Origin of the sequence: Bifidobacterium pseudolongum subsp. globosum (assembly GCF_004155535.1) — a bacterium.
Taxonomy (GTDB): domain Bacteria; phylum Actinomycetota; class Actinomycetes; order Actinomycetales; family Bifidobacteriaceae; genus Bifidobacterium; species Bifidobacterium pseudolongum_C.
The window spans coordinates 1-57,671 of sequence record NZ_RYUH01000003.1 but is presented as its reverse complement, the minus strand read 5'-3'; the positions used below and the strand labels follow the sequence as shown (position 1 = coordinate 57,671).

The window sequence follows — 57,671 nt, the reverse complement described above, 5'->3', positions numbered from 1 at the left end:
CGCGTGGCTGCGTTGTACGCGATCATGGACGGGCGCACCGCGGTCAACATGGACGATTGGGCGCTCGCGTTGTGCGTCATGGACACGTCCGACCGGGTGCGCGCGTGGCTGCTGGACAAGTGCCATAGCGAGCAGGTGCGCGTGGAGGCCGACAAGGTGGACACCCGAGAGAAGGCGAAGGACAGTGTGGCCGAACGCCGGGACGACCGCATACGCAACCGCGTTCTCAACGCCCTCGACAAGCACGGCGAACAGATCAGGCTTGACGGCCGCATCTATCAGGGCTTGACGCGCGCCGACCTCCAGCGCAGGCTCGCCCGTGATGCCCGACGCGCTACGCCGACTATAGAGAATCTCAAAAAGGAAGAGAGAATAATAGAGTGTTTATTAAAAGGCTCAAGCGCAGTCGTGTACCTCGACAACATCTATGACGACTACCCGCACCAACTTATCGACGCCGAGCGAATGTAAAACCATGTTAAACCGTTAAACCGCCTACTGCCGACTGGGATTGCATGTTATACCGACATGTAAAACCTTGTTAAACCACACAAGGGCGGTTTAACAACCGGGCCAGAGGTTTTACAAACAGGTTTAACACGAGAGCCCAAGCAGCAGTAACAGGTTTAACAGTTTAACAGGTTTAACACCGCGGTGGGGACACCCAGAACAGGAGACAGCCATGCAGACCATCACATTGAACATGCACACAGTAAAAAACGGTATTTGTTTATGCAATAAAAAACATGTGAGCAAGACGCACCACGCCTATAAACCAGAAGAATTAAACACGTTGTCTTGGGTGTCATGCCCGCTGTGCGAACTCGCTAAGACCTGCGCGCAGATCGACACTACCGGGAATACGTCACCAGCACCGGCGCTCGCAGACCACGACGCTACCGAACCCGATAACGAACCGCCACCGGGCCGCACACGCGCTCGCTGGATACAACCCCCACTATTCGACTAACCCAAGAAAGGAATAACACCCATGACCGCACAGAAGCCCATATACAGCCGCCCCAGCGACGATGAACCATCGCCAAAAACGAAGCGGCATCATAAGCGCAACAGGCGCACCCACCAACGGGCCAAACGCCGCGCTCGCGAACTACGCGCCGAGAACGAGCTGCTACACCGTCGCCTAGCCGCGATCTACGACGCGCTCAACCTCGACTAGGCAAGGCCATAAAGAACAACCCCCGCCACAGATCGTGACGAGAGAAAGGAAATCAACAGCAATGACGACCATAGCAAAACAAGAGGCCAAAGGCGCCACAGCGAGAAAATCGAAGAAGCCGCTTGTAGTGCACATCGTCCGTAAAGGCGAGTTTGTCACCCTCTGCGGCGAACAAGTCACTCAAGAAGAAATACGGCATGCACGAAGACCTGCCATAGACGAGCAGATATGCAGATGCAACATATGTTCGGTAGCGCTCTATCTACAGGCCTTCGATATGTACGCGCCCAACGAAGCCACCGCAGTCAAGTTCGTAGAAGCCTGCTGGAGAAGGGAAGAAGCCAGAGCCGGACGATCATTCAAAGGAGGCGAACAATGAACAGCGAGCCGCTTGTCTTCCATTGTGTCGCGCGTATCGCGGACACGTTGAGCTATGAGACGCTGTGCGGCAGGACGGTGCACCGTGACTGCACGGGCGCGGCCAGTGACTTGCTCAACGAACAGATCGGGCTGGAGATACCCGGCCAGTATCTGACCTGCCCACAATGCGCACGCGCATACCAGTTAGCCAAAGGATACCGTGACGCGGCACTGACCATCACAGGAAACGAGGAGCAATGACCAACGAAGAACCCACCACCACTGAACCCACACCGGCCGACGCAACCCCCGAACAGGAGGCGCACAGCGAGGCGAACAACCCGCGTCTTGCGAAGGTGAGCGAGGAGGCGAAACGCTACCGGCTGCGGGTGCGGGAGCTTGAAAAGCAATTGGAGACGATCACGGGCGAACGGGACGCGTCCACGGCTTCCGTGCAGGAACTACGCGAACAGGCCAGTGAGACGGCGAAGCGGCATGACGAACAGGTGCAGGCCATGCGCATGGACATCATGGCAAGCGTGCTGGGTGCCACGGACGCCGCACGGAAAATGGACAAGACCGCGCTTGCGGAACTGTCCGACCGTTTGGGCGGTGTGCTCGCCGCCGACCCGGAGCTTGAACAGGCGTTCATGGCCGCGTTCGATGTCGAGAGCACGTCGGGCCGGTTGGAGCAACTGGGGCGGCTCGCCTCGCAGATCATCGAAACGGAACTCGAGGCGCACCCCTACATGCAGACACGCGAGAGGCTGAACCCGCTACGGCGAACCCCGACCGGCGGCATCGACCCCACACGCCCCACGACAGCGAACCCGATAGCGAAGGCGTTGGCTGACAAGATGCGCCGGTAACACAGCGCCCGTGGTATGCTGGAAGGCATGAAGCAACCCTGCGGGTTGCCTGTCAGAACGCCTGCGGCGAACTGTCTTACCCAAACAAGATAGTGCCGTGGGCGTTCCCTTTTCTTCCGCACCTTGGGGCGTTGCGGCACACGACTGAAAGAGTGAAAGCAATGACCTTCAACACCACAGAAAACAAGGGCCTGTTTCCTGATGTGACCAGCATCGAGCCGGTGCAGGCGATCCCGGACGCGCTGATCTTCACGCTTGCCCAGAACGCGGGCGTCATCAAGGGCGACAGCCAGACGGCGCGCATCGCCTATGTGAGCGACGACGCGGACGCGGACTACTACAAGGAAGGCGCCAAGATCGAGGCGAAGGCCCCGCAGGTGAGCGAACTTATCGTGCCGACCAAGAAGATCGCCATCGTCACCGTAGCGTCGAACGAGGCATACGGCAACGATGGCGTGCCGGGCCTGCTGAGCAAGAGCCTTCAGAACAGCATCATCAAGAAGGCCGATAGGGCGTTCCTGTCCGAAGCGGCACCCGCCGAGGGGACGGTGGGCACCACCGGATTGGCCAACCTCACCGGCTTGGCGGACGGCGGCACGCTGACCGATTCCCTAGACCCGTTCATCGACGCGATCGCCACATGCAGCCAGAACGGCGGCACGCCTTCAACGATCGTCATGGGCTTCGATTCTTGGGCGTATCTGCTCAAGCTCAAGGACAAGAACGGGCGCGCGTTCATCGGTGCCGACGTCGCCAACAGCGCCACGCCTGTACTGTTCGGCCTGCCGGTGGTACTCAATGGGCAGGCGGCGGCAGGCACCGCCCTTGTGCTTGACACCACGCAGATTCTTTGCTCTCATGGAAACATCGAGCTCGCGGTGTCCGAAGATGCGTTCTTCAGCAACGATGCGACCGGCGTGCGCGTCACGTTCCGTTTCGGCTTCGGCGTGACACGACCGAACCGAATCGTGAAGATCAAGGTCGGCGCCACCGCGAATAACTAGCACTGAAGCGAAGCGTCGACAGCGAACAGGAAAGCGAGACGAAGGCAAGCGAACGATTCAAAGGCAAACCGAAGCGAACATTTCATGCGACGGCAGTCGCGCGCGAAGAACGCGAACGTTCGCGCTCGAGATGAAGAAAGGCAAGTGAAACCATGAACGCTGACCGTGGCGGAGACCGTACCGGGCTGGGGGTGGACTCCCGAAAAGGCCTCACTAGAACCGCGGGATAGCAGGAAAGATCATGCGTACGCCCCAGTCTTGTTTTTTCGGCACGGGCCGGTTTTGATACGCCGGCCCGTGTTCGCGTTTTCACGGGCCGTTTTTGCGCCTCTGGGGGTGGTTCCTTGTTTCGCGGCCACGCTGGAAGGTCTGGGCCACACCATCTCTTTAGCTCTGTAACGTTTTAAGAGAAACGTTGATATACCTTTGAGTTAAGCTCTGTCACGTTATATAATGTTGGCATGAACCACTGCGAACACTGCGGCAAGATCATACCCACCAACGAGGGACGCGGGAGGGCTCGCCAGTACTGCGACGCGACATGCAGGCAACGCGCCCGCCGTGAGGGCTTGAAGACGCCACCATGGCAGATGCTCATGGAAACCCGCTGGGTGCGCTGGAAGCCCATAGAGCGAAGCGGCAAGATCACGAAGATGCCCATACAGCCGGACGGCCTGCCCGCCTCGAGCACCGACCCCGCGACGTGGACTGACTACGAGATAGCCGAGAGTTCACACGCCGGCGTTGGTATGGGCTTCGTATTGGGCGACGGCTTCGCGTGCATCGACCTTGACCACTGCTACGACAAGCGCAACCACTTGGCCGAGTGGGCGCGCCAGTTCGTCGCCATCGCCGGTGACACGTTCATCGAGATCAGCCCCAGCGGCGACGGCCTGCACATCTGGGGCTTGTGTGAGCCGCGCAAGGGCCTGAAGGTGCGCGAGGGCGGTATGAACATCGAAGCGTACTCGCAGGGCCGCTACATCACCGTGACCGGACGCCCCTACAAGACCAGCACACGCCGCCTCGCGGACATCACCATGTTGTTCGACCTCACCGAGACGATCGCCAGAAAAGCCGGCATGTGAGGGTGCCCCCATACCGTCGCGAATCGCTACGGTATTCCATTCCCGACGGCGACATGCCGCGAAGAAAAACGCAAAAAACGATGCTCGCGAAGACGTCAAGGGCACTTCATCTTCAGGTGTCTGGTACCGTTTTGGTACCTTTTAACTCATTCCAGCAAAGCAAAACGGCTGAAATCGTTGGAAATCAGCCGTTTTCGAGTGGAGCGGATGACGGGAGTCGAACCCGCCTCTAAAGCTTGGGAAGCTTTCGTTCTACCGATGAACTACATCCGCAAGCGACCGCTCGCGCAGTCACAAGAAGATAGCGTACCACACGCACTGACCCAGCACTACCGCCGGTAGCCGGTCTGCGAATACGGCTGCGCATAGCCCGGGCCGACTTCGCCGGTCGTCATGCCCGCGTTCACACCCGGCGCACCCATCGCCGCCGCCATCTGCTGCAGGCGCGCGATGCGGTCCGAAGTCGGTGGATGCGTGGAGAACATCTTGGAAATCCCCTGCGCGGAGAACGGCGATTCGATCATCATCGCCGCCACGGAGCGGTCGGTCGCGGTCGGTGGCATCGGGCTCGCTGCCACACCGTTCTCGATTTTGTACAGCGCCGAGGCGAGCGCCAACGGATCGCCTGTGAGCACACTGCCGTCTTCGTCCGCGTCATATTCGCGTGTGCGAGAAATCGCCATCTGGATGAGCGACGCCGCAATCGGCGCGAGAATGACGCTCAGCATTGCGCCGACTGCGCCCAACACGCCGGCGCCGTTGTCCGAATCGCGGTTCGAGCGCGTGGAATTGCCGAAGTACATGAGCGAATAGCCCAAATACGAGATGACCGTGGCCATCGCGCCCGCAATCGCCGACGTGCGGATGTCGTGGTTGTACACGTGCATCAGCTCATGCCCGAGCACGCCGCGGATCTCGCGCTCGTCCAGGATTCGCAGAATGCCCTGCGTACAGCAGACCGCCGCATGCCGCTCGTTGCGGCCGGTCGCGAACGCGTTCGGCGTGGCCGTCGGCGCGACATAGATGCGCGGCATCGGCTTGCCCGCCTTCTGCGACAGCTCGCGCACAATGCGGTAGAGTTCCGGCGCCTGCTGTTCGGTCACCGGTTGCGCGTGCATCGACGCGATCGCGAGCTTGTCGGAGAACCAATACGAGACGAACGTCGTGCCCAATCCGATAAGCACGTAGTACCCGAGCGTGTTGACGCTCGCGCCTGTGGCCCACCAGATGATCATGATGATCGCCCACATGATTGCAAAGAGCAGCGCGGTTTTCAGCCCATTGTAATGATTGTGCAGTTGCGTTTTCCCGTTCATAGCCCCAGTCTACGGCAAGGGTCGCGCGTTCACGCGGCGCGCATGGCGTCGTCGACGGTCTGCGCGAGCGCGGTGAGCAAGTCGTCGCGCGCGCACGCGTTCGTGAGCATGGCGAGCACATAGCCCTGCGGCTTTCCGCTCAGCTGCATGGAACCGGCCGGGATCACAATGCCCGCGTCATTGTACGCGTACAGATTGCCTTCACCGTAGATCCAGCCGGCCTTCGACGCGACGACCTCGCTCTCGCCGTGCACTGCGGCGATCGACGAGTTGAGCGAACCGCGCATCTGCTGCGCGAGCCATGCGCGCCCCTGCACATCCGCCGCGTCCGCCGGAGCACCGAACAGGTAGTCGTAGCTGTTGACCCACATGCGCGCCAGGTCGATGGCGGTGACGTCGCCGTAATACCCATTGAGACCCGTGGTCGCGCCGGTGCCCGCGAGCCACTGCATGGTGGGCGCCGCGCCGAACCGCTTGTACAGCGCCTCGTACGTGTCGTTGTCCGAGACCTGCAGCGTCTGCGTGATGAGCCGGTTGAGCCCGGCCGCGCCGGCGGTCGCGGACGTGGCGACGGCATTGATGTCGACTGCGCCGGTCTGCGCGAGCGAGACGATGTACGGCGCCTTGATCGACGACGCCGTGTACATGGGCGTGCCGCCGTACGACGCGATGGCGGCGCCGGTGCGCATGTCGACGACCACGAACGACGCCTGATAACCCTGCGCGCGGAAGTCCTCGATGCGCTCCATGAGCTGCGAGCGTTGCATCTCGTTGAGCTCCACGCCCGCGGATGCGAGTGTCGACGTGCCGTCCAGCTGGTTGAGATTGGCGAACGCCGCCGGCACAACCTGCGCGAGCGTGGGCGTGGGCGTGATCGTGGGGGTCGGCGAAGGCGAGACGGTCGGCTGGGCCTGCGACTGCATGGTCGCGGTGGCCGATGCGGACGGCGCCGCCGCCGATGCAGTGGTCTGATGCACCGCCACACCCATGCTCGCAGCGGAAAACGCCGTCACGAGCAGGGCGCTGAGGAACACGGTCTTCCACCGCGAAGCCGATTGCGTATGCCGCACGATGGCGTTGTCGAGCTGCGCATCGGTCATTGGAGGAATGTTGTTACGCCCCTGCGCCGACCGCTCACTTCGATGCATCTTCCCGCACCCGTTCCCATGACTACCTGGATGACAAAACTCTCGAGACAACTATAGGCAACGGGCGCGAAGAATCAGTCCGCGATGTCGTGCGCGAGCTTGCGGAACTGCTCGGGGTCGATCACCTTCTTGTGCTCGCGGCCCTCCTTCGCGCCTTCCGCGCGTTCATACGCGTCGATGCGCTTCCAGCCGGCGAAATCGATCGGCTTGATGCCGCGCTCGGCGAGCAGGCGGTCGATCGATTCGGGGTCGCGGTCGGCGGCGAGCTGCGCACGCTCCTTCGCCGCGGACAGATCCTCAAGCATGTTCGTCACGATGAGCAGGGCGTCCGACTTCGTGGAGCCGATCAGGCCCACCGGGCCGCGCTTGGCCCAGCCGGTGGCGTAGAGGCGCTCGCGCACGTCGGGCGTCTCGTGGTCCACGGTGATGCGGCCGTCGCCATTCGCGTTGGCCAGATGCGCGCCGCGTTCGTCGTAGGCGATGCCCGGTACGGATTCCGGCTGGTAGCCGATCGCATGGTAAACGGCCTGCACCGGGTAGTCGGTGAATTCGCCAGTGCGGTGCATCACGCCGTCGGCACCTGTTTCGGTGCGCTCGACGCGGATGCCCACGACCTTGCCGTCTTCGCCGAGTATCTCGGTCGGCGCGCTGTTGAAGTGCACATAGTATTTGCGGTCGGCTGGGTTGCCTTCGAAGTCGATGTCACCATCGTCTTCCATATCCTCGGCCATCTCGCGGATCGCGAACAGTTCCTCGACCATCTGGCGGGTCAGCTTGTCTTTGCCTGCCTCCTCGATCGTGTCGTCGTCGAGTTCGAAGTCGTCTTCGTCGATGATGAGCTGCACGCCGGGCAGTTTCTCCATTTCACGCAGCTCCTGCACCGAGAACTTCGCCTGCGCCACGCCACGGCGGATGAACAGGTGCAGGACCTTCGCCTTGTTGCGCGCAATGCCCTCATACACGTTGTCGGGAATGTCGGTGCGGGCCTTGAGGTCGTCGGCGTTGCGCATGAGTTCGCGCGCCACGTCCATCGCCACGTTGCCGCCGCCGATCACGGCGACTTCCTCGGCTTCGAGCGGCCATTCGCGCACGCCCGTCGGGTAGCCGTCGTACCACTCGACGAACTTTGCTGCGCCGTACACGCCCTCGAGGTCGGCGCCCGGGATGCGCAGCGGCTTGTCTTTGATCGCGCCGGTCGCGAAGAGCACGGCGTCATAGCGTTCGAGCAGGTCCTCGAGCGTCACGTCCTTGCCGAACTCCACGTCGCAGTACAGGTGGATGTTCGGATTGTCGAGCGTCTTTTCGAGCGCCGACGCGATGAACTTGATCGACGGGTGGTCAGGGGCCACGCCGTAGCGCACCAGACCAAACGGCACCGGCAGCTTTTCGAACAGGTCGATGCGCGCGTTGGTGCCCAGGCCCAGTTCGTCGCCGAGCTTGGCGAGCTGGCGCAGGAAAATGTCGGAAGAGTAGACGCCGGCGGGGCCCGCGCCGATTACAGCAATACGAAGTTCAGAATCTTGAGTCACGGAACTCTAGAGTAGTCGACGAGGGCGAACGATGGAAGAGGGGTGTGCGGCAGTCTGTTTTCGCTGTTTTCGCTGTTTTCGGCGGTGTTTTCGCCGTCCCTGCCAGCGTTTTCGCTGTTTTGGTCACATTTTGGCTTGATTAGCCACCAAAACAGCGAAAACACTGACACAAACAGCGAAAACAGCGCGCGCTATCCACATTTGCGCAGGCGCACGGGGCGTCCGACCACAGCGGGCGTGTGGGCTGGCCCCGCCGCGGCGGGTGCAGTAGCGTACCCGCATGAGCAGAACGACCAGAGTGCAAATCGACTCCCTGATACGGCAGGCGGCCGCGGAGCAGCGGTGCGTCGTCGGCACAACGCGCCCTGTGCAACGCGGGTTGCAGCGCATGTGCCGGCAGGGACTGATGGTCAGCCCATACATCAACCTGTACTGCCCCGCCGAACCATGGCAGACGATGAGCGGTTGCGAGCGCCACCTCCATATACTGCGCGCGCTCCAGCTCAACCACGATTGGACGGCCGCCGGCGAATCCGCGGTGGAGGCGCATGGGCTGCCGCACCCGTGGTCCATGCATGAAGGACTGATCACCATCGCCAGCGCGCACACCAGCAGCAACCCATACGGCGGAAAACGCTACAGCACATGCCGCAATGCTCCTGCCACGGCCATGCCTGTGCGTGGTTCGCGGCAACCACTGCGCAGGATATTCGTGTGCGGTGATGAGCCGGTCGTCGTCAATGGCGTGCGCGCCACGTCCCTGCCGCGTACGGTGGTGGACGCCGTGATGCTCGGCACATTCGAATCGTCGATGGAGATCATCAACCATGTGCTGGGCCATGGGCTGACGGAAAGTGAGCTGCGCGCGTACTGCGCCGGTCGGCGCATGGACCATGCGCGCATCGAAAGCGTGCTGACCTACGCGAATCCGCTTGCGGAGAATGGCGGCGAATCACTGGTGTACGCGACGATCATCCGCGCGGGATTCGCGATTCCCGAATTGCAGTGCGAGTTCGAGAACTTCGACCACCCGGACTATCCACTCCGCGTCGACTTCCTGTGGCGCACCGACGATGGACGCATGATCGTGCTCGAATATGACGGGCTACGCAAATACCAGGATCCGACGATGACCCGGCATGCGCTGCAAGAGAACATCACCCGGCAGGCGTCGCGCGATCAGACGCTGCTCGCCCAGCATGTGACGAAGATTGTGCATTGCTTTGCCGAAGACGTGTACCAGCCTGAGCGGCTCATCGCCAAGCTGGAGCAGGCAGGTGTGCCGCGCCTCCCGCAACCGCGCGCGCTCCCCTTCTGAGCGCTCTCTCGCTTCTTCCCATCCATTGCCGACATACCTATGCTCCACCCCCTATGAATTCGCTGTTTTGGTCAGTGTTTTCGCTGTTTTGGTCACTTATCAAGCTAAAAAGTGACCAAAACGGCGAAAACACCGCCGAAAACAGCGAAAACGCAATCCGGAGGCAGCGGCTTAGTCCCTGTCGAACAGGGCGGTGAGCGCCCACAGGATCGACACAACGTCGATGCCCTCCTGCAGGAACGCGCCCACAACCACCGGAATCAGGTTGAACGCCGCGCACACCATGCCTACAATCGCGAGCGCAAGACCCACGCACACCGCCTGCAGCATGATGCGCTTGGTGCGGCGCGCAATGGAGATGGCCCGCGGCACGCACGCGATGTCGTCGTTCATGATGACGACCTGTGCGGATTCCGACGCGGCGGTCGAAGTGCCGTCGGTCATGGCCATGCCGATGTCCGCCACGGCGAGCACCGGCGCATCGTTCACACCGTCGCCGACCATCATCGTGACCGGACGGTGCATGGATTCGCCGAGCAGCTTGGTCATGGCGCGGTCCCACCACGGGTCCTTGCCCTTCGCCGCTTCTTCGGAGGCTTCGCGCACCGCGTTCACCTTGTCTTCGGGCAACAGCTCATAGCGCACGTCGGTGATGCCGACTTCGTTCGCGATGATCATCGCCGAGGCCTTCTTGTCGCCGGTGACCATAGTCAGGTCGTCGATACCGAGCTCGTGGAGCTTGTCGATGGACTTGCGCGCATTGGCTCGCGGCACATCGCGCAGCACGATGCGGGCCGCGAGCTTGCCGTCGATGGCGATGTACGTGGCCATCTCGTCGGGCTCGAGTTGCGTGGGCCACAGCTGCGCCGCCTTGTGGTCCTCGCGCTCCATCTCCTTTTCGTTGGCTTCGGCCTCCTGCGCGTTGTGCGCGGTGGCCGAGGCAATCTGTTCGCCCATCACGTAGGCGAAGCGGCCCACGCACACCGGGTGGCCGTCCACGGTGCCGGAGACGCCTTTGCCCGCGTCTTCCACGATATTGCCCACCACAGGGTAGTTTTCGATTGGATCGGGCAGTTCACCAGCGGCAGTGCGCGGATTGCGGTGGCCGATGCGCGCGCTCTTCGGCACGCGGTGCAGACGCTCCATCGCCTCTTTGCCCGCTTCGGTGATGCCTTTGGCGAGTACGTGCACGGAGTAGCTTTCGATCACACCGGCCATGAGCAGGATCTCGTCTTCGGTGAGGCTCGCAGGAGCATCCTTCGCCTTCTGCACGCCCACCACGCGCGGCTGTTTGACGGTCAGTGTGCCGGTCTTGTCAAAGAAGATGTGCGTGACGCGCCCCAGGTTCTCAAGTACGTCCTGCGCTTTGATGAGGATGCTCGCTTTGGCGAGACGACCTGTGCCGGCCACATACGCGACCGGCGCCGCGATGAGCAACGGGCAGGGTGTGGCGAGCACAAGCACCTGGGCGAATCGCAGTGGCGTGCCGGAGACCGCCCATGCGATGCCGGCGATGAGGAACGAGATGATGGTGAACGGCACCGCGAGCATGTCCGCGGTGCGCACGACGGCCGCGCGCGAATCCTGCGCGGACTGGACGAGCTTGAGGATCTGCTGGTACTGCGAATCCTTGGCGAGCGAGGTGGTGCGGATCATCATCGTCGTCGAGCCATTGATGGAGCCCGAGAGCACTTTTGCACCGGAAAACACCGTGCGTGGCACCGGCTCGCCGTTGATGTTGCTCAGGTCGAGCGTGGCGGAGCCGGAGAGGAGCGTACCGTCGACCGGCACAATCTCGCCCGGCAGCACGAGCAGTACGGAGCCGAGCTTCACCTCGTCGACCGGCACGGTCGTGAAGTGCCCGCTGCCAGCGTCGATCTTCTCGCCGCTGCGCTGCGCGTCGGCGATTGCCTGCTGCACCGCGCGGAAGCCTTCGGAGTCGGTGCTCGTGCCAGCGCCGGTCACACCAGGCAGAGTGACCACGTGCGCCTGTTGGGGAGCGGCTTTGATGAGCGCGGTCAGATTGCCGCGCGCCTTGGCCTGCGCGTAGGATTCGATGGCGTCGCCCGAGGCCACCATGAGCGTAACGGCCCATGCCGCCCAGTACTGCTGCACCGCCACGGTGGAGGCAAGCGCCACGACCGCCAGCAGGTCCACGCCTACATGGCCTTCGCGCAGGCTCTTGACCATTTCACGGATGCTGGTGAAGATGGTCCATGCCACAAGCAGGATCACGATCCACTCGCCCACACCGGGGTCGAATGCGGAAGGAATGTGGCCCCAAGGGCGCCACGAGGGGATGAGCGCCAGGGGAATCGCCGCCAGGATCACAATCGGCAGCAATGGCACTTCTTTACAAAGATCGATGATTTTTTTCATCGCATCTCCTTACGGTCCGGTATCTCCATGCATGCGACGCAACGCCACATGCACCAATCACGCCTTGTTAACCCACCGAATGGCGCATGGTGTAACGCATTCGATACACGGCGTAAAAAGATTGCATTGTCTTCAGTTATACGGGTCACCCTAGCAACATCCATGAGACAACTCAACTTGGGTGCGGTCCCGGAATGGGGCGAGTCCCGCCGCTCCCCATGCGGGGGAACGGCGGGACTCGTGTGGATCGGACTACTGAGCCGGCGGCACGCCTTAGCGCAGCAGGCCCTCGAAGGGGTTGATCAGCCCGTCGCCGTCGCCCAAACCATCGTTGCCATTGTCGTTCTGGTTGCGCTGCTGGTTCTGGTTGCCGGACTCCTGGCGGTTTGTGCCGTTCACGGCGTCTTCGGCCTTGTCGAACTTCACATCGAGTTCGAGTGTCTTGCCGTCACGCACCACCGTGAGCTTGGCGGTCGAATCCATGGCGGCGGCACGCACAAATCCCAGGAGCGAGTAGTTGTCGCTGACGGCCAGGCCGTTGAAGCCCACAATGGTGTCACCCACCTTGACGCCGGCCTGCTGTGCCGGGCCGCCGTCCACCACGGCCTTGACCACTGCGCCGCCGCGCGTCACGCCGTCCGCCGTCACAGTGCCGCTCTGGATCGTGACGCCGAGCGCCACATGCTGCACCTTGCCGTTCTTGATGATCTCGTTGGCCACACGCTTGACGAGGTTCGACGGGATGGCGAAGCCGATGCCGATCGAACCTGCCGATTCCGAGCTGGACGCCATCGAGGCGATCGAGGAGTTGATGCCGATCACCTGGCCGGCCGCGTTGAACGTCGGGCCGCCCGAATTGCCGGGGTTGATCGCGGCGTCGATCTGCACCGCGTTCGTCACAATCTGCGTGTTGTCTTCGTCCATCACGGTCACCGGGCGGTTGAGCGCGGAGACGATGCCGGTCGTCACGGTGCCGTCGTAACCCAGCGGGTTGCCGATCGCCATGACCGGCTCACCGGGGGCCAGATCGTCGGAGTTCGCGAACTCGACCGCGGTCAGGTCGCTCGGCGGATTCTCGAGCTTGATCACGGCGAGGTCGGTCGTGGTGTCGGTGCCCACGGTCTTGGCTTCGTACAGGTCGCCGTTGTCAAGCGTCACGACGATGCGCTGCGCGCCGGAAACCACGTGGTTGTTGGTCACGATGTTGCCGTCTTTGTCAAGGATCGCGCCAGTGCCCTGCGAGACGCCGTTCTGCAGCTGGGTCTGGATCGACACCACGGACTTCGAGACCTTGTTGGAGACCGCGGTCCAGTCGGGCGTTTCGCCGCCTTCGACCTTCGCCGTGCCTTCGCCGCCCTTGTTGGTGGACAGGCTGGTCATCGAACCCGAACCCGGGACATTCACCCAACCGTTGGCCAGGGCCGCATACCCCAGACCAAGGCAGATCGCGGCGGTGACCACTGCGGCCACCACGGCCACGAGCACGTTGTTCGGCGTGCGCTCGGCCTGTTTCATCGGCGCGCTGTACGGGTTGTTCGGGCCGCCGAATGAGTTCTGGCCGTGCGGCGCGGTGGGGCCGGTCGGCGTACTGCCGCCGGGCTGCTGCCCCGCGGGTGCGCCATTGCCCGGCTGTTGCCCGACCGGCTGGCCGAACAGCCCGCCAAACGGCTGCGTGGGCTGCTGCTGACGCTGGTTCTGGTCTTGGTATGGCAGACCGAACGGCGGCATCTGCTGGGTCGGTTGCGTCGAGGGATTCGCCGCGGGCTGATGAGACGCCGGGGTCTGCCCCGGGCGGAACGCACCGTACTGCGGGGCCGGGCGGTACGGGCCGCTTGGCGATTCGAGCGGCGAGAGGTCTCCATCATCCTGGATGGACGTCGGCTTCTCGCCGTCAGTGCCGTTGGCCCCGGAAGCAGCCGGTGTCACGGTCACCGGCGACGGATTGCCGGCGTCGGAAGCGCCGTCGAACGCGGAGGTGTCATGTGCGTCCGTCTGCGCGCCCGACGTGGCTGGCGGCAGCGGTGCAGTGCCCTGCACGCCTGCGCTCGGCGATGTGGGCGCGGTGTGCGGCGCGGTCGGATCGGTGCCATGGTCCGCGGGGTCGCCGGGCGCGCCCCACGGGGTGTTGTGTTCGTCAGTCATGACGCTCCATTCCTTGAAGTTCTCATTCACGTATATCGTTCGCTTCCCTCGATCGTAACCGCACAATCGTTGCAATTACGCCGTTGGTTGAAGCACTGTCTTTTAGTTAAAACGTCAGTGCTGGAAGTTTCCTGAACGTTTCTTGAAAACTGCGAACATATCGTTTGAAGAAATCGTGGATTCCATCTACACCGGCCCATCTACAGTGGTCAGCATGACAAGTCTTCTCGCACATCCGCGCGGCGCGGAGCCCGGACAGCCGGGCGACCGCTCCGCATTTTTCTTCGAACAGCACACCCGCCTCGCTGATTCCCCCACCGGCAAAGGGCGCGGCGGCGCGCGCTACGGCCGCACCGGCGTGATCCACACGCCGCACGGCGACATCCGCACGCCCGCGTTCGTGCCGGTGGCCACGCAGGCCGCGATGAAGGCGGTGCTGCCCGAGTCGATGGTGCAGCTGGGCGCGCAATGCCTGCTGTCCAACGCGTTCCACCTGTACGAGCGGCCCGGCGAAGACGTGCTCGACGAGGCCGGCGGACTTGCGAAGTTCATGAACTGGGACGGCCCCACGTTCACCGACTCCGGCGGATTCCAAGTGCTGTCGCTCGGCGCGGGATTCAAGAAGACGCTCGCGATGGACACGACCGACATGAAATCGGACGACGTGATCGCCAAAGGCAAGGAGCGCCTGGCGTTCGTGGATGAGGACGGCGTCACGTTCAAATCGCCGCTCAACGGGTCGCTGCACCGCTTCTCCGCGGAAATCTCCATGAACATCCAGCACAAGATCGGCGCCGACATCATGTTCGCGTTCGACGAGCTGACGACGCTCATGAACACGCGTCGCTATCAGGAGAATTCCGTCGAGCGCACATTCCGCTGGGCGCGCCGGTGCGTGGACGAGCACAAGCGCCTCACCGAGTCGCGCGTGGGCAAGCCGTACCAAGCGCTCTACGGCGTGGTGCAGGGCGCGAATTACGAGGACCTGCGCCGGCACGCCGCCCAGCAGATCGCGTCGCTCGACTTCGACGGCGTGGGCATTGGCGGCGCCATGGAAAAACGCATCATCGGTGACATCTGCGCGTGGATCTGCGACGAGATGCCGCAGGAGCGGCCGCGGCATGTGCTCGGCATCGCCGCGGTGGACGACATCTTTGCATGCGTGGAGAACGGCGGCGATACCTTCGACTGCGTCGCGCCCGCGCGTTGCGCGCGCAATGGTGCGATCTTCACGCGCGATGGCCGGTACAACATCAAACGCGCGCAGTTCAAACACGACTTCGGCCCGCTCGAGGACGGCTGCGCATGTTACACATGCACGCACTATTCGCGCGCGTACGTGGACCACCTGCTGCGCGCGCGGGAGATGAACGGATTCACGCTCGCCACGATCCACAACGAGTATTTCTTCGTGCATCTGCTCGACGACATCCGCGCGTCGATTGACGGCGGGTATTTCGACGAGTTCCGCGACGCGACGCTCGCGCGCTTCTACGCGAACGGCTCGCGTGGGTGAAGGCGAACGGGCAACACCAGCACCAATGTACGCCGCGCTTAGGGTAAGACGCAGCGTACGGGTGTATCTCGCTTACGCGAGTGCCATAATCGGCCACCTTCGAGTATCGATGTCCCATACCCTTGGAATTTCGCCATTGTTCGAAGCCAATACTCGTCGGCACCGCATATAAAGCACTCGCGTAAGCGAGATACAATCCGCATCCCTGCAGGTTTCCGCCCAATCCACTAAAAACGCCAATGCGGGCGAAATACACGTTCTGCCGAGAGTGCCCATACAAGGCGGAAATATGGGCCGGGCTATTTAGCGGTCTCCCACTGCCCACAAAACGCCCCACCTCAATGTGATGAACTATGTAGAATACCTCCGCAGCCCCACATCCTCTTCAGGAGCATCCCGTCTGGGCAAAAGCAGCCACCATGGTCAGCACCTTGCGGACCAACGCAACACGCCGAATTGCACTAATCGACGGTGTAGTGTAGGGTAGCTCTTTGTCTGCGAGCGTGGCGGAATGGTAGACGCGCTGTCTTCAGGTGGCAGTGAGCGTATGCTCGTGCGGGTTCAAGTCCCGCCGCTCGCACTCTTTGAAAACGGCTGATTTCCAACGAAATCAGCCGTTTTGCGTTGCGGGCGCAGACCAAGAGGCGACATCTTGGCGACAACCATGCGAGGAGCGGCGGGACTTGAACCCGCACGACTGCCTACATCCGCCGACGCCCCTGAACCTTCGTCGCTACGGGTAGTGGAAAACGGCCCAAACCATGTTGTTTTTCGACAAACATACACCACCCGTAGCAATAGAGGTTCAACAAGCCGATCGCACTCAGACAACTCCCTTTGTCGACACTACCCATAGCAATAGGGAATCAACGTTTCGAATACGTACGAATTTTACGCGCAGCGGCAAGGGCTGCGTACAATTCATACGTTCGAGAGGCCATTGCCGCAAGAATTTTACGCAAAATATGGCTCTTGCGTAAAAATCATACGCAAACAGACCGTTTTGCACGATAGTTTTACGCAAACAAGGGCACGGTGCGTACAATTCGTACGCTATTGACCTTCTGGCACATGACCCACATGATGGAGGGAACCATCTATGCCAAGGAGGATGCCATGAATACCGACGAATCACAGATGCAAGTACTGCCAGACCTCACGAACATGGTGAGCGTGCAACCGGAGGCCACGGTCTCACGCACCGTGATGCATACCGAAGGGGGCAACGTGGTGCTGTTCTCGTTCGACACCGGCCAGCAGCTGAGCGAGCACACCGCCGCCATGCCGGTGTTTGTGCAAGTGCTGAGCGGCCGCCTGCTCATCAAGGGCGGCGATGACGAACAGGAAGTGGCCCCAGGCGAGCTCGTCTACTTCCCCATCCGCTTACCGCATGCGATCACCGCGCTCGAACCTTCGGTGATGATGCTCACGATGATCACCCCCGCCCGCGCCCACAACGCCATTGACGCGTAGCCACACAACACAAAGCCAGCGGCCATGAATGCCGCTGGCTTTGAACGCTTTTCCCCGCGCCACTGCGCTCGTTACAGGTTGAACGTATGTTCAACCATCTTGTCGTCCTTAAGCGAGAAGAGATCGGTCACGTCGATCGTCACCGGCGAATCGTCCTTCAGCACATAGCCGATGGTGGCTTTGCCCATGGCACCAGGCTGCACATCCGCATAGGCCGACCCATCCTCGTAGCCTTCCGGTTCGGTGTCCATGCTGTAGGTAGCCGTCTGCAGCTCCTGACCGTTCTGGAACGCCTTGGCGTCGGCAAGGACCATGAATGAATTGTTCTTGTCGGTGGTGTTCTTCCACTCGTAGGTCACGAGCACAGTGGGCTCCCCCTGAAAATCATTGGCGGATTTGACCGCGGAAACGATGTTGACGTGCATGTCGTCAAGATCGCCTTCCTTGTCTTGCTTCGCCTGGCCCGACTTCGCGCCGTTCGAGGACGAGGCAGACGAGGACGACGAGCCGGTCGCTTCGTCAATCGCCTTGCTGAATGACGCCTGCATGCTCAACGTGATGACAACGGCGAGCACCGACAGCACCGTGCCCACGATGGCGATGGCCTTGCCTGATTTCTTGCCACGGAACGTGCCGACAATCGCAATGATGCCAAGGATGGCGCCGACACAGCCGAGGACTGCCGCCGCGTTGTTGATGATCGGGATGAAGCTGAGCACGATCGCCAGCACACCGAGCACGAGGCCGATGATGCCACACACCGACATTTTCGTTGGCGGTTGGCCGCCTTGAGGATTCTGGTATTCCGCAGTCATGGTGTGTTCCCTTCTTGGTCGTATTCCGCCCGGCACGGCCTCTGCATGCGGGCTGTCATCGACTGTAGAGGAGAATGCAGGTGGCCGACAGTGGACGAACGGCCATTTCTCATTGCCCTTTCGGGCATTGTTGGCATGGTTGATTATGACCGTTCGCACAATGGCACGAATTGCCCCGCCGCGCCATAATGGTGGCATGGTTGAGCAAGCACTACACACGGGAACAGCGGATGGGCGCGTCGGCACCGACGACGTGCCCATCCGCACCAAGCTGTGGTGCACGCTGCTCATGGTCATATTCGCGAGCTTCAGCAACCTGATGCAGGTCGCATTCACCGCGCTCACCACCACGCCGGATACGCTGTACTACATCTGGTGTGTGTTGTGCACACTGCTTGCACTGCCTTCTGGGTTGCTGCTGATCCTGCGCAAGAACCGGCCAGTGCTGACGTTCTGGGCTGCGTGCGTATGCTGCAGCGTCCTCCCCTTCGATTCGCTGATGGTGATGATGGCGTTGACGGCTATGATCGCACGCCGTGATTCCAAGAACCTGACATTGGGCGGCATCGCGGCGACGGCTGCCGTTTCCGTATGGTGCCAGCTGCGCGATGTGATGCGGCCGCCAGATGTCTCGCTATGGCAGGCCATATTCACCAAGAACGGGACCGGCGCCACGTATGGCACCGAACCGAAGTTGATTATCGGGAAACCCGCGATTGCGGGCGTCGCGATCGCATGCGCCGCGATAGGCGTTGCGCTGAGCGTGCTCATCGGATTGCAAATCCGCCAACGCGCCATCACCTCGGCCGCCACTGCCAAAGCCGATGCCGCGCAGAACACCGTCGTGCTGCTCAAGCATGACCTCGATTCCCAGCAGTTCGCCGACGCATTGGCCGCCGAGGCCCATGACACGCTGGCGCATTCCCTTTCGTTGCTCGCCCTGAACGCGAGCGCGCTGCAAGCTACGACGAACCACCTACAGACGAACCTCGACCCTGCAAACACACCGGATGTTGTGCGGCAGGATGTGAGCTCAATCGCCGCCACGGCGCAGGACATCCGCAAACAGGCTGCTGGAGCGCTCGATGAGGCGCATACCATCATCGACACGCTGCGGCATCCGGAGCAGGCGGCGGCGCTATTTACGCCGACATGCGAGACATCGTTGACGCGGGCGTCGCTCAATGCACTGATTGACGATGCCCGTGCAGCGGGGATGCGCATCGATTCCTGGATAGACATCCGTGATTTGAGCTCGCTCAGTGACGAGACGTCGAAAACCGCCTACCGCGCAGTGCAGGAGGCGTTGACGAACGCGCGACGGCATGCGATGGGCGCGACTGTCGCGTTGCAGGTGGATGCGGCGCCGGACCGCGGCATCCACATCCACGTGAGCAACCAACCGGGCAATCAACAGGGCAGCCGACAAGGCAATCGCCAAGCCGTCTCCAGAAGCACAGCGGCATCCTCCGCACCTGCCCGCGGCCACATACCCACGCCGAACCACAAGGGCAACGCCGACCGCCGCGGGGAGGGCCTGGCCGGACTCGCTGCACGAGTGCATCAACTGCACGGCACATGCGCGTACGGCTTTGACGACCACCGGATTTTCCACGTCGACGTCACGCTGCCATGGGCGCCACAGCCAGCCCTGGCGCAACCTCGATTACGATAGCTGCCTATGGCTCACAACACGATGGACGAGAACGGCGCAGCGCAAACGCCGATCACCGTCATCGTGGTCGACGACGACCCGATGATCGGCCAGACGATGCGCATCATTCTCAACGACTACTCCAACCACCATGTGAGCGTGTGCGCCATCGCGACATCAGGCCGCGAATGCCTTGAACAGATCGCGCAGCACAATCCCAACGTCGTGCTCGTCGACATCGCGATGCCCGGCATGGATGGCATCGAGCTGACCCGCGCCATCCGCGCCAACACGCATGCGCCCCATGTGCTCATCCTGACTTCGCTCGGCCCCACGGACACCGTGCAACGAGCCGTCGAAGCCGGCGCCGAAGGCTTCATCTCGAAAACCGACGCCCCCGAAGACATCATCCGGCGCATCATCGGTGTCTGCGACGGCACACCCCAGTTCAATCCGGCGAGCGAACGGCAGCTCATCAACGACCTGCACGCCCAACAGCCGAATGCACGCCGGCAACAGGCGCGCGCGATGCTCGACGCGCTGCCCGAACGCGAACGCGAAGCGGTCATACTGGCCGCCGAAGGACTGACGAACCAGCAGATCGCACAGCGTATGTTCATCTCGGAGCGCACCGCGAAAGCGCATCTTTCCGCGGCAAGCAACCGTCTGTGCATGGGGCGCACACAGATGGCGCGCCTTGTGGAGCGCGCCGACCTGCCGTAGCCGCCAGCCGTTCGACAAACCACAACCACGCAGTCCGTGCCCGCTGGGACCAGTGACGCCCACAGCAGTTACTATGGCGGCATGAATCCCGCAAGACTCGCGCGCTTCCATGATTGCGAACGGTACTTCATCTGCCCGCTGTGCCATGCCGAACTGAGGCTCGACAGCACAAGCCTGCGCTGCCCGAACCGGCACACCTTCGACATCGCGAAGCAGGGCTACGTGAACCTCGCGCCGGCCGCCAAACAGTCGCAGTTCTACAGCAAGGAGTCGTTTGCGAACCGCGGACGCATCCTCAACGCCGGCTACTACAGCCACATCGCGAGCGCCGTGCTCGACGCCGTGCGCGCCCACTGCCCCGCCAATCGGCGCCCGGCGATCCTGGACGCCGGCTGCGGCGAGGGCTTCTACGCGCGCGCCGTGCAGCAGGCGAATCCACAGGCCGACGTGCTTGCCTTCGACATCTCCAAGGATTCCGTGCAACAGGCGGCGCGCGAAGACGAAAGTCTCGCAATCCGCTGGTTCGTGGGCAATCTGGCCGATCTGCCGCTGCGCGACGCGGCGGTCGACTGCATCCTCGACGTGTTCTCTCCCGTGCATTACGGCGAGTTCCGCCGCGTGCTGCGCCCGGGCGGCATCGTCGTCAAAGTGGTCCCCGGCGCGCGGCACGACGAACAGTTGCGCGAGCTCGCGAGCGCGCAGCTGCGCCACGCCGACTATTCGAACGAGCAGACGGTCGACCAGTTCGCCCGTCATTTCGACGTGCTGGACACGCGCCTCGTCTCACGGACCTTCGCGATGCCGCCGGATGACGTGCGCGCCTTCGCGCATATGACGCCGCTGTTGTTCAATGTGAACATCGACGCGCTCGACCTTGGCCGGATCCGCGAACTGACGATCGAAGCGCAGGTGATCGTCGGCAGGAAGCGGCATGGCCGCCCGCCCACGGCACACGTCAACGCACCAGAAACGCCATGATGAGAATGAGCGCGAAGCCCACAAGGTCGATGGGCGTAAAAATCGCCCCTGTCCACATGACCGCGGTGACCGTGGCGGCCACCGGTTCGATCGTGCCGAACATCGTGGCGCGCATCGACCCGATGCGCACGACGCCCGCCATATACAGCCAGAACGCCACGAATGTGCCGACGACCACGGTGAACACGAGCAGCCACCATCCGCGCGCGTCGAACGCCGGCACATGCGACCAAGGCCGCACGAACGGTGTGAGGATGAGGCCGGAGAGCAGGAACGTGATGCCGTTGACGACGAAATTGCCGTATTTCGCAATGAGTTTGACCGGGATGATCGCGAGGCACGCGCATGCAAACGCGTCGGCGAGGCCCCACAGCAGGCCGGGCAACGGCAGCGTCAGCGCGCCCAAGTCGCCTCCGGTGGCGAGCAGCCACACGCCGGCGAACGCGAGCGCCACGCCCACCACTTCGCGCACGGTCGGTTTGCGCCGTCCGCGCACGCACACGTACACGAGCACCATGAGCAGGTTCACCGTCTGCAGCACGGTGGCCGTGCCCGCGTTGGTCCAGTGGATCGAGAACAGGTACGCCACTTGCACGAGCGTCACACAGGTGAGCGCGGTGACGAGGTACATCGGGTAATCGCGCACGGTCGTGAACGCTTTGCGCAGCGCTTTGGGCGAACCGATCGCCCCACACGCCAGGAAGATCAGCCCGGCGAAGATCTCGCGTACGCATGCCACCCACATGGGGCTGGCGTCATACTGCTCCATGAGGATCTTGGAGACCGACCCGTTGACGCCCCACAGCACGCCACCGACGAGCGTGCAGGCGATGCCGGCCATCATGCGCCGGGGTGTCTGCGCCACGTTCGGCTCCGCTTGGGTCTCGTCCGCGAGTTCCTGTGCGGCGTCACGCTGTTCGGCGCGCGCGGCCCGCTTGAGCATCTCCTCCACATTGCGTTGCTGTTGCGTCACTTCACTCCCTGCCTCGCCACGTAGTCTCAATGTCTTCCGCGACCATAGTAGCGAGCGACCGGCCCGCACGCCGCGCCTTACGGCAACACCGTCACCACTTCGTCGGTTTGCAGAAAACGCAGCACATGCTGCAGATACGGCGCCATGACGCCGTTGGGCATCGAGAAGATCTCGTGCACGGAGCCCGGCACGCGGATGAACCGCAAGTCTCCGGCGTCACGTCCCACGCGCTTGGCGAACACGTTTTGCGCGCTGTTGCGCACCCAGTGGTCGGCACCCGCCTGAAACATGAGGACGGGCGTCTCGATCCGCTCGCACATGTCCTGCCGCAGCACGGCCGGCGAAAGCCGCGCCGCCTGCCGCACCCACTCGTTCGCCGGCGCGGTGGTCTGGTAGTGCGTGTTCGCGTCGCGCAATGCTTTGAACCACGTGACGCGCGCCACGCTCGCCCCGCGCTCCTCTTTCCAATTGATCGCCGTGGTGAACCCGTGCTGGCCGGGCGCCATGCGCTTGCCCCTGCCCACGTCGGCGAGCGCCCCGCACACCGTGGCTGCGAGCCATGTGGGCAGACCCATGTTCGCTTCGATCATCGGCGACGAGAGCACAGCGCGGTCCACGATGTTCGGGTAGCGTTCGAGCATGGCCGCGGCGATGCCGCCGCCCATCGAATGCGCGAACAGTGTGAGCGGGCCGCCCTGCATGTACCCGCGCCCGACTTCGCGCGTGAACTTGGCGAAGTCGGCCACGTACCGCCGCCAGTCGTCGATGTACACCACCTGGTCGTCGCGCACATCACGCTGCGAATAGCCGTGCCCGCGGTGCTCGAGGATGCACACGGAGAATCCGGCGAGCAGGAAATACCATGCCATTTCGGCGTATTTCGCGGCGAATTCGGAGAACCCGTGCGAGATGACGACGGCGCCGTGGTTCCGCGTCGACGCGCCGGGCACGTGCAGCTGTTGGAATTCGCCCACGTCGTAGCACACGTAGTGCAGGTGCCCGAGTTCGGCGAGCGGCGGCAGCGGCTGGCCCAGATGGTCTTCGGTGGCCGGCTGCATCGTGCCGCTGTGCCTGCAGTGCGCTATCGCCGGCAGCATGGTCTGCTCCACGGCGGCGCGGAAGTGCCGTTCGTCAATCATCGCGATTTCCATACCGACCATAGTAGGCAGTGCGCGGCCCGTGCACGCACAGCGGCACGCGCGCCTAGCGGGCGAGCGCTCGGGCGAGGAAGTCGCGCTGCAGCACGAGCAGGTTGCGCGCCACGGCCGGGTCGTTCGTCATGTGCGTGATGCCGGTGAGCGGCAGGAACGTGTGTTCGCGCCCGGCCTCCATGAGCGCCTGGCTCAGGCGCAGCGAATGCGCAATCGTCACGTTGTCGTCGGCGAATCCGTGGATGAGCATGAGCGGGCGGCGCAGGCGCGGCGCGTCGGCGATGATGCTGTTGCGCGCGTAGACCTCGGGGTCGAGCCCCAGATACCGCTCGGTGTAGCACGTGTCGTACAGGGTCCAGTCGGTGGGTGGGGCGCCCGCGCACGCCGCGGCGAACACGTCGGGCGCGCGGAGCACGGCGAGCGCGGAAAGGAACCCGCCGTACGACCAGCCGATCATCGCCACGCGCTGCAGGTCCGGTTCAGGCAGCGCGCGCACGGCGGCATGCGCGTGGCGCGCGTGCGGCTGGCCGGTGTTGATGGCCTGCACGGCGCCGGCGAGCGCGTGCACGGCATCCACCTGATCGGTGAGTGTCACATCCTTCATGCATTCGTGGATCTCGCGGTCCCAGCGCGGGCCGCGGCCGGTCGTGCCGCGCCCGTCGGCCACAACGACGAGATACCCCTGTTCGGCCCACCACTGCGCGTCCCAGTAGGCGGCCATGCTCATCGTGACCTCCTGGAAGCCCGGGCCTCCGTACGGGTGCATGAGCACGGGCAGCTGCCGCGCGCCGGCGTATTGCGCGCCGGTGGGCGCGACGATCGCCGCGTGCAGGCCGCGCTCGCCGAGGCGCGCGAACCGCACGTTCATCGTGAGCCCGGGCACCGCCGCATGGTTCTTCACGTGCACGCCGTTGCCGCGGAAGTAGTGCATCATCTGCGCTTGCGGATGCGCCATGTCGCGCCCGGCGACCATGAGGCCGTCGCCACGGCGGGCCGCGCCCCACACGCCCGGCTCGTCGGTCACCGGGTACACATGCCCTTCGTAATCGATCGCCACCACGTCGAAGCTGCGCGCATCGTGGTCCGCCGCCGTGGCGCGCCACGCGTCGGGCACGTCGGGCGCGAGTTCGGGCGTGCGCTGCACGACGCACATCACCGTGCCGTCGTCGGCGTCGAGCAGTGCGCGCACCTGCCAGCCGGCCGGGGTGAACGGCACGCCGTCCACGGTGAGGCGGTTCGTGTCGGCGCGCATGTCGTTGACGGAGCAGATCAGCCGGCCGTTGGGCGTATAGGCGGGCGTGCCGTCGATCAGGTCGATCCACTGGTCGTTGTGATGTGTCTCGAGCACGCTGACGGGCAGCAGAGGCATCGTGTGCTCGTCGATCGACGTGAGATGCGCCCATCCGGATTCCTCGGGCACGTCCACGCGCAGGATCTGCTCGTCGGTCTGCAGGCGGTTCAGCACGCGCAGCAGCGGGCGCTGACCGGCCTGCCAGCGCACCACGGCCAGGTATTCGTAGGCGGTGTTGTCCCAATCCACAAGCGCCGTGCGGTCCACATACAGGCGGTCATCGGCAAGGTGCACGGCGAACAGGTCCACCACGGCGTTCTGCGTCAACGCGCGCGGGTAGCGGTGGCGCACGCCCGGGTCGGCCGGGTTCGCTGGGTCGCTGATCGTCCACAACGGTTCGGCGGCGGAGTCGAAGCATTCCACGAGCAATGTGCGCGAATCGGGGCCCCACCAGAAGCCGCTGTAGCGGTCCATCTCCTCGGCAGCGGCGAATTCCGCCAGACCGGCGCGCATCGTGGCGCGGTCCTGTTCGGCCACGGTGAACACGGCGTGCGCGCGGCCGGTCGAGGTCTCGGCCACCACGACCGCCGTGCCGGTCGCATACGCCACACGCGTGCCGTCCGGACTGACGCGCGGATTGAGGATCGGCGTGGCGTACTGCCGCTCGCCGTCATCGTCGAACGTGAGCTCCAGCCGGCGCGTTTCGGCGGTGACGCCGTCCTCGCCGAGCTCGCAGACAAACAGCTCGCCGTTGATCGTGAACAGCACCGTGCGGCCTGTGTCGTCCACGCTGTACGCGACGATGCCGCTGCCGCTTTCACGCGCGCGTTCGCGGCGGGCGCGCTCCTCGGCCGGCACATCCTCGGCGTCGGCGTCGGCGAGCAACGTGCGCGGGTCGGCGAGCATGAACTCGCCCACCGCGTCGGTGCCGTTGTTCACGCTGACCCATAGCGCCGTCACCGTGTCCTCACTGCCGTCGGAGCGCAGGAACAGCATGCGTTCGCCGTCGCCGAGCAGCGTGGCGGAACGCGGGGCGCCGCAGGTGAACCGGGTTGTGCGCGCCTTGTTGGCGGCGTATTCGCGCACGGCTTCGGACTGGGTGGAATCAGCCGCCTGGCCGGCGGCGGGCTGCAATGGTTTCGTCATACCGCCTTACGCTAGCACCCGCAAAAGCCGTCCTGTTGGCAACCCCGCGTAGGATAGATGGAGTATAGAAAGGGACAACTATGAGCGTTCTTGATCGTTTTGAGAAAAGCGTGGAGGGCGCGGTCAACGGAGTGTTCGCGAAATTCGGCTCCAAAGACCTGCAGCCCGTCGACCTCTCCAGCGCGCTCGAGCGCGAGATCGACGCCGAGGCGATGCCCGTGGGGCGCGACCGCACGGTGGCGCCGAACGAATACCGATTCAAGCTGAGCACCCCCGATTTCGACCGCATCGAGCAGTGGGGGTCCGAGGCGCTCGCCAACGAACTGGCCGACAATCTTACGCAGTACGCGAAGAGCCAGCATTATGCGTTCGTGGGCCCGGTCGTGGTGATCTTCGAAGAGGACCTCGACCAGACAAAAGGCAACTTCAAACTCACGTCCGAGTCCGTGCAGGGCAACGCCGTGCCGGTCACGACCGACGCGCAGACCGAGGACTGCCCCATGCTCGAAGTGAACAACAGCCAGTACCTGCTCACGAAAGACAAGACGATCCTGGGGCGCGGCTCCGGCTGCGACATCGTGATCGACGACCCGGGCATCTCGCGCAAGCACCTCGAGATCGACATCACCGACAACGGCGTGATCGCACGCGACCTCGGCTCCACCAACGGCACGTACGTGGAGGGCCACCAGGTCCCCGCCGCCACCCTGCTCGACGGCAACACGATCACGATCGGCCGCACGCGCATCCTGTACTGGGCCTCCTCCCAAGACCAGGAGTAATCCGGAAGACCACCACCACTCGTTATGATTACCGAACTCACTTTCACGGTACTGAAGTACGCGTTCCTCTTGCTGCTGTGGGTGTTCGTCTGGCTCATCTCGCGGTCGCTGTACCGCGATGTGGCCACGTTCAGCCCACGCAAGTCGCGCGCCAGCCGCCGCAAGGAACGCCAGGCGCGCAAGAAGGCCGAAGTGCCGGCCCCCGCCGCGCAGCCGCTGCGTTCGCCCCCATCCGCCGCCACCGGCGCCGCCGTGCCCGTCGCGGCGGTGCAGCCGCAGGCCGCCGAGCAGAAGCCGACCCTGCTCGTGATCATCGACGGGCCCCTCGCAGGTACGTCCGTGCCGCTCAACAATGGTGTGATCACGCTCGGCCGCGCCTCGTCCAACAATGTGGTGCTCGACGACGAGTTCGTCTCGTCGCACCACGCGCGCGTCTACCCCGACCCGACAACCGACTCGTGGGCCATCGAGGACCTGCACAGCACCAACGGCACCGTGGTCAACCAGCAGCGCATCAACGCACCCACGATCCTGGCCCCGCGCGTCCCCGTGCGCATCGGCGCCACCACATTCGAACTGAGGTGATTGAGCACCGATGACCTCTTCCGAAGAACCCACGTTGTACATGTATTCGACGACCGTCTCCGACGTCGGCACCGTGCGGTCGAACAACCAGGACTCGTCGTTCGCCGGCGCGCACCTGGTGGCGATCTGCGACGGCATGGGCGGCCATGCGGGCGGCGACACCGCCTCGACGATCGCGATCCGCTCCCTCGCGCACATCGAACAGGATTCCCCGAACGGCGACGTGGCGCGTGCCACGCAGATCATGGAGGCCTCCGCGATGGCCGCGCACGACGCGATCGTGGGCAAGGCGAAGCGCGAACGCAAACTCGCCGGCATGGGCACCACGATCACCGCGATCACGCTCGTGGCCGACTATTGGGTGCTCGCGCACATCGGCGATTCGCGCGCGTATCTGCTGCGCGACGGCCATCTGATGCGCCTGACGAGCGATCACAGCTACGTGCAGCACCTCATCGACACCAAGCGCATCAGCCAGTCCGAGGCACGCAACCACCCGCAGCGCAATGTGGTGATGCGCGTGCTCGGCGACTTCGACATCGACTCGCGCCCGGACATCTCGATCCGCACGGCGCGCGCGGGCGACCGCCTGCTGCTGTGCTCCGACGGCCTGTGCGGCGTGCTCGAGGATTCGACGATCGAAGAGACGATGCTGCACTTCACCGACCCCGAGGAGTGCGCGCAGAAGCTCGTCTCGATGGCGTTGCGCGCCGGCAGCACCGACAATGTGAGCGCGGTGATCGCCGACGCGACGCTCGCGCTGAACGCCGACGGCTTCGACCTGCCGCACCAGACGCCGATCGTCGGCGGCGCGGCGAGCGCGACGCTCGAAGCGGTGGCTGACATCATCCATGAACCGGTCGTCTCCGCGCCGCCGCTGATCTCCACGTCGTCGCCGGCGGAACGCGCGGCCGCGCTGATCGCGTCGCGCAAACCGCGCACCGAGGGCGAGGACGAGCAATCGAACCAGACCGTGGGCCAGCCGTCGGACGTGCGTGAGGAGACCGGCGAGCGCACGACGCCGGACACCGGCGAGATCCCGGTGGTGCAGAAGCAGGACGGCAACTACAGCGCCGACCCGAACGACCCCGAGGTGGCGCGGGCGATCCACCAGGAACAGCTCGACCAGAAGAAGCAGGCGCGCACGAAGCGCTTCCACGGGCGCGTGGCCGCGGTCATCACGGTCGTCGTGGTGCTTGTGGCGTTGTGCGGCGGCGCGTGGGGCGCCTATGCGTGGAGCCAGAACCAGTATTACCTCGCCGCAGACGAAGGCAAGGTGGCGATCTACCAGGGTGTGCCCACGAACATCTTCGGCCTGCAGCTTTCGCACCCGATCGAGCAGACCTCCATGCACATCAGCGAGCTGCCCGAACAGTGGCGCAACCAGCTCAAGCAGGGTATACCCGCCGACAGCTACAGCGACGCCCAGGCGCATGTGGACCTGATCGAGGACCAGTTCAACCAGATGCAACAGGAGCAGGAAGCCAGGAAGAAGGCGGCCGAAGAGGAGCGCAAGCGCCTCGAGGAACAGGCCAAGAAGAGCAAGTCCTCGCCGAGCCCCAGCGCAAGTTCCAGTCCGAGCCCGAGCAAGAAGGCTTCGCAGGAGGATTCGTGATGGCCAAAGTCCAGATACGTTACCTGCTGCAGATCCTCTTCGCCATCGTGATCGCGGCGCTCGGCTTCTTCCAGATGTTCGCGCGCATCGACGGCGGCCTGCCGAGCAATGTGCTCGTGATGATGATCGCCACGGCGGCCATGTTCATCATCACATGGGCGCTCATCACCCGGTTCCAGCCGTATGCGAACCAGTCGATCATGGCGTGCGTGTTCATGCTCACCGCACTGGGCATCCTCATGATCGCGCGCATCGACGCGGAGTCGGACACGCGCGTGGCGAGCCGCCAGATGATCTGGCTGTGCATCGCGCTCGTGTGCTGCGACGTGCTGTTCGTCTGCATGCGCGATTACCGCATTCTGCGCCGTTTTTCGTATGTGAGCATGGTCGTGGGCCTTGCGCTGCTGCTGTCGCCGATGGTGCCGGGCCTGGGCCGCGAGATCGGCGGCGCGCGCATCTGGATCGGCATCGGCTCGTACCAGCTGCAGCCGGGCGAGTTCGCCAAGCTGTTCCTCGCGTTCTTCTTCGCGTCGTACCTGTTCAACCACCGCGACCAGCTGGCCGTGGGCGGCAAGAAGGTGCTCGGCCTGCAATTGCCGCGCCTCAAGGACCTCGGCCCGATTGTCATCGTGTGGATCGCCTCGATGGGCGTGCTCATCCTGCAGCACGACCTGGGCACCTCGCTCATGTTCTTCGCGATGTTCGTGGCGATGCTGTACGTGGCCACCGGGCGGTCGAGCTGGATCCTGATCGGCGGCGTCGCCTTCGCGATCGGCTGCATTGCGGCCGCGCGCATCTTCGCACACGTCGGATACCGCGTGGAAGCGTGGCTGCACCCCTTCGACCCGGTGATCTACAACCGCTACCCGGGCGGTTCGAGCCAGATCGTGCAGGGCCTGTTCGGACTCGCCGCCGGCGGCCTGTTTGGCACCGGCCTGGGCCAGGGGCATCCAGCCATCACACCGCTCGCCAACTCCGATTTCATCTTCGCCTCCGCGGGCGAGGAACTCGGCCTTGTCGGCATCTTCGCGATCCTGCTGCTCTACCTGCTCGTCATCGCGGCCGGCATGGTCGTGGCGATGAAGATCAAGGACGGTTTCGGCAAACTGCTCGCCTCCGGGCTCGTGTTCACGATGGCGTTCCAGGTGTTCACCGTGGTCGGCGGCATCACGCTCGTCATCCCCCTGACCGGCCTGACGATGCCGTACATGGCGGCCGGCGGCTCATCACTGATCGCGAATTACATCCTGGCCGCACTGCTCGTGATCATGTCGAACGCCGCGAACAAGCCGCAGGTCGACACGATGAGCGACACGTTCCGCATGGAGGCGCTTTCCGCGCTCCAGCAGCGCCAGCAGCAGAAAGACACGCCGCGCCACGCCGATGCGACGGCCACGCCGCAGGCGGACGAGCCCGGCCACACCGCCGACATGCCCGTCGTGCCGGCGGCCCCGCGGCACGGCGCGCACGCGGCCCCGCCGGCCCCGCCAGTGCAGGACGGCGAGGCGACCGAGGTGTTCGCGCCGCTGCGTTCCACCGACGGCACCACGGGAGGTGACGAATCATGAACAAGAGCCTGAGGCAGCTGTTCACCGCTGTGCTCGTGCTGTTCGTGGTGCTCGGCATCTCGTCGTCGATCATCATGACCGTGCAGTCGAACTCGCTTTCGCACGACGCGCGCAACACGCGTTCGCTCTACCACATGTACGGGGCGCCGCGCGGCGCGATCCTCGCATCCGACGGCACCGTGCTCGCCAAATCGGATCCTGTCAACGACGCGTTCTCGTACCAGCGCTCGTACGCGAACGGCGCGCTCTATGCGCCGATCACCGGGTATTTCTCGGTCACGCAGAACGCCGACCGCGGCATCGAGGCCTCCGAGAACGACCTGCTGACAGGTGAATCGAACGCCCTGTTCTGGCAGCGGATCAAAGCCGTGTTCACCGGTGAGGAGAACCGCGGCGCCTCGATCGAGACGTCGATCAACACCACGTTGCAGACCGTGGCGGCGCAGGAGCTCGGCGACCAGGATGGCTCCGTCGTGGCGATCGAACCGAGCACCGGCCGCATCCTGGCCATGGTCAGCTCGCCGAGCTACGACCCCAACGCGCTGGCGACGCACGACACCGGTTCCGCGAGCAAGGCGTACACCGAACTGGTGAACGACGAGTCCAACCCGATGCTCAACCGCGCCACAAGCCAGCTCTACCCGCCCGGATCCACGTTCAAGACCGTGGTGGCGGCCGCCGCGCTCGAATCGGGCAAATACCAGCTCGATTCGCAGATCCCGGCCGGCTCCGCCTACACGCTGCCCGGCACGCAGACCGAGCTGACGAACTCGTCGTCGCTCGGCGACGGTTCGGGCGGCAAGATCTCGCTCAAGGACGCCATGGCGTATTCGTCGAACACCGCGTTCGCACAGCTCGGCGTGGCGCTCGGCGACGAGACGGTGTCGAACATGGCCAAGAAACTCGGCTTCGATTCGACGATCACAATCGACGGGTCGGATTCGACCGGCCTGCCGATGCGCGCCGTGGCTTCGCGGTTCCCGCAGAACGTGGCCGGCGACAAGCTCGCGCTCGCCTCGATCGGGCAGGGCGACACGCTCGTCACCCCGCTGCAGAACGCCATGGTGGCCGCGGCGGTGGCCAACAAGGGCAAGGTCATGAAGCCCACGCTCGTGGACCGTGTGCGGTTCAGCGACCTTTCGGTGCTGCCGGACACGAAACCGCAGGTGATGAGCACGGCGTTCAGCGAAGACACCGCCAAGAAGCTGACCGAGGCGATGGAGGCCGTGGTGACGGAAGGCAACCCGAACCTCGAGATCCCCGGCGTGCGCGTGGCGGCGAAGACCGGCACCGCGCAGATCGGCGTCGACAACAGTTCGATCGACGGCTGGACGATCGGGTTCGCGCCGGCGGACAACCCCAAGATCGCAGTGGCGGTCGTCGTACACAATGTGGATTTATATGGATCATTTGCAGCAGGACCAATCATGACGGCAGTAATGAAGGAGGCGTTGAACCAATGAGACTCATTGAAGGACAACTGATTCACCGCCGTTACCGCCTTGATTCGCGGCTCGCGCAAGGCGGCATGGGCGAAGTGTGGAAAGGGTTCGACATCCAGCTCGGGCGCCCGGTGGCCATCAAGGCGTTGCGCACCGACACGACGAACCAGGAATCGAAACTGCGCAGGCTGCGTGCCGAGGCGCGCAACTCCGCGAATCTGGCGCACCCCAACATCGCGGCGCTGTTCGAGTATTACGAGCACGACGGCATCGGGTTCCTCATCATGGAATACGTGCCGAGCAAATCGCTCGCCGACCTGTTCCACGAGCTCAACGGCCCGATGGACCCCACCGAACTGCTGCCGATCCTCGTGCAGGTGGCGCGCGGCCTGTTCGTGGCGCATTCGCACGGCGTGATCCACCGCGACGTCAAGCCGGCGAACATCATGGTCTCCGACAACGGCGAGGTCAAGATCACCGATTTCGGCGTCTCGTACTCCACGAACCAGGAGCAGATCACGCAGGACGGCATGGTCGTCGGCACCGCGCAATACATCTCGCCCGAGCAGGCGCAGGGCAAGCACGCCACGCCGCAGTCCGACATCTATTCGCTCGGCGTGGTGGCGTACGAGGGCCTGTGCGGGCACCGCCCGTTCACCGGCGCCACGCCCGTCGACATCGCGGCCGCGCATGTGAACAACCCGGTGCCGCCGTTGCCGGCGAGCGTCGACTTCCAACTGTCGCAATTCGTGATGTCGATGCTGTCGAAGGACCCGCTCGACCGCCCGAACGACGCGCTGACCGTGGCGCGCATCCTCACGCGCATCCAGCGCCGCCTGCTCGACCAGCAGACGAGCGCGGCGGACGCGACGATGATCACGTCGAATGCGCGCATGCCGCGCCGCGTGGTGAGCGCCCCGCACCACGACCCGGCCGGCATGCTGCCGAGCACGGCCGATGAGGACCACGCACAATCACTCTTCCATTCGACTCTACGACCTGGCACACGCCTGCAAGCGAAGGAGCAGCAATGAGCAGCACAATGCCAACCACTCTTGACGGCGGTCGTTACCAGCTGGGCCAGCTCATCGGGCGGGGCGGCATGGCCGAGGTCCATGTCGCGCTCGACACGCGCCTGGGCCGCACCGTGGCGATCAAGATCATGCGCCCCGACCTTGCGCACGACGAGATCTTCCTGACGCGCTTCCGCCGCGAGGCGCACTCGGTGGCGCAGATGAACAACCCGAACATCGTCAACATCTACGATTCGGGCGAAGAGGTCGTCACGCTCGACAACGGCCAGACCGAGCACCTGCCCTATCTGGTGATGGAGTACGTGAAGGGCCAGACGCTGCGCGACATCATCAAGGCGAACGGCCCGCTGTCGCAGCGCGACACCGAGCATGTGATGATCGGCCTGCTCTCCGCGCTCGAGTATTCGCACCGCATGGGCATCATCCACCGCGACATCAAGCCCGGCAACATCATGATCTCCGAGCAGGGCGTGGTCAAGGTCATGGACTTCGGCATCGCCCGCGCGCTCGACGATTCGGCCACCACGATGACCAAGTCGCAGGGCGTGGTCGGCACCGCGCAATACCTCTCGCCCGAGCAGGCGCGCGGCGAAAGCGTCGACATGCGCTCCGACCTCTATTCCGCGGGCTGCGTGCTCTACGAGATGCTCACCGGCCGGCCGCCGTTCACCGGCGACTCCGCCGTGGCGATCGCCTACCAGCATGTGTCCGAAGTGGCCACCAAGCCGAGTGCGATCGTGCCCGGCCTGCCGGTCATGTGGGATTCGATCTGTGCGAAGGCCATGGCCAAGGACCGCCAGAACCGTTACGCGACGGCCACGGAGTTCAAGAACGACATCCTCGCGTTCATGAACGGCGGCATGCCGGTGGCGGCCGCGTTCAACCCGCTCACCGACCTGACCAACATGAAGGCGCGCAAGCAGGCAGAAGACAACGCGAACACCGTGCCCTACACGTCGCCGGTCACCGAACCGAGCGCGCCCACGCAGGCGTTCAACCCGGTCACCGGGCAGTTCGAGCAGGTCGGCGCACCCACAACGGGCACGCAGCTGCCCACGCGCGCGCAGCAACGCGCGGCCGTGGCGCAGAAGAAGCACAAGAAGAACGTCGCGATCGCATGGTCGATCATCGGCGTGCTCGTGGTGCTCGGCCTGCTCGCCGGATTCCTCGTGTGGAACCACAAGCGCAACGAGCCGCAGTTCGTGACCGTGCCGACGTTCAGCGAAAGCACGACCGAGGCGCGCGCACGCAAACAGCTCGAGGACTTGGGCCTGCGCGCGAGCATCAAGCAGGACACCGATTCGTCGAAGCCCGAGGGCATGTTCACCAAGCAGGACCCGGCGGGCGGCAAGAGCGTGCAGAAGGGCAGCACGGTCAACGTGTGGTTCTCCACGGGCCCGCGCTCGATCAAGGTGCCCGATGTGACCGGCTATTCGCAGGACATGGCGCGCGAGGCGCTCGAAGAGGCTGGATTCGAGGTGAACCCGGCCGTGCAGACCGAAGACAGCGCCACGGTGACGAAGGATTGCGTCACGCGCACCGACCCGGCTTCGGGCACATCGCAGCCCAAGGGCTCCACGATCAGCCTGTGGGTCTCGTCGGGCATGACGCGCATCCCGGACGGCATTGTCGGCCTCTCGCAGAACGACGCCGTCAAGAAGCTCACCGACATGCGCCTGACGACCACGGTGCTCACCGAGGCCTCCGACACCGTGCCGAGCGGTTCGGTGATCAGGCTCGACCCCGACCAGGGCGCGTCGGTCACGCAAGGCAGCGTCGTCACGATCTGGGTCTCCACCGGCAAGGAGAAGGTGCAGGTGCCAAGCCTGAACGGCATGACGCTCAGTGAGGCCAAGCAGGCGTTGCAGAACGCCGGACTGACGCTCAAGCTCGCCGACGGCAGCAACGCGAGCGATGACGCCACGGTGGACTCGTTCTCGCCGAACGCCGGCGAAAGCGTCGACAAGGGCTCCGAGGTCACGGTGAAGACGAAGGCGCCGGACAAGCCGAGCCCAAGCCCGAGCGAAAGCAGCTCGAACAGCGGCAACGACGACAACGGCGACTCGGGCAACAACAACGGCCACTGATCCGTTGGGGTCACCGCCATTATGATTGTGGGACGTGTGCAGTGTGCACACGCCCCACAATCATAGTGGCGCGAAAGTTGGCCGCGGATCAGCGCACGATCTTGGGCTGCAGGCCGATGCTGCGCTCCACCGCGCTCCCTTGGCCGCACTCGGCGAGCCAGTTGGCGAACACGCGGTAGCCGTCCTGCGTCATCACCGATTCGGGGTGGAACTGCACGGCGTACATCGGCAGTTCGCGGTGGCGGATGGCCTGCACGATGTGGTCGTCCACCGTCCACGCGGTCACTTCGAGCTCGCCCGTCACCGATTGCGGCTCCACGGCGAGCGAATGGTAGCGTGTGACAACCATCGGGTTCGCCACACCTGCGAAGATCTCGTCGTCCGCATGCTCCACAAGGCTCGTCTTGCCGTGCATGATCGTCGGCGCGTGGCTCACCGTGCAGCCGAACACCTCGGCGAGCGCCTGCATGCCCAGGCACACGCCGAACATCGGCTTGCGTTCGCGCGCGCACAGCCGGATCACGTCTTCACTCACGCCGGAGTCGGCGGGCGCGCCGGGGCCGGGCGAGATCAGCACGCCGTCATAGCCGTCAAGCGCGCCGTCCGCCTGCACGTCGAAGGCGTCGTTGCGCACCACGGTCACGTCGGCGCCCAAGGTCTTCAGATACCCGACAATCGTGTATACAAACGAATCGTAATTGTCTATCACGAGGATGCGCGCGGCGTCATCCACGGCATCGGTAGCGTGCTCCATAGCGTGTTCCATAGGATTCATCATAAGGACCTTCCCCGTCCAATCATCTCAATCGTCTAAATCGTCACGTAGTTCGACATCTGTTTGAGGAACTCGATATTGCCGGCGGCCCACGGGAATCCCCACTGGAACAGCGCGCACACCGCGGCGAACACGAGCAGCAGCACGAGCAGCCAGCGCACCGGCGCGGCGCCCGGCTGGTGGCGCAGCAGCCAGCCGTAGATGTCGGCGTCGGGCAGCGGCTTGCGGCCTTCGCGGATCGCGCGCAACGCCGGCCAGCGCCATGCGACGGCGGCCGCCGCGAACACGAGCGCGTAGACGGCGAGCGCGCCCCACACGTACGGCGCGAGCGAGCCGATCGATGTGAAGAACGACTGTTTCTCGTTGTTCACGAACTGCACGGCGCCATTGGGGCCCTCCTTGGCGAGCTCCTGCGGAATGCCGTCGGCCACCTTGGCCCAGTATTTGAGTTCGCCGAAGCTGATCCAGCGGTGCGTGGGCGTCGTGTATTTCGGCTCGCATGTGGTCATCGTGATCATGCGCTTGGTCGGCGCTTCGCCCGGGTGTTCGGGGTTCGGTCCGATCACCGAACCGTCGTCCGGGGTCACGATTGTGTAGTTCGTGTATTGGTAGACGTACCAGTAGTCCTGCGAGCGGATCACAATCGCGTCGCCCGGCTGCAGCCGGTCCACGTCGCCGAGCGGCTGGCCGTAGCCGTTGCGGTGGCCGGCGATCGCGAAATTGCCCACCTGCCCGGGCATCTGCGAGGTCTCGTAATGTCCCAGCCCGTGCTGGTTGAGTTCCACAAGCGACGTGCCCTGCACCAGGTTGCGCTCCCACTGGTCGCCGAAGCGCGGAATGTACACGCGCGCCATCAGCTCGCCGATGCGCGCGGATTCGGGTTGCACGGGCGGCTCGCCCTGCTGCGGCTGCGCGATCGTGAGCGTGCCGCCGGCGTCGGGCTGCGCCCAGGCGACCTGTTGGCGCGTCTCTTCCTGCACATGCGCGGATTCCATGCCCGTCCACCACTGCATCCATGCGACGTACAGGCCGCAGATCGCGGCGAAGGTGAGCAGGATCTCGGCGATGATCGTGACGATCGACCGCGAGACGCTGCGTGTGCGGCGCGGCGCGGGCGCGGATTGCTGGCTGTGTTTCATGATTCCCCTCGTGTATCTCCCTGTTGGTGTGCGGGCCTATTCATCCACGCGCGCGTACTGCAGCGGCTGCAGCAGCAGCGGTGTGCTCGCGAATTCCAGACGCTCTTCGTCCTTGACCTCATACCCCAGGCCGAACGCGTCCACATACTGTTTGTAGATCTGCACGGCCTGCGAATTGTCGAGCGCATGCTTCATCAGTTCGGACGGCCCGATCGCGGAGATCGTGAACGGCGGCGAATACTTCTTGCCCTGCAGCAGCAGCACATTGCCCGAGCAGATCACCGCGGACGTGGGCAGCAGGCGCTGGCCCATCACTTCCATCGATTCGGCTCCACCGGCCCACAGCGCGTTGACCACGGCCTCCACATCCTGCTGGTGCACCACGTATTTGTCCCAGTCCACACTTGAGCCTGCGGTGTCGGCCACGCTTTGCCACATCGACGAATCGTTGAGCGTCACGGTGATCCCGGGGCCTTCCACCGCCGGGAGCATCGTGCTCGAGCCTGCGTTCTCGCCCGCCGCTGACTTGCGGCTGTCCTCCTGCGCGCTCAACGCGCCCACCTGCGCACTGAGCTCGTTGACCTCCTGCTGCAGCCTGTCGGCCTGCTTCACGCGGTTCTCCACGAGTTCCGCGGCGTCGGACGAGACCGTGGTCGTGCGGTTGACGCGCATGTTGGTGACGAGCAGAAAGCCCGCGAATATGATCACCAGGAACACGGAAATACTGCCGATCAGTGTTTTCCGTGTGCCGTGCTTGGGTGTACGCTTCGCCATGCCGCCTCCGAAATATGGTGATTTTGCTCAAATGGCCGTTGTGGACTTCGCGTTTCGAGTGCAACCACTATGATAACCAGTAGCCTATTAAAGGAGATAAGACAAATGGCTGACGAAGAGCTGCACAAAACACCCACGGATGGCCAGACTGAGGTTGAGGCGACAGTGACGGTTGAGGAAGCCGAGCCAACCACTGCCGACAAGGGCAAGGGCGAGCACGACGACCACCCCACGCTGGCCGAAGCCGCCACCTATGTGGAGGACGACGAGATTCCGCTCGGCAAGATCCAGAGCGTGCTCGATTCCACGGTGGACGAATCCGAGCTGACCCCGCAGATGCGCCGCATGATGCAGCGCCAAAAGGAGAACTCCAAGCGCGTCGAGGAGAGCATCAAGGGCACCAAGGCCAACCCGAGCTGGTATGTGCCGCTGTTCTGCACGCTCATGGTGATCGGCCTCATCTGGGCCGTGGTGTTCTACCTGACCAACAACACCTACCCGATTCCGGGCATCGGCTTCTGGAACCTCGCCATCGCGTTCGGCTTCATCCTGGTCGGGTTCCTGATGACCGTGGGCTGGCGCTGAGCGTCCCCATGGTCATTCATGCGGTCGCGGGCGGGGCTTTGTGCGCGAGGATCAGCACATGGCGCCCGCCCGCGTCCGTTGTGGCGAACAGATAGTCATTGCCGCCGTCTTTGAGCTTGAGTTTCCTGCGCAGCTGCGGCACGGTGAGCGGGAAGTTGCGCACGGCGATGTTCGCGTGCGTCACGCCTTCCAGCAACGTTTTGAGTTCGCGCTTGTTCATGCCGCCCGGGCGCGCGATCTCGAACGCGCGCCCGGGCACCGCGCCCACCGGCTGTTCGCTCACGAACAGGTGGCTGTTCGGGCCGATCTGCGCAAGGCCGGGGCATTGCCGTTGTAGTGCGGCGAACGCACCCGCCTTCATGATCGACGCGTTCGGCTCCACCAGGTAGCGCATCCGCTCGATTGACCCGGCCGGCGCAATCGATGGCCGTTGGTCCTCGGCGGTTGTGAATGTCACCGTGTCGCCGTCATTGATGCAATCCACGCGCACATCACCATGCGGCGCGCGCGTGAGCATGAGCAGCAACTCCTTGCACTCGTTGCCCGTGGAGACCACGGCCACGCGCTGCACCGCCCCGTCGAAGTCCTCGACCGTCTTGCGCCAGTCGAGCATCGGCGAGAGTTTGACCATCACCACCGGCGCCTTGGCGAGCAGTTCGCCGCGCAGGGCGAGCACGTCCGGCGCGCAGTCCTCGATCGCATAGGTGCGCGAGCCGTGTGCATCGCGGCGCGCGGGGTCCACATAGATCATGCTGGCGGGCGGCATGGCGCGCAGGAACTCCACGCCGTCGGCGCGCTCCACGCGCGCGTTGCGCACGCCGAGCGCGTGCAGGTTGTGTGCGGCGAGCGCGCACAGCTGCGGCTGGCGTTCCACATACACCGCCTCGTCGAACCGTTGCGCGAGCGCCCAGAAATCCACGCCCAAGCCGCCCGTCAGGTCCACAAGCCGCGTGGGGTGCGGCAGTCCGGCGATGAGCTCGCATGCCAGCCGGGCCTTGGTGTGCGCGGTGAACTGCGACGAACACTGCTCCATCGGCACATGCGCGGGGTAGATCACGTCGTCGCACGCCGCCCACGTGGGCAGTTTGGTGCGTGCGATGCGCCGGCCGGCGATCTGGTCGAGCGCGAACGGCAGGTCAAGCCCCGAATCGCCGCGTTTGGTGTGCAGGGCGAGGTCGCGCGGGTCCTCGCCGGCATGCGCGTCGATAAATGCGCGCGTGGCCTCGGATATGTGGATCTGCGGAATGTCGGCGGCGCGCGGCGCGGCGTCACGGGAGGCATGGTTCGGCATAGCGCCATTGTAGACCGCCATCCCCAGACGAACGTCATGTTGCATCCCCCAAATCACGACAAACCTCACAAACTCCCAGACGAAAGTAATGCTGCATTGCCCAAATCATGACAAACCTCAGGAACCTCAGACGAACGTCATGCGGAGAACCACATAGCATGACGACCGTCTGGGAAGTTTGACGGAAGTCATGCAATCAGCGGCACAGCATGACGAACGTCTGCTGCACTACGAGGAATGTCATGTTGTGCGACCCAAAACATGATGCCCATCTGCCCCACCCAGACGGACATCATGTGCACAGACCTTGCATACATTCTGACATAACGCGAAATGTGGATAGCCGAATTGCCACTATATATGGGATTCGCCGTATTGAGAATCCCTAATTATGCTTGGAATTCCGCCGATTCTCAGCAATGTGGATAACTTCTATCCACATTGTCCACAAGTGGGAAACCATAGAGATATCAACATTTGTGGATTACCCTGTGGATAACTTTTGCCTGAATCCTCACGGTATCCCCGACTTATCCACACGGTTTTCCACATTTGTGGATAACTACATGCGTGTAATTCTCTTGAGTGGGGTCAGTCACCCCAGATTGGCGGTCCAGACCGTAGGTTGCAACACTGGATTCCCCGCATTGCAGAACGCGAAGACCACCGCCATGATCACCACGAACACACCGCCATATATGCCGATGCGCACAAGCGTCGATTTGCGGCGGAGCGCGGGCACGCCGTCGATCGTGAGCAGCGTGAGCAGACCGCCCACGACGAATCCGCCCAGATGCGCCTGCCAGGCGATGTTGGGCATGATGAGCGGCATGAGGAAGTTGATGCCCATCCAGATGAGCATGGAGCGCAGATCGGCCCCGGCCTTGCGGTACACCACCAGACATGCGGCGAACAGGCCGAACAGCGCGCCCGAGGCACCGTACGACGAGGTGAGCCAGTTGAACTGGTCGTTGCCCAATGCGGCCCACACCATCATGCCCATGCCGCCGCCGATGCCCGAGACGGCGTACAGCACCAGATACGCCCAATGCCCCATCAGGCGTTCGAGGAACGGCCCGACAGCCCATAAGGTGAGCATGTTGAACAGGATATGGAATATCGACCGCGGTTCGTGCAGAAACATCGACGTGATGAACGTCCATGGTTCGCGGAACGCGGAAGCCGGCTGGAACATGCCGAACTGCAGCAGTCCGTTGAGCAGCTGCGGCGCCAGGAAACTCAGCAGCAGCTCCACGATCCACAGCGCCGTGCACGCCAGCATGATCGCAGCAGTCACCACGGGGTCGTTGTTGCGCCAACGGGTGCGGATGGAGCGCGCGGAAAACACCTGCCGCATATGAGGGGAATCGGGGAACAGACTGAAACGTTGATGTGCCATACCCGCTACCCTACCAACGCGCACAGCCCGGACAATCCACGCGCGGATGGGGTAAGCTGGAAGACGGGTGTGCATGCCAGCCGAACCCGACTTGCCATCAGCACAATGCGGTCGCGCAGATGCGGCCTTGGCTTTATGATGGAGAGCAGAGTTGGCTGGGGACACCGGTCAACGCCAACATGGAAAGGAGCCGTCATGGAGAATCATAAGTCTTCAAACGGTTGGAAGTTCTTCGCGCTGCTCTTCGGCGCCCTGCTCGCCGCGGTCGTGGGCGTCTACGTCTACAAGCAGCAGAACCCAGATTACGATCCGTGGGAGGAACCGTGGGAGAACAGCTCTTCCCCCGTTGATCTGACGCTCGCGAAAGATAAGGCGGAAGACGACCTGGACAAGGCTGACGCCCCTGCCGCAGACGTCGCCTGACGGTTCAGATACTGATTGGGGCAGCGTATAGCGCCGGCGCCCCGGCATAAAGGCCGCACCACTGTGGTGCGGCCTTTCGCATTGCCCGCATATGCAGCACCAAGGCCCCCATACCACAGCAATGCAACCGTTTCCGGATACTGAATTGCCGCGTAAATCAGTGTGCCTTATACTCAGAACCACTATGTTATTGTGTTGCAATCATCGCGGTTTGCAAACGTTAGCGATGCTGCATGACACTGACGCCAAGGAGAACCGACCATGACCGATCCGTTTACCACGCCTGACCCGCAGGCGCCCCAGGAGCCGACCCCCGTGTACGACTCCGCGAATCCCGCGGGCAACGCGCCGCAGGCTCCGCAGCCGAACGAACCCGCGCCGGTTCTCTACGGTGAGTCCGTCACGTTCACGGAGACAAGCACGCCTGCGCCGAACCCGTACGAGCAGCCGCCGGCGTACGGCGCGCCCGCGTTCGGCGCCCCGGCTCCGGCACCGGCCGACCCGAGCGCGACGCCCTATGGCACGCCCGCGTACAGCGCGCCGGTGGACCCGAACGCGGCGGCGTTCAATGCACCTGCGCCCGCCGCACCGGCGTACACGGCGCCCACCTACCCCGCACCGGCGCCTGTCGACCCGACCACAGCGACCTATGGCACCCCGACGTATGAGGCGCCAGCCGTGCCGCCGGCATCCGCCGCCGCACCGACATATGGCGCGCCGGTCGCGAATGTGCCGCCGGCACCCGCCGCTCCGGCCGCTTCCTACACGACGAGCACGGGCCTGCCGTACGCGGGCGTGCCGTCGTACGACCAGATGCCGCCGGCGGCGACCCCGGGCTATGCCCCGGCGCAGCCCGGCATGCCGGTGGGTGCACCCTACGGCTCCACCGCGGCCGAACCGCCGATCAACATGCCGTGGTATGGCATCGACTTCGTGAACGCCATCAAGCGCTTCTTCACCAAGTACGCCACGTTCTCGGGCCGTGCCTCGCGCGGCGAGTTCTGGTGGGTCATGCTGTTCCTCTTCCTTGTCTCCTTCGTGTTCAACCTGCTCAGCCGCGCCTCCAGCTTCTTCAACGTGCTGAGCGCGATCTGGGGCCTCGCCATACTCGTGCCGCAGATCGCGCTCGCCGTGCGCCGTGTGCACGACGCGAACCTGCCGGGCGGCTGGGTCGCGCTCCCCTACGGCATTGAGGTTCTGGGCGCCCTGGTGATGACGTTCTCGACGATCGGCGCGGTGACTTCCGGCCTGAGCGGCAGCAGCGGCGGCTTCGGCGGCAGCATGGCCGGCATGCTGATCGGCGTCCTCATCATGCTTGCCGGCGCAGTGACCGCAATCGTGCTCTTCGCCAAGCAGAGCGACCCGCAGGGCGCGCGCTTCGACGCACGCCAGTAGCGAACCGCCGCACTGCACCAACGAGCAGGGCGCTCCCCCACGGGGCGCCCTGTTTTTGTATATCCGCGCGCAAATACAAAGACGCCCCGGGCACACAACCCGGGGCGTCTTGCTAGGCGCTAATGCGCACGGCTCACTTGAGCGGGCCGGTCATCCACACGCGCTCGAGGTAGTCCTCGATGGAGCGGTCGGAGCTGAAGTAACCGGAGTTGGCGACGTTGATGATCGCCTTGCGGTTCCACTCGAGCTGATCGCCGTAGAGGGTCTCGATCTCGGACTGGATGTCGTGGTACGCCGTGAAGTCGGCGAGCGTCATGAACCAGTCCTTGGTCAGCCAGTCGGAGACGAGCGGGGCGTAGGTGTCTTCGTCGCCGTCCGAGAACGCGCCCTTGGCAACCATGTCGATGGCGGCCTTGAGGCGCGGGTCGGCCTCGTAGTACTTCGCCGGGTCGTAGCCGTCGGCGTACATCTTCTCGACCTCATCGACGGTCATGCCGAAGAGGAAGAAGTTGTCGGCGCCCACGCGCTCGCGGATCTCGACGTTCGCGCCGTCGAGCGTGCCGACGGTGAGCGCGCCGTTGAGGGCGAACTTCATGTTCGAGGTGCCGGAGGCTTCCTTGCCGGCCTGCGAGATCTGCTCGTCGAGCTCGGTCGCCGGGATCAGGTACTGGGCCACGCGGATGTTGTAGTTCCACGGGAACACGACCTTGAGCTTGCCCATGACGTCCGGATCGTTGTTGATGACCTTGGCCACGTTGTTGATGAGCTGGATCGTCATCTTGGCCAGGTAGTAACCCGGGGCCGCCTTGGCGCCGAAGATCACGGTGCGCGGGGTCACGTCTTCAATCTTGACCTTGCCGCTCTTGATGTCGGCGTAGGTGGCGATGACCTCGAGGATCTTCAAGGCCTGGCGCTTGTACTCGTGCAGACGCTTGATCATCGTGTCGAACATCGTGCTCGAGTCGATGTCGAAGCCGTACTCGCGCTTGGCGAAGTCAGCGAACTTGATCTTGTTGTCGTACTTGACCTGCGCGAACTTCTTCACGAACTCGTCGTCCTGGGCGAGCGGCTCGAGGTTCTTGAGCAGCTCGAGGTCCTCGAGCCACTTGTCGGTGCCCAGGCCCTCGGTGATCAGGTCGGAGAGGCCCGGGTTCGCGAGCTTCATGAAGCGGCGGGGGGTCACACCGTTCGTCACGTTGGTGAACTTCTTCGGGAACAGGTCCGAGAAGTCGCGCAGCGTCACGTCCTTGAGCAGCTGCGAGTGCAGCTCGGCCACGCCGTTGACGTGCTCGCCGGCGTACGAAGCGAGGTACGCCATGCGCACCGACGGGGTGTCGCCGTCGGTCACGATGCGCATGCGCTCGACCTTGGCCTCGTCGTCGGTCATCTCTTCGAGTTCGTGCATGAACTGGTCGTTGATCTTGTTGATGATCTCCATGTGGCGCGGCAGCAGCTTGGAGATGAGGGCGACCGGCCAGACCTCGAGCGCCTCAGGCAGCAGCGTGTGGCAGGTGTAGTTGAAGGTCTTGGTGGTGATGTTCCACGCGGTGTCCCAATCGTAGCCGTACTCGTCGAGCAGGATGCGCATGAGCTCCGGAATGCCGATCACCGGGTGGGTGTCGTTGAGCTGGAAGCAGATCTTGTCCGGGAACGTGGTCAGGTCCGGCTTGTCCTGGTTCGGGTAGAACACGCGGATCGCGTCGTGGATCGAAGCCGAAGCGAAGAAGTACTGCTGCTCGAGGCGCAGCTCCTTGCCGACCTCGGTGGAATCCTCCGGGTACAGGATCTTGGAGATGTTCTCTGCCTTGACCTGCGGCTTCACCGCGTCGAGGTACTCGGACTTGTTGAAGGTGAGCAGATCGAACTCGTCGTAGCTGCGGGCCTGCCACAGGCGCAGCGTGTTGACGCGGCCGGACTCATAGCCCGGGACCATGTAGTCGACCGGGATGGCGCGGACGGACCAGCTCGGCTTCCACACGCGCTTGCCGTCTTCCTCGACGACCTCGCCGCCGAAGTTGACGCGCTGATCGCGCTCGTAGTCGATGTGGCCCCACGGGTCTTCGTTGGTCAGCCAGTAATCCGGACGCTCGATCTGGCGGCCTTCCTCATCGAATTCCTGACGGAAGATGCCGTAGCGGTACTGGATGCCATAGCCGAACGCCGGCACGCCCAGCGAGGCGAGCGAATCGATGAAGCACGCAGCCAGACGGCCGAGGCCACCATTGCCCAGACCCGGCTCGTACTCGGCGTCGGTCACCTGCTGCGGGTCGAAACCGAGTTCCTTCACCGCGGCTTCGAACTGCTCGGTCAGGCCCGAGTTCAGCAGCGCGTTGCGCAGCTGCTTGCCCATCAGGAACTCCGCGGACAGGTAGCCAACGGCCTTGGTGTTGCCGTTGATCATGTCCTGCTGGGTCTTCATCCAGGAATCCATCAGGTGCTTGCGCACGGCGGTCGCCGCCGCAACGTACACATCCGCCGGCTTCGCCTGCTCAGGCGTGACGCCCTGCGTGTACTTAAGCTCATTACGGATCTCGTCCGCGAACTGCGCCGCGGTTACCGAGGACTTCGGTGCCGTAAGTTCGGTCATATCTATGACTCCTCTGAACATGTCATTTTTCCGTGAACGCACACTGGAATGAGGCCTGCTCTTGTCTTTGTCTGGATTCCAGACGGTCACTCCCGATATGCATACGTTCTCAAACTCAAAATCATAGCATAAGCCCGTAGCAAACCCGCCTTGTGCGCGCACCAGTCCGCATTGCGGGACAGGCGACCATGCATCGCGCCACCATGCGCGCCATGCGCAATCCACGCCCGCGCGCACAATGGCCCCATGGCAGTCATTCGCAAAACAGACATCGCCGCGGGCATGCAGGCGTTCGACGACTGGTGCGCCGCCGCGCACGCGCTCGAAGGCACCGCCCCGCGCACGCAGATCGCGCCGCAGCTGCCGCGCCCCACGATGGCGCTCGCCGTGCGCTACTCGCTGCACATGCTCGAGCTCAAGGCGCCCGGCCCCGGCGTGGAGGTGCGCGTGGCGCCGTGGGGCGCGATCAAAATCCTCGACGGCCCGGCGAGCGACCCGCACAACCTCACCCCGCCCGACGTGATCGAACTCGACCCGAGCGTCTGGCTGCGCGTGGCGAGCGGCGTCACGACCTGGGATGAGGAGCGCGCCGCGGGGCATATCAGCGCGGTCGGCGAGCGCGACGACCTCTCCGCGCTGCTGCCGCTCGGCTGAGCGCACCCCATACGAAAATGCGCGGATTCCATAATATATGGAATCCGCGCAATCCGCCCGGCCGCACAGCGCGATGCAGTGTGCGCCGTGCGGCCGAACTCACTCGTGCTTGGTGTGCTTGAGGCTTTCCGGCACTGGCATCGGAATCGGCTTGTGCGGTTTGGGCGCCGGCGTGACCGGCATTTCGCCACTGGTGGCTTTCGCCGCGGCTTCGGCCGCCCATTTGGCGTACTCGTCCAAGTCGTCTTCGGGTTCGGTGACTGCCGGTTGCGCCTCTTCGGGCTGTGTGTATTCGTCTTCGACGTCGGCGAACGGGTCATATGAACCGGTACCGGGCTCGTGCGCGCCCAACTCCTTGGCAAGCTCGTCATAATCCGTGTCAGTGGTCAGGTATTTGAGCTTCCTAGCTATCTTCTGCTGCTTGGCTTTCTGACGTCCGCGGCCCATCTGACCCCCTGGGATTAACTGTTTGCTATCGATTCATCACATAAGAGAGTACCACTTATTATGACCTGTGTTGTTGTCTGCTCAGATTTCTACGATGAGACCACTACGATTTCCCGTTTTTTCTTGGCGTAAGGACGTTGAAGAGCATGGCTGAAGCACACGAGGCGCGACTGACCGCCGCAGGCAATGAGATGAGCGCGAGTTTCCTCGCAGCGAAGAAACGCTCGGATGAGACGCTCGCGAAGCTCGAAGAGAACCCGGGCAAGTTCACCATGCTCACCGGCGACCGCCCGACCGGCCGCCTGCATCTGGGCCACTTCTTCGGCTCGATCAAAGAGCGTGTGGCGATGCAGAACCGCGGCGTCAACACGAACATCATCATCGCCGATTACCAGGTGATCACCGACCGCGACACCACCGAGCACATCGACGACAATGTGCTCAACCTCGTCATCGACTACATGGCCGCGGGCATCGACCCCGAGAAGACGATGATCTTCACGCATTCCGCGATCCCTGCCGAGAACCAGCTCATGCTGCCGTTCCTTTCGCTCGTGACCGAAGCCGAACTGCACCGCAACCCCACCGTCAAATCCGAGATGGAGTCGTCGGGCCATGCACTGACCGGCCTGCTGCTCACCTACCCCGTGCACCAGGCGTGCGACATCCTGTTCTGCAAGGCGAACGTGGTGCCGATCGGCAAAGACAACCTGCCGCACGTCGAGATCACGCGCACGATCGCGCGCCGTTTCAACGAGCGTTACGCGAAGAAGAACCCGGTCTTCCCGGAGCCGGCCGCGATCCTCTCCGACGCCCCGGAGATCCCGGGACTCGACGGCCGCAAGATGAGCAAGTCGTACGGCAACTCGATCATGCTCGGCGCCACGGCCGAAGAGACGGCCAAGCTCATCAAGAAGAGCCCCACCGACTCCGACCGCAACATCACCTTCGACCCCGAGAACCGCCCGCAGGTGGCCGCGCTGCTCACCACCGCCGGCCTGGTGACGGGCCGCGACCCCGCCGAGATCGCCGAGGAGATCGGCAACGGCGGTGGCGGCGCGCTCAAGGCGTATGTGACCGAGGCCGTGAACGAGTTCCTCGCGCCGCACCGCGAGCGCCGCGAGGAACTGGCGAAAGACATGGACACGATCCGCGACATCCTGCACGATGGCAACCGCCGCGCCAACGCGATCGCGAACGAGACGCTCGACCAGGTGCGCGAGGCGATGGGCATGCGCTACGACCGCTGATCACGAGTCATAGGAGTATAAAACAGTGGCCTGGTGAATCGCGTTGGTGCAGATTGCACGAACGCGATTCACCAGGCCACTGTTTTGCGAACATCCTTGGTGCAATCCGCGACGAAGCGATTCGCCAAGCACGGTCGACTACACGTCATACCGCCATGATTTGTCGGTGATCACACGCGCCATCGCCAATCCGATCGGCAGGCAGATGATCACCATGAACGCACGGAACGCCCAGTCGAGCGCGAGCAAGGTCTCGAACTGCCCCAAGTGGAACATCGCCTGGTACATATACATGCCGGGCACCATGATCACGATCGACGGCACGGTCAGGCAGATGCGTGGGTAGCCCAAGTGCGGCGGCAGCATGCCGTGCCTCACCGCGGAACGCCACGCGGACGCCAGCAGTCCGGCGAGCATGGCGCCGATGAACGCGCCGGCCTCCGGGGCGAGGCCATAATCCACGAGTTCAAGCCGCAAGGTGTCGGTAATCATACCGATTGTGGCTGCCACAAGGCACATGCGCTGCGGCGAGTTGAACATCATCGAGAAGCCCCAGACGCCAACGAACGCAAACAATGCGCGCAAAGCGCCATTCACCCACGGATCGAGGTCCGGGGATTCAAACCCCTGCGGGTTGAGATGCACAAGGGAGGCAATCATCCACCCCGCGAGCGTGGCCATCAGGATGATGCACAACACATACATCACCCGTTGCACGCCCGAGGGGAAATCGATCTTCGCCATATCGAGACCGCCCGTGATGAGCGGAAAACCTGGAATGACGAATAGCATTGCGCCAATGTACGCCGTGTCGTGCTGCAGTGCGAGCGGGTTGAACAGGCCAATGAGGCGCAATGTGCCCACGCATGCGAATGCAGCCACAGCCACACACACAAAGGTCACGAAGAACTGGTTGAGATGATGTGCGAACAGTCGTCGCCGCAGCCACTGGCCGAGTCCGGCGCCAACGAATGCGCCAATCATGTCGTACGGCGCGCCGCCAAGCAAAAACACGAAGGACGCACACGCGCACGCCGACGCGAGACCAGAAAGCGCCGGCGAATACAGCGGTTTGCGCCGCTCAATCATGTCAAGTCGCTTGTGCACGTCGCGCACGGTGATCTCATGCTCCGGCTGCGCGAGCTTGTCGTCCACCACTTGCCTGCGGCCGCGCGGCAGATCGAGCTGTTCGGCCTGTTCGCTCGCGGCGTCGCCACGCCCGTCCGCCTTGACGAGCGCGTCTATGACGGTCTCATTGACCTCACCGCCCCCGCTGGCCGGGCCGTGGGATGCGAGCGCGGCCTCGTAATCCTCGACGGCGGCGTCGGAGGCGGCGGCGCGTTCCGCGACACGCGCATGGTGCCGTTCCTCCCGCAGCCGTTTCGCCATGTCCGCAGACACCTGCGACGCGTCACGCATATCGAGATGCTGCATAAGTCCCGCGGAGACTTTCGTCTCGCGGTGGTACATCGAACCGGTGCCCAGATTCACGCTGAACCAGTCGGCGAAGTGCTCGAGCAACCAAATGCGCTCGGTGTTCACGCCGGTCGACGGCAGATTGACGACTTCGGTGATGCGGTCTTTGCCATCAGTACACGTGGCCTGAATATCAGTAAGATTGACATCCGCGCGCACATGCACGCCAAGCGGGTAGGCGATGCGGTGCATCATCTCGCGCACGCGGAAGCTGCCGGTGCCCGCCCCCAGGTCGAGCATGCCCACGCGCACGATCACACTCGCCTTGGCGGCGATCCCCGCGTCCGCGATCGGTTTGTCCCAGTCGCGCTCGATGTCTTCCATGTCGAGCGGAATGGAGTGGGAATGGTATTTTCCTACGGCGGTGGCGCCGCTTTTCACTTCTTCCTGCATGATTCCCAATGTAGTTGCAGTGGTGGCCTCCCCACTTTTTTCGGCACATTCAAAAAGTGAAAGCATGTTCACGCTCACCTTGCAGATTGTGCGCGCTGCAGCGCGCACTTTGTTGAGGGGCGCCCAAAAAGTGCGCGGGGCCAATCTCACATCATGGCCCAAAATGTGCCGGTGTAACACAACTGTCGATTCCCCGCGCATACAATGTGCGTGCAACTGAACTGAACTAGGGCTGTGGGCTCGCAACGGCCGGCCAACACAACTGCGGAGGAGCCGCAGAGGACCGACTGACCGAGCAACCCGATGTTTGGAGAAGGAGGTCTGAATGACTGATCAAGAGCAACAAATCACTCCTGCGGACACCGGCGTGGTCACGTCCGGCCTGGGCACGAAAGCCCCTGAGGAGCGTAAACTTCCCGATTCGCTGAGCAGCGACATGGATTTGTGTCTTGAGATCCTGCGCGGCGTGCTCGCCGAATACGACGAATCCCTGCTGAACACGTTCGACACCGTGCGTCAGTATGCGGTGGACGCGAGCGCGGAGCGCTTCTCCGGCGTGCTCACCGACACCCACCCCGAGCGCGACGATCTGGAGATGGCCGTCAAGACCATCGACGCGATGAATCTGCACGACGCGCAGCTGCTCGCCCGCGCGTTCGCCACATATTTCCATCTGGCGAACCTGTGCGAGGAGAACTACCGCGTCTCCGTGCTGCATGACCGCGAGGCCAAGGTGGACGACAAGCAGGCGATCGACCCCGTCAACGAGATGACGAAGGCCTACCACCAGCTGATCGCCGAGATGGGACCGGCCCAGGCCAAGGAGCTGCTCGGCCGCCTGGAGTTCCACCCCGTCTTCACCGCGCACCCCACCGAGGCACGCCGCAAGGCCGTGGAGGGCAAGATCCGCCGCATCGCGGAGCTGCTGAGCGCGCACAAGTACCTCGGCGGGTCCGACAAGAAAGAGAATCTGCGCCGCCTGTACAACGAGATCGACGCGCTGTTCCGCACCTCCCCGATCGCGCTCAAGAAGCCGACGCCGGTCGAAGAGGCGGACACGATCCTCGACATCTTCGACAACACGCTCTTCCGCACGATCCCGCAGGTCTACCGCCGTTTCGACGACTGGGTCCTCGGCGACGAGGCCGGCCTCGTGGAGCCGGTGTGCCCCGCGTTCTTCCACCCGGGCAGCTGGATCGGCTCCGACCGCGACGGCAATCCGAACGTCACCGCAAAAGTCAGCCGTCAGGTGGCCCGCAAGTTCAGCGACCACGTGCTCGCCGCGCTCGAGGAGGCCACGCGCACCGTCGGCCGCAACATGACGATGGAGGCCGAGACCACCCCGCCGAGCGACGAGCTGCGCGCGCTGTGGAACCAGCAGAAGGAGATCAGCGAGCGTCTGACGAGCAAGGCGTCGCTCATCTCGACCAAGGAGCTGCACCGCGCGGTGCTGCTCGTCATGGCCGACCGTCTGCACTACACAATCAAGCGCGACCACGACCTCATGTACCACATGTGCGACGATTTCCTCGCCGACCTGCGCGTGGTGCAGCGCTCACTCGCCGAGGCCGGTGCGAAGCGCGCCGCTTACGGCCCACTGCAGGACCTCATCTGGCAGACCGAGACCTTCGGCTTCCACATGGTCGAGATGGAGTTCCGTCAGCACTCGGTCGTGCACGCCCGCGCGCTCGACGACATCCGTGAGCACGGCCTGCACGGCGAACGCGGTCCGCTCCAGCCGATGACGCACGAGGTGCTCGACACGTTCCGCGCGCTCGGTGCGATCCAGCGCCGCAACGGCGTCAAGGCCGCGCGCCGCTACATCATCTCGTTCACGAAGACCGCGAAGAACGTGCGCGACGTCTACGAGCTCAACCGCCTCTCGTTCGCGAACCCCGAGGACGCGCCGGTCATCGACGTCATCCCGCTGTTCGAGCAGCTCGAAGACCTTGAGAACTCGGTGAACGTGCTCGACGAAATGATCAAGATCCCCGAGGTGCAGGCGCGTCTCAAGCAGACCGGCCGCAAGCTCGAAGTCATGCTCGGCTACTCTGATTCGTCGAAGGACGCCGGCCCCACGACCGCGACGCTCGCCCTGCACTCCGCGCAGGAGCGCATCGCGAAGTGGGCGGACGAGAACGACATCGACCTGACGCTGTTCCACGGCCGCGGCGGCGCTGTCGGCCGCGGCGGCGGCCCGGCGAACCGCGCCGTGCTTGCACAGCCGAAGGATTCGGTCAAGTGCCGTTTCAAGCTCACCGAGCAGGGCGAAGTCATCTTCGCGCGGTACGGCAACCCGGTGCTGGCGATTCGCCACGTCGAGTCCGTGGCCGCGGCCACGCTGCTGCAGTCCGCGCCGAGCGTAGAGAAGACGAACACCGAGATGACCGAGAAGTTCGCGCCGATGGCGGGCAAGCTCAACGAAGTTTCACATGAAACATATCTTGATCTGCTCAATACGCCGGACTTCGCGCCGTGGTTCTCCACCGTGACGCCGCTGACCGAGGTCGGCCTGCTGCCGATCGGTTCCCGCCCCGCCAAGCGCGGCTTGGGCGCGAAGTCGCTCGACGACCTGCGCACAATCCCATGGATCTTCTCGTGGGCCCAGGCGCGCATCAACCTGGCCGCATGGTACGGACTGGGCTCGGCATGCGAGGCGTTCGGCGATCTGGACACGCTGCGTCAGGCCTATCAGGAGTGGCCGCTGTTCTCCACGTTCATCGACAACATCGAGATGTCGCTCGCCAAGACCGACGAGCGCATCGCGAAGATGTACCTGGCACTCGGCGATCGCGACGACCTGCGCGACAAGGTCCTCCACGAGATGGAGCTCACCCGCAGCTGGGTGCTCCGCATCGTCGGCGACGAATGGCCGCTCCAGCACCGCCATGTGCTCGGCCAGGCCATCCGCATCCGCTCGCCGTACGTGGATGCGCTGTCCGTCACGCAGGTGCTCGCGCTGCGTTCGCTGCGTAAGAAGGTCGACAAGGAAGAGCTCTCGCAGAGCCAGCAGGCAGGATTCATCTATCTGATCCTGTGCACCGTTTCGGGTGTCGCCGCCGGCCTGCAGAACACTGGCTGATGATAAGCGATGCAAAAAGTGAGGCTGCCGCTGCTGCGACCATTGTTCGCGGTAGCGGCAGCCTCACCAGCGGGGTGTGGGCCGATTCGAAAGGATTGGCCCACACCCCTTTTTGGCGTAGCCCCTTATGCCCCCAACACTCCAACATCCCCATCGCTCCCCCGCCCAGCGAATTCGCTGTTTCCGTCATTGTTTTCGTTGTTTTTGTCACTGTTTTCGCCGTTATGGTCATCAAACAAGCAAAAAAGTGACCAAAACGTCGAAAAGAGTGACAAAAACAGCGAATCCCCTAATGGCAGCTTGTATAGAAAAGAGCTGCTACACACCACGTTTGCCGCTACTCCACACATCCTTATTGATACAAACTATAAATAAAAGCCTCCGAAAGCCAAGTTTCACAGCGAACCGCTTGTTCTAATTTATAGAAACTATCAATAAGAACGCATGAAACGCGCTAGAATGCTCCCTATACCGCACGAAAACACTATGGAGTATCAATAAGGGGCACCTGATGGCAGATGAATACAGACCACTCGCCACGTTGTTCCACATGGACGCTTCCACGGCCGCACCCGCACATCTCGAGGAGCTCGCCCATGCCCGCCTGACCGCGGACTCCACATTCCGCACAGGGATCACCACGAAGCTGGGCGAATTGTTCATCGGCATGCCACGTGAACTCACGCGCCAACTCAACGACGTGCTTGCGCACGAAAGCTCGATCTCAGTGCTGTGGAACGGCATCCCGCGTATCATGAAGCACAGCTACATCATGCATGCGATCAGCGAGGAGATCCTCTCCACCAACGACATCGAAGGTGTGCGCAGCACGCGCAAAGAGGTGCAGGACGCCGTCGAGACAGCGCAGCACGAAGCCTCGCAGACCACGCCGAATTCACCACGCGACCCCTACCGCACGGTGCGCTTCGCGGAGTTCGCCCGCCTCTATCTTGGCCTGACCGACGAGCATACACAACTGCCGCAGACGCTTGACGATTTGCGCACGATCTACGACGACGTGGTGGGCGACGAGATCGCCGACGACGACCGCCCCGACGGCGAACTGTTCCGCAATGGCGACGTGGAGATCATTGGTGCCGGCGAGCGCGTCGTGCACACCGGCGCACACACCGAGGCCCGCATCAATGAGCTGCTCACCCAAATGCTCGCCTTGATGAGGTCCGAGCAGATCCCCGCGCTGTTGGCGGCCCCCGCCGCGCATTTCCTGTTCGAATACACGCATCCGTTCTACGATGGCAACGGCCGTATGGGCCGGTATCTGCTCGCGCTGAATCTGCAGCCCACGCTCACACTGCCCTCCGTGCTTTCGCTTTCACGTACGATCGCCGACAACCGGCAGCGGTATTACAAGGCGTTCAGCAGCGTGGAGAACCCACTCAACCATGGCGAGCTCACGTTCTTCGTGCAGACGCTGCTCGATTGCGTGGCGCAGGCGCAGACCGCGCTCATCGAACAGTTGACGCAGCAGTTGAACCGTTTGGGCAGGCTCAACGCGCAGTGCAACGACCTCGGGCGCGAACACCGGCTGTCCGAGCATGCGCAGGAGACGCTGTTCGCACTCATGCAGGAGACTGCCTTTGGCGCCCGGGGCGGCATGACGCTCGACGATACAGCACAGCACCTGCAGCTGTCCAAACAGAGCGCGCGCAAAACCGTGGAAGAGCTCGAGCACGCCGGCCTGATCGAGTTCACCAAGCGCCGCCCACTCACATTCACGTATGCGGGCGATCTGCCGGAATGACGCGCAAGCGCATATGAAAACAGGGCCGGCGCACATCAGCTGCACCGGCCCTACACACCTGCACGTCGGTCAGACCCGCTGGAAGACGCTCATCTGCCCCACTTCGCGGTTCGCCCACGCATAGTACGGCACGAGCATGAGCTCGGTGGGCGTGCCCTTGCGCTCGCCCATCACCTGTTCATACAGCGGCGCATGCGTGGTATCCTCATCCTCATGCTCCGCCGGCACGCGCACGGTGTTGACGCCACCGAGCAGATCGCCGTCGAACCGCATCTGCGCGCGCTGCAGCGCGTCATCCACGCGCAGGCGGTAATTCCACAGGTCACCCGGGTTGTCGGCCTGCTCGGCGCAGAACACGATTGGCCCCGCGGTGAGCGCCACGCGCCCCGCGTCGGCGCTCACGTGCGAGTTCGCGCGCATCACGTGCACCGAGTCATCGAAGTCAAGCTCAATGGTGCGGTGTTGCCCACGCGCAACGGCGACAGCGAAGAAGCCGTCCACAACAGCCACATCACACTGCTCGCCGTCGATGCGCGCACTCCACTGCCGCGTCGACCACTCCGGCACGCGCACGAGCAGATTCACCGACTCCAGTTCGGCGTCTTCGGGCAGCGCGGCTTCCAACCGCACCTGCCCGTTCCACGGGAATCCCGACTCCTCGTGCACGCGCAGGCCCGAGTCGAACTGGGCGTCGTTCGAGATGAACTGGTGTGCAAGCACCGTGCGGCCCCCGTCTTTCTCGGTGTACACGTACTGGTCCACCGACGCGATGAGCCGCGCGATGTTCGCCGGGCAGCATGCGCAGCCGAACCAATCGACGCGGTGGGCGAGCACATGGTGACGGTCGGGGTTGTCGGTGGCGGCCGGGTCCACTTCCAGCGCGTTCACGTAGAAATACTGCGTGCCGTCGAGCGAGATGCCGGCGAGCGCGCCGTTGTACAGTTCCTTCTCCAGCACGTCGGCGTATTCGCCCACGGACTCGGATTCCAGCATCTGCCGCGCGAACATGCACATGGAGACCGACGCGCACGTCTCGCCGTACATCGTGGTGTTCGGCAGGTCGTAGTCATAGGTGAACGACTCGCCCACGTGCGTGGATCCGATCGCACCAGTGATGTACATGCGTTTGGTGACGATGTTCGTCCAGATCTTCCTGACCGCGGCGAACAGGTCGGCGTCGCCGGTCAGGCGCGCCACATGCGCCATGCCCGTGCACAGATACCCCACGCGCACCGCATGGCCGTCCGCACTGTGGATCTGGCCTTCGTCGGGACCAAAGGCCTTGCACAGGTAATCCGCCATCTTGGTGGCTATGCCGAGCGCGCGCGAATTGCCGGTGACCGCGTGGTAGGCGACAGCGGCCTCTTCGAGCCATTTGTAGACGTCGGAGTCCTGGAACACCATGCCGCGGAAGATGTCGTCGATGCCACCGGCCGCCACTTTGAGATTGGCCACCGCATGGCTTTGGCTGTCGGAGAGCTGGTTTCCCGCGGGGTCGTCTGGCGTGGTGACGTCGATGTCGTCGTTGATGACGCCCCACTGGTACGGAATCACGCGATCGGCGATCTGCTCGCGCCGTGTGGTCCAGAACGGGGAAGTGATGGTAACGTGCATGATCTTCAGCCTTTCACTGGTACATGCATGACGTATTGGCGGCCGGTGCGTCATGGTGGAGGGGAGAGAACAAGGCTTCTATGCCTGGAAGCATTCATCGGGCCGGTCTTCGGTGAAGCGGCCTGCATGAACACCCACCATTCAACGTAATATGCGCTCCGCAGCCACTCCATATGCATCGCTGGGCGCGGAATCCGTGGTCAACACCTTCTTCGTTAGGGGTAGTGCTTCTCTCGCTACGGGTAGTGGTTCTTTATCGAAAAACAATATATTTTGGTGTGTTTTGCACTACCCGTAGCGGGAGAGGCACTACCCGTAGCCACAGGGCTTATCACTGTGATTCACGCATACGTGAAGGTCATCGGGTCATGACCGGCGCGCGTGGGGCCGTCGAGCGCATCGATCTGCGCATGCTCTTCCGGCGTCAGCGCAAAACCGAACAGGTCGAGGTTCTCACGCTGGCGCGCAGTGTGCACCGACTTCGGGATGATGATCGTGCCGTTTTCGATGTGCCAACGCAAAATCACCTGCGCGGGCGTCACACCGTGCACAGCGGCGATGCGCTCGACGACGCCGTTCGCCAGGTCGGCGCCGCGCGCCATCGGCGAATACGCCTCCACCGCGATGCCGTGCGCACGGCAGTAGTCCACCACATCGCGCTGCTGCCATGTGGGGTGCAGTTCGATCTGGTTGACGGTCGGGTACTCCCCCGTTTCGTCGAACAGCCGGTCGAGATGCTCGGGCATGAAATTGCAGACGCCGAGCGTGCGCACACGGCCGTCTTCGCGCAGTGCGCGGAACGCCTTCCACGTCTCGCCGCTGTGCCAGTCGAACGGCGTGGGCCAGTGGATCATGTACATGTCCACGTAATCGAGCTGCAGCAGTTCGAGCGAGCGGTCGAACGCGCGCATCGCAGAATCGTAGCCCTGCTCGGAATCGCGCAGTTTGGTGGTCATCCACAACGACGCGCGCCTCACGCCCGTGTTGTAGCCGGTCGCGGCGAGCGCGCGCCCCACGCCCTCCTCGTTGTTGTAGCCGGCGGCGCCGTCGATGTGCCGGTAGCCGACTTCCAGCGCCGATTCGACAACCGGCACCACGCCTTCGTCGTCGATGCGCAGCACACCCAACCCGATTTGCGGAATCTTTGTGCCGTCATGCAGGGTGATGAGGGGGATGTTCGGGATCTGGTCAGCGAGCGTGCTCATAAGTGCGCCTTTCTGTATATCTACGACCGATGCTAGCACCGCGCATGCAGCTGGCGATCACGTTCAGCAAGGTCCTACGCCCTGCACCACTTGTCATCTTCCCCCCCTGGCCACCCCTCCTACGCACGGCGAATTCTAGTGGTCGTTGCAACACCATCGAGAGTCGGAGGTTGCAACGATGGCATACGAGTTCGAGGGCGTGCAGTACGGGAAGCTTCGAGACATGCAGGAGGCCCGGCGCGCCCGGTATGTGC

48 protein-coding genes and 2 tRNA genes (1 of these 50 running past the window's edge) are annotated in these 57,671 nt (G+C 63.6%); 30 read left to right on the top strand and 20 right to left on the bottom strand.

Features of this window, described 5'->3' with window-relative positions:
* From PG2093B_RS00485 to PG2093B_RS00450, 8 genes are all read left to right on the top strand, one after another.
* Positions 1–471: the final stretch of a hypothetical protein gene (locus PG2093B_RS00485; RefSeq protein WP_129896666.1), read on the top strand. Its footprint begins 936 nt before the window's first position; the window shows 471 of its 1,407 coding nt (coding positions 937–1,407); its start codon lies beyond the left edge, outside the window; it ends in the stop codon at positions 469–471.
* A 211-nt stretch (positions 472–682) separates the two neighbouring features.
* Entirely contained in the window at positions 683–970 is a 288-nt protein-coding gene (locus tag PG2093B_RS00480; RefSeq protein ID WP_129896665.1) for a hypothetical protein, read from the top strand.
* Between the two features lie 21 nt (positions 971–991).
* Positions 992–1,180, top strand: coding sequence for a hypothetical protein (locus tag PG2093B_RS00475; RefSeq protein WP_054320945.1), 189 nt, complete (start codon positions 992–994; stop codon positions 1,178–1,180).
* A gap of 61 nt (positions 1,181–1,241) precedes the next feature.
* Positions 1,242–1,559, top strand: coding sequence for a hypothetical protein (locus tag PG2093B_RS00470; protein WP_129896664.1), 318 nt, complete (start codon positions 1,242–1,244; stop codon positions 1,557–1,559).
* Complete coding sequence (locus tag PG2093B_RS00465) at positions 1,556–1,801, top strand: hypothetical protein (RefSeq protein WP_129896663.1); 246 nt, start codon at positions 1,556–1,558, stop codon at positions 1,799–1,801. The genes PG2093B_RS00470 and PG2093B_RS00465 overlap by 4 nt, the downstream gene beginning before the upstream one ends.
* Positions 1,798–2,409, top strand: a complete 612-nt coding sequence (locus tag PG2093B_RS00460) for a hypothetical protein (protein ID WP_054320942.1) — start codon at positions 1,798–1,800, stop codon at positions 2,407–2,409. The genes PG2093B_RS00465 and PG2093B_RS00460 overlap by 4 nt, the downstream gene beginning before the upstream one ends.
* Positions 2,410–2,570: 161 nt before the next feature.
* Positions 2,571–3,413, top strand: coding sequence for a phage major capsid protein (locus PG2093B_RS00455; RefSeq protein WP_054320941.1), 843 nt, complete (start codon positions 2,571–2,573; stop codon positions 3,411–3,413).
* A 461-nt stretch (positions 3,414–3,874) separates the two neighbouring features.
* On the top strand, positions 3,875–4,501 hold the full coding sequence (locus tag PG2093B_RS00450; protein WP_129896662.1) for a hypothetical protein: 627 nt from the start codon (positions 3,875–3,877) through the stop codon (positions 4,499–4,501).
* A gap of 199 nt (positions 4,502–4,700) precedes the next feature.
* On the opposite strand, the gene PG2093B_RS00445 is transcribed toward PG2093B_RS00450, so the two are convergent.
* From PG2093B_RS00445 to PG2093B_RS00430, 4 genes are all read right to left on the bottom strand, one after another.
* Positions 4,701–4,774: transfer RNA gene (locus tag PG2093B_RS00445), tRNA-Gly, on the bottom strand.
* Positions 4,775–4,830: 56 nt separating this feature from the next.
* A complete protein-coding gene (htpX, locus tag PG2093B_RS00440) occupies positions 4,831–5,817 on the bottom strand; it encodes a zinc metalloprotease HtpX (RefSeq protein ID WP_165369657.1) in 987 nt (328 codons plus the stop codon).
* Between the two features lie 29 nt (positions 5,818–5,846).
* A complete protein-coding gene (locus tag PG2093B_RS08910; protein ID WP_165369656.1) occupies positions 5,847–6,917 on the bottom strand; it encodes a serine hydrolase in 1,071 nt (356 codons plus the stop codon).
* Positions 6,918–7,039: 122 nt separating this feature from the next.
* On the bottom strand, positions 7,040–8,494 hold the full coding sequence (locus PG2093B_RS00430) for an FAD-dependent oxidoreductase (protein ID WP_129896661.1): 1,455 nt from the start codon (positions 8,492–8,494) through the stop codon (positions 7,040–7,042).
* 280 nt (positions 8,495–8,774) lie between these two features.
* On the opposite strand from PG2093B_RS00430, the gene PG2093B_RS00425 reads away from it, so the two are divergent.
* Positions 8,775–9,812 carry a hypothetical protein gene (locus PG2093B_RS00425; RefSeq protein WP_129896660.1) on the top strand — a complete coding sequence of 346 codons (1,038 nt, stop codon included), beginning with the start codon at positions 8,775–8,777 and terminating at the stop codon, positions 9,810–9,812.
* Positions 9,813–9,983: 171 nt separating this feature from the next.
* On the opposite strand, the gene PG2093B_RS00420 is transcribed toward PG2093B_RS00425, so the two are convergent.
* The gene (locus tag PG2093B_RS00420; protein WP_129896659.1) at positions 9,984–12,191 is read right to left on the bottom strand and encodes a heavy metal translocating P-type ATPase; all 2,208 of its coding nucleotides are present in this window, start codon (positions 12,189–12,191) and stop codon (positions 9,984–9,986) included.
* Positions 12,192–12,464: 273 nt separating this feature from the next.
* On the bottom strand, positions 12,465–14,333 hold the full coding sequence (locus PG2093B_RS00415) for a trypsin-like peptidase domain-containing protein (RefSeq protein WP_129896658.1): 1,869 nt from the start codon (positions 14,331–14,333) through the stop codon (positions 12,465–12,467).
* 214 nt (positions 14,334–14,547) lie between these two features.
* On the opposite strand from PG2093B_RS00415, the gene tgt reads away from it, so the two are divergent.
* From tgt to PG2093B_RS00400, 3 genes are all read left to right on the top strand, one after another.
* Entirely contained in the window at positions 14,548–15,849 is a 1,302-nt protein-coding gene (gene tgt, locus PG2093B_RS00410) for a tRNA guanosine(34) transglycosylase Tgt (RefSeq protein ID WP_129896657.1), read from the top strand.
* Between the two features lie 497 nt (positions 15,850–16,346).
* A tRNA-Leu gene (locus tag PG2093B_RS00405) sits at positions 16,347–16,429 on the top strand.
* 536 nt (positions 16,430–16,965) lie between these two features.
* A complete protein-coding gene (locus PG2093B_RS00400) occupies positions 16,966–17,322 on the top strand; it encodes a cupin domain-containing protein (protein ID WP_129896656.1) in 357 nt (118 codons plus the stop codon).
* 71 nt (positions 17,323–17,393) lie between these two features.
* Here PG2093B_RS00400 and PG2093B_RS00395 read toward each other — a convergent pair whose 3' ends face one another.
* Positions 17,394–18,137, bottom strand: a complete 744-nt coding sequence (locus tag PG2093B_RS00395) for a DUF5067 domain-containing protein (protein ID WP_129896655.1) — start codon at positions 18,135–18,137, stop codon at positions 17,394–17,396.
* A 196-nt stretch (positions 18,138–18,333) separates the two neighbouring features.
* Here PG2093B_RS00395 and PG2093B_RS00390 point away from each other — a divergent pair, with 196 nt between their 5' ends.
* From PG2093B_RS00390 to PG2093B_RS00380, 3 genes are all read left to right on the top strand, one after another.
* The gene (locus PG2093B_RS00390; RefSeq protein ID WP_129896654.1) at positions 18,334–19,812 is read left to right on the top strand and encodes a sensor histidine kinase; all 1,479 of its coding nucleotides are present in this window, start codon (positions 18,334–18,336) and stop codon (positions 19,810–19,812) included.
* 6 nt (positions 19,813–19,818) lie between these two features.
* Positions 19,819–20,514 carry a response regulator transcription factor gene (locus PG2093B_RS00385; RefSeq protein WP_207214985.1) on the top strand — a complete coding sequence of 232 codons (696 nt, stop codon included), beginning with the start codon at positions 19,819–19,821 and terminating at the stop codon, positions 20,512–20,514.
* An 81-nt stretch (positions 20,515–20,595) separates the two neighbouring features.
* Positions 20,596–21,492, top strand: coding sequence for a putative RNA methyltransferase (locus PG2093B_RS00380; protein WP_129896653.1), 897 nt, complete (start codon positions 20,596–20,598; stop codon positions 21,490–21,492).
* Here the strand turns inward: PG2093B_RS00380 and PG2093B_RS00375 are convergent.
* The 3 genes from PG2093B_RS00375 to PG2093B_RS00365 form a co-directional block, all read right to left on the bottom strand.
* Positions 21,470–22,435, bottom strand: coding sequence for a DMT family transporter (locus PG2093B_RS00375; protein ID WP_129896686.1), 966 nt, complete (start codon positions 22,433–22,435; stop codon positions 21,470–21,472). The two genes, PG2093B_RS00380 and PG2093B_RS00375, sit on opposite strands and share 23 nt — an antisense overlap.
* Before the next feature lie 107 nt (positions 22,436–22,542).
* On the bottom strand, positions 22,543–23,616 hold the full coding sequence (locus PG2093B_RS00370) for an alpha/beta fold hydrolase (RefSeq protein ID WP_129896652.1): 1,074 nt from the start codon (positions 23,614–23,616) through the stop codon (positions 22,543–22,545).
* Positions 23,617–23,668: 52 nt separating this feature from the next.
* On the bottom strand, positions 23,669–26,053 hold the full coding sequence (locus PG2093B_RS00365) for a S9 family peptidase (protein WP_129896651.1): 2,385 nt from the start codon (positions 26,051–26,053) through the stop codon (positions 23,669–23,671).
* 80 nt (positions 26,054–26,133) lie between these two features.
* On the opposite strand from PG2093B_RS00365, the gene PG2093B_RS00360 reads away from it, so the two are divergent.
* From PG2093B_RS00360 to pknB, 7 genes are read left to right on the top strand one after another with little or no spacing between them, the layout of a single operon-like run.
* Positions 26,134–26,835, top strand: coding sequence for an FhaA domain-containing protein (locus PG2093B_RS00360; RefSeq protein WP_022857935.1), 702 nt, complete (start codon positions 26,134–26,136; stop codon positions 26,833–26,835).
* 24 nt (positions 26,836–26,859) lie between these two features.
* A complete protein-coding gene (locus tag PG2093B_RS00355) occupies positions 26,860–27,420 on the top strand; it encodes an FHA domain-containing protein FhaB/FipA (RefSeq protein WP_129896650.1) in 561 nt (186 codons plus the stop codon).
* 40 nt (positions 27,421–27,460) lie between these two features.
* Positions 27,461–29,035, top strand: coding sequence for a PP2C family serine/threonine-protein phosphatase (locus PG2093B_RS00350; protein ID WP_129896685.1), 1,575 nt, complete (start codon positions 27,461–27,463; stop codon positions 29,033–29,035).
* Positions 29,035–30,603 carry an FtsW/RodA/SpoVE family cell cycle protein gene (locus tag PG2093B_RS00345; protein ID WP_129896684.1) on the top strand — a complete coding sequence of 523 codons (1,569 nt, stop codon included), beginning with the start codon at positions 29,035–29,037 and terminating at the stop codon, positions 30,601–30,603. The genes PG2093B_RS00350 and PG2093B_RS00345 overlap by 1 nt, the downstream gene beginning before the upstream one ends.
* Positions 30,600–32,066 carry a peptidoglycan D,D-transpeptidase FtsI family protein gene (locus tag PG2093B_RS00340; RefSeq protein ID WP_129896649.1) on the top strand — a complete coding sequence of 489 codons (1,467 nt, stop codon included), beginning with the start codon at positions 30,600–30,602 and terminating at the stop codon, positions 32,064–32,066. Before PG2093B_RS00345 ends, PG2093B_RS00340 begins: the two co-directional genes overlap by 4 nt.
* Positions 32,063–33,079, top strand: a complete 1,017-nt coding sequence (locus tag PG2093B_RS00335) for a serine/threonine-protein kinase (RefSeq protein WP_242502755.1) — start codon at positions 32,063–32,065, stop codon at positions 33,077–33,079. The genes PG2093B_RS00340 and PG2093B_RS00335 overlap by 4 nt, the downstream gene beginning before the upstream one ends.
* A complete protein-coding gene (gene pknB, locus PG2093B_RS00330; RefSeq protein ID WP_129896648.1) occupies positions 33,076–35,166 on the top strand; it encodes a Stk1 family PASTA domain-containing Ser/Thr kinase in 2,091 nt (696 codons plus the stop codon). Before PG2093B_RS00335 ends, pknB begins: the two co-directional genes overlap by 4 nt.
* Before the next feature lie 88 nt (positions 35,167–35,254).
* On the opposite strand, the gene PG2093B_RS00325 is transcribed toward pknB, so the two are convergent.
* The 3 genes from PG2093B_RS00325 to PG2093B_RS00315 form a co-directional block, all read right to left on the bottom strand.
* On the bottom strand, positions 35,255–35,899 hold the full coding sequence (locus PG2093B_RS00325) for an anthranilate synthase component II (protein ID WP_129896683.1): 645 nt from the start codon (positions 35,897–35,899) through the stop codon (positions 35,255–35,257).
* Between the two features lie 77 nt (positions 35,900–35,976).
* Complete coding sequence (locus PG2093B_RS00320; RefSeq protein WP_129896647.1) at positions 35,977–37,080, bottom strand: class E sortase; 1,104 nt, start codon at positions 37,078–37,080, stop codon at positions 35,977–35,979.
* A 36-nt stretch (positions 37,081–37,116) separates the two neighbouring features.
* Positions 37,117–37,854, bottom strand: a complete 738-nt coding sequence (locus PG2093B_RS00315) for a DUF881 domain-containing protein (protein ID WP_129896646.1) — start codon at positions 37,852–37,854, stop codon at positions 37,117–37,119.
* A 105-nt stretch (positions 37,855–37,959) separates the two neighbouring features.
* Here PG2093B_RS00315 and crgA point away from each other — a divergent pair, with 105 nt between their 5' ends.
* Positions 37,960–38,439, top strand: coding sequence for a cell division protein CrgA (gene crgA / locus PG2093B_RS00310; protein WP_129896645.1), 480 nt, complete (start codon positions 37,960–37,962; stop codon positions 38,437–38,439).
* 16 nt (positions 38,440–38,455) lie between these two features.
* On the opposite strand, the gene PG2093B_RS00305 is transcribed toward crgA, so the two are convergent.
* Positions 38,456–39,676, bottom strand: coding sequence for a THUMP-like domain-containing protein (locus PG2093B_RS00305; RefSeq protein WP_431520199.1), 1,221 nt, complete (start codon positions 39,674–39,676; stop codon positions 38,456–38,458).
* 649 nt (positions 39,677–40,325) lie between these two features.
* On the bottom strand, positions 40,326–41,129 hold the full coding sequence (locus PG2093B_RS00300) for a rhomboid family intramembrane serine protease (RefSeq protein WP_129896643.1): 804 nt from the start codon (positions 41,127–41,129) through the stop codon (positions 40,326–40,328).
* 195 nt (positions 41,130–41,324) lie between these two features.
* On the opposite strand from PG2093B_RS00300, the gene PG2093B_RS00295 reads away from it, so the two are divergent.
* Positions 41,325–41,552 (top strand): hypothetical protein, encoded by a 228-nt coding sequence (locus PG2093B_RS00295; RefSeq protein WP_129896642.1) that lies wholly within the window; start codon positions 41,325–41,327, stop codon positions 41,550–41,552.
* Positions 41,553–41,813: 261 nt separating this feature from the next.
* Positions 41,814–42,947, top strand: coding sequence for a DUF805 domain-containing protein (locus PG2093B_RS09090; RefSeq protein WP_129896641.1), 1,134 nt, complete (start codon positions 41,814–41,816; stop codon positions 42,945–42,947).
* A gap of 133 nt (positions 42,948–43,080) precedes the next feature.
* Here the strand turns inward: PG2093B_RS09090 and PG2093B_RS00285 are convergent, their stop codons facing one another.
* Entirely contained in the window at positions 43,081–45,534 is a 2,454-nt protein-coding gene (locus PG2093B_RS00285; protein WP_129896640.1) for a glycogen/starch/alpha-glucan phosphorylase, read from the bottom strand.
* Positions 45,535–45,780: 246 nt separating this feature from the next.
* On the opposite strand from PG2093B_RS00285, the gene PG2093B_RS00280 reads away from it, so the two are divergent.
* On the top strand, positions 45,781–46,188 hold the full coding sequence (locus PG2093B_RS00280) for a sterol carrier family protein (protein WP_129896639.1): 408 nt from the start codon (positions 45,781–45,783) through the stop codon (positions 46,186–46,188).
* A gap of 99 nt (positions 46,189–46,287) precedes the next feature.
* On the opposite strand, the gene PG2093B_RS00275 is transcribed toward PG2093B_RS00280, so the two are convergent.
* A complete protein-coding gene (locus PG2093B_RS00275; protein WP_129896638.1) occupies positions 46,288–46,635 on the bottom strand; it encodes a DUF3073 domain-containing protein in 348 nt (115 codons plus the stop codon).
* A gap of 146 nt (positions 46,636–46,781) precedes the next feature.
* Here PG2093B_RS00275 and trpS point away from each other — a divergent pair, with 146 nt between their 5' ends.
* The gene (gene trpS / locus PG2093B_RS00270; RefSeq protein ID WP_129896637.1) at positions 46,782–47,885 is read left to right on the top strand and encodes a tryptophan--tRNA ligase; all 1,104 of its coding nucleotides are present in this window, start codon (positions 46,782–46,784) and stop codon (positions 47,883–47,885) included.
* A gap of 138 nt (positions 47,886–48,023) precedes the next feature.
* On the opposite strand, the gene PG2093B_RS00265 is transcribed toward trpS, so the two are convergent.
* The gene (locus PG2093B_RS00265; protein WP_242502754.1) at positions 48,024–49,754 is read right to left on the bottom strand and encodes a threonine/serine ThrE exporter family protein; all 1,731 of its coding nucleotides are present in this window, start codon (positions 49,752–49,754) and stop codon (positions 48,024–48,026) included.
* 325 nt (positions 49,755–50,079) lie between these two features.
* On the opposite strand from PG2093B_RS00265, the gene PG2093B_RS00260 reads away from it, so the two are divergent.
* The 3 genes from PG2093B_RS00260 (at position 50,080) to PG2093B_RS00250 (ending at position 54,598) form a co-directional block, all read left to right on the top strand.
* Entirely contained in the window at positions 50,080–52,836 is a 2,757-nt protein-coding gene (locus PG2093B_RS00260) for a phosphoenolpyruvate carboxylase (protein ID WP_129896635.1), read from the top strand.
* On the top strand, positions 52,836–53,087 hold the full coding sequence (locus PG2093B_RS00255; RefSeq protein WP_129896634.1) for a hypothetical protein: 252 nt from the start codon (positions 52,836–52,838) through the stop codon (positions 53,085–53,087). Before PG2093B_RS00260 ends, PG2093B_RS00255 begins: the two co-directional genes overlap by 1 nt.
* Positions 53,088–53,347: 260 nt before the next feature.
* The gene (locus PG2093B_RS00250) at positions 53,348–54,598 is read left to right on the top strand and encodes a Fic family protein (RefSeq protein ID WP_129896633.1); all 1,251 of its coding nucleotides are present in this window, start codon (positions 53,348–53,350) and stop codon (positions 54,596–54,598) included.
* Between the two features lie 69 nt (positions 54,599–54,667).
* Here PG2093B_RS00250 and PG2093B_RS00245 read toward each other — a convergent pair whose 3' ends face one another.
* Positions 54,668–56,212: a glycoside hydrolase family 127 protein gene (locus PG2093B_RS00245; RefSeq protein WP_129896632.1), complete on the bottom strand. Its 1,545-nt coding sequence runs from the start codon at positions 56,210–56,212 to the stop codon at positions 54,668–54,670.
* 341 nt (positions 56,213–56,553) lie between these two features.
* Complete coding sequence (locus PG2093B_RS00240; protein ID WP_129896631.1) at positions 56,554–57,417, bottom strand: aldo/keto reductase; 864 nt, start codon at positions 57,415–57,417, stop codon at positions 56,554–56,556.
* Positions 57,418–57,671 lie beyond the last annotated feature (254 nt).

Bases quoted from the DNA above. Each gene is read 5' to 3' on its own strand.
- PG2093B_RS00480 (WP_129896665.1), top strand. From the start codon at position 683: ATGCAGACCATCACATTGAACATGCACACAGTAAAAAACGGTATTTGT.
- PG2093B_RS00475 (WP_054320945.1), top strand. From the start codon at position 992: ATGACCGCACAGAAGCCCATATACAGCCGCCCCAGCGACGATGAACCA.
- PG2093B_RS00470 (WP_129896664.1), top strand. From the start codon at position 1,242: ATGACGACCATAGCAAAACAAGAGGCCAAAGGCGCCACAGCGAGAAAA.
- PG2093B_RS00465 (WP_129896663.1), top strand. From the start codon at position 1,556: ATGAACAGCGAGCCGCTTGTCTTCCATTGTGTCGCGCGTATCGCGGAC.
- PG2093B_RS00460 (WP_054320942.1), top strand. From the start codon at position 1,798: ATGACCAACGAAGAACCCACCACCACTGAACCCACACCGGCCGACGCA.
- PG2093B_RS00455 (WP_054320941.1), top strand. From the start codon at position 2,571: ATGACCTTCAACACCACAGAAAACAAGGGCCTGTTTCCTGATGTGACC.
- PG2093B_RS00450 (WP_129896662.1), top strand. From the start codon at position 3,875: ATGAACCACTGCGAACACTGCGGCAAGATCATACCCACCAACGAGGGA.
- htpX (WP_165369657.1), bottom strand. From the start codon at position 5,817: ATGAACGGGAAAACGCAACTGCACAATCATTACAATGGGCTGAAAACC.
- PG2093B_RS08910 (WP_165369656.1), bottom strand. From the start codon at position 6,917: ATGACCGATGCGCAGCTCGACAACGCCATCGTGCGGCATACGCAATCG.
- PG2093B_RS00425 (WP_129896660.1), top strand. From the start codon at position 8,775: ATGAGCAGAACGACCAGAGTGCAAATCGACTCCCTGATACGGCAGGCG.
- PG2093B_RS00420 (WP_129896659.1), bottom strand. From the start codon at position 12,191: ATGAAAAAAATCATCGATCTTTGTAAAGAAGTGCCATTGCTGCCGATT.
- PG2093B_RS00415 (WP_129896658.1), bottom strand. From the start codon at position 14,333: ATGACTGACGAACACAACACCCCGTGGGGCGCGCCCGGCGACCCCGCG.
- tgt (WP_129896657.1), top strand. From the start codon at position 14,548: ATGACAAGTCTTCTCGCACATCCGCGCGGCGCGGAGCCCGGACAGCCG.
- PG2093B_RS00400 (WP_129896656.1), top strand. From the start codon at position 16,966: ATGAATACCGACGAATCACAGATGCAAGTACTGCCAGACCTCACGAAC.
- PG2093B_RS00395 (WP_129896655.1), bottom strand. From the start codon at position 18,137: ATGACTGCGGAATACCAGAATCCTCAAGGCGGCCAACCGCCAACGAAA.
- PG2093B_RS00390 (WP_129896654.1), top strand. From the start codon at position 18,334: ATGGTTGAGCAAGCACTACACACGGGAACAGCGGATGGGCGCGTCGGC.
- PG2093B_RS00385 (WP_207214985.1), top strand. From the start codon at position 19,819: ATGGCTCACAACACGATGGACGAGAACGGCGCAGCGCAAACGCCGATC.
- PG2093B_RS00380 (WP_129896653.1), top strand. From the start codon at position 20,596: ATGAATCCCGCAAGACTCGCGCGCTTCCATGATTGCGAACGGTACTTC.
- PG2093B_RS00375 (WP_129896686.1), bottom strand. From the start codon at position 22,435: ATGCTCAAGCGGGCCGCGCGCGCCGAACAGCGTGACGCCGCACAGGAA.
- PG2093B_RS00370 (WP_129896652.1), bottom strand. From the start codon at position 23,616: ATGGAAATCGCGATGATTGACGAACGGCACTTCCGCGCCGCCGTGGAG.
- PG2093B_RS00365 (WP_129896651.1), bottom strand. From the start codon at position 26,053: ATGACGAAACCATTGCAGCCCGCCGCCGGCCAGGCGGCTGATTCCACC.
- PG2093B_RS00360 (WP_022857935.1), top strand. From the start codon at position 26,134: ATGAGCGTTCTTGATCGTTTTGAGAAAAGCGTGGAGGGCGCGGTCAAC.
- PG2093B_RS00355 (WP_129896650.1), top strand. From the start codon at position 26,860: ATGATTACCGAACTCACTTTCACGGTACTGAAGTACGCGTTCCTCTTG.
- PG2093B_RS00350 (WP_129896685.1), top strand. From the start codon at position 27,461: ATGTATTCGACGACCGTCTCCGACGTCGGCACCGTGCGGTCGAACAAC.
- PG2093B_RS00345 (WP_129896684.1), top strand. From the start codon at position 29,035: ATGGCCAAAGTCCAGATACGTTACCTGCTGCAGATCCTCTTCGCCATC.
- PG2093B_RS00340 (WP_129896649.1), top strand. From the start codon at position 30,600: ATGAACAAGAGCCTGAGGCAGCTGTTCACCGCTGTGCTCGTGCTGTTC.
- PG2093B_RS00335 (WP_242502755.1), top strand. From the start codon at position 32,063: ATGAGACTCATTGAAGGACAACTGATTCACCGCCGTTACCGCCTTGAT.
- pknB (WP_129896648.1), top strand. From the start codon at position 33,076: ATGAGCAGCACAATGCCAACCACTCTTGACGGCGGTCGTTACCAGCTG.
- PG2093B_RS00320 (WP_129896647.1), bottom strand. From the start codon at position 37,080: ATGAAACACAGCCAGCAATCCGCGCCCGCGCCGCGCCGCACACGCAGC.
- PG2093B_RS00315 (WP_129896646.1), bottom strand. From the start codon at position 37,854: ATGGCGAAGCGTACACCCAAGCACGGCACACGGAAAACACTGATCGGC.
- crgA (WP_129896645.1), top strand. From the start codon at position 37,960: ATGGCTGACGAAGAGCTGCACAAAACACCCACGGATGGCCAGACTGAG.
- PG2093B_RS00300 (WP_129896643.1), bottom strand. From the start codon at position 41,129: ATGGCACATCAACGTTTCAGTCTGTTCCCCGATTCCCCTCATATGCGG.
- PG2093B_RS00295 (WP_129896642.1), top strand. From the start codon at position 41,325: ATGGAGAATCATAAGTCTTCAAACGGTTGGAAGTTCTTCGCGCTGCTC.
- PG2093B_RS09090 (WP_129896641.1), top strand. From the start codon at position 41,814: ATGACCGATCCGTTTACCACGCCTGACCCGCAGGCGCCCCAGGAGCCG.
- PG2093B_RS00285 (WP_129896640.1), bottom strand. From the start codon at position 45,534: ATGACCGAACTTACGGCACCGAAGTCCTCGGTAACCGCGGCGCAGTTC.
- PG2093B_RS00280 (WP_129896639.1), top strand. From the start codon at position 45,781: ATGGCAGTCATTCGCAAAACAGACATCGCCGCGGGCATGCAGGCGTTC.
- PG2093B_RS00275 (WP_129896638.1), bottom strand. From the start codon at position 46,635: ATGGGCCGCGGACGTCAGAAAGCCAAGCAGCAGAAGATAGCTAGGAAG.
- trpS (WP_129896637.1), top strand. From the start codon at position 46,782: ATGGCTGAAGCACACGAGGCGCGACTGACCGCCGCAGGCAATGAGATG.
- PG2093B_RS00265 (WP_242502754.1), bottom strand. From the start codon at position 49,754: ATGCAGGAAGAAGTGAAAAGCGGCGCCACCGCCGTAGGAAAATACCAT.
- PG2093B_RS00260 (WP_129896635.1), top strand. From the start codon at position 50,080: ATGACTGATCAAGAGCAACAAATCACTCCTGCGGACACCGGCGTGGTC.
- PG2093B_RS00255 (WP_129896634.1), top strand. From the start codon at position 52,836: ATGATAAGCGATGCAAAAAGTGAGGCTGCCGCTGCTGCGACCATTGTT.
- PG2093B_RS00250 (WP_129896633.1), top strand. From the start codon at position 53,348: ATGGCAGATGAATACAGACCACTCGCCACGTTGTTCCACATGGACGCT.
- PG2093B_RS00245 (WP_129896632.1), bottom strand. From the start codon at position 56,212: ATGCACGTTACCATCACTTCCCCGTTCTGGACCACACGGCGCGAGCAG.
- PG2093B_RS00240 (WP_129896631.1), bottom strand. From the start codon at position 57,417: ATGAGCACGCTCGCTGACCAGATCCCGAACATCCCCCTCATCACCCTG.